Origin of the sequence: Parafrankia colletiae (assembly GCF_001854655.1) — a bacterium.
In the GTDB taxonomy this organism is placed as follows: Bacteria; Actinomycetota; Actinomycetes; order Frankiales; family Frankiaceae; genus Parafrankia; species Parafrankia colletiae.
Genome location: NZ_MBLM01000058.1, coordinates 173015 through 219780, shown reverse-complemented (window position 1 = coordinate 219780; position 46766 = coordinate 173015). Strand labels below are relative to the sequence as shown.

The 46766-nt window shown below is 73.1% G+C and carries 38 protein-coding genes and 1 riboswitch (1 of these 39 cut by a window edge); all 38 genes read right to left on the bottom strand.

The window, feature by feature from the left end:
• Window positions 1-586: 586 nt before the first annotated feature.
• On the bottom strand, window positions 587-1408 hold the full coding sequence (locus CC117_RS08970; protein WP_084131778.1) for a DNA-3-methyladenine glycosylase: 822 nt from the start codon (window positions 1406-1408) through the stop codon (window positions 587-589).
• Window positions 1393-2943, bottom strand: a complete 1551-nt coding sequence (argH, locus tag CC117_RS08965) for an argininosuccinate lyase (RefSeq protein WP_116287742.1) — start codon at window positions 2941-2943, stop codon at window positions 1393-1395. Before argH ends, CC117_RS08970 begins: the two co-directional genes overlap by 16 nt.
• Before the next feature lie 59 nt (window positions 2944-3002).
• Window positions 3003-4205, bottom strand: a complete 1203-nt coding sequence (locus CC117_RS08960) for an argininosuccinate synthase (RefSeq protein ID WP_071083268.1) — start codon at window positions 4203-4205, stop codon at window positions 3003-3005.
• Window positions 4206-4368: 163 nt separating this feature from the next.
• Entirely contained in the window at window positions 4369-5022 is a 654-nt protein-coding gene (gene argR / locus CC117_RS08955; RefSeq protein WP_071083267.1) for an arginine repressor, read from the bottom strand.
• Window positions 5019-5972 carry an ornithine carbamoyltransferase gene (gene argF / locus CC117_RS08950; RefSeq protein WP_071083266.1) on the bottom strand — a complete coding sequence of 318 codons (954 nt, stop codon included), beginning with the start codon at window positions 5970-5972 and terminating at the stop codon, window positions 5019-5021. The genes argR and argF overlap by 4 nt, the downstream gene beginning before the upstream one ends.
• Window positions 5969-7198, bottom strand: a complete 1230-nt coding sequence (locus CC117_RS08945) for an acetylornithine transaminase (RefSeq protein ID WP_071083265.1) — start codon at window positions 7196-7198, stop codon at window positions 5969-5971. The genes argF and CC117_RS08945 overlap by 4 nt, the downstream gene beginning before the upstream one ends.
• On the bottom strand, window positions 7195-8160 hold the full coding sequence (argB, locus tag CC117_RS08940) for an acetylglutamate kinase (RefSeq protein WP_071083299.1): 966 nt from the start codon (window positions 8158-8160) through the stop codon (window positions 7195-7197). The genes CC117_RS08945 and argB overlap by 4 nt, the downstream gene beginning before the upstream one ends.
• Before the next feature lie 62 nt (window positions 8161-8222).
• Entirely contained in the window at window positions 8223-9383 is a 1161-nt protein-coding gene (argJ, locus tag CC117_RS08935) for a bifunctional glutamate N-acetyltransferase/amino-acid acetyltransferase ArgJ (RefSeq protein ID WP_071083264.1), read from the bottom strand.
• A gap of 82 nt (window positions 9384-9465) precedes the next feature.
• On the bottom strand, window positions 9466-10530 hold the full coding sequence (argC, locus tag CC117_RS08930; protein WP_071083263.1) for an N-acetyl-gamma-glutamyl-phosphate reductase: 1065 nt from the start codon (window positions 10528-10530) through the stop codon (window positions 9466-9468).
• Between the two features lie 369 nt (window positions 10531-10899).
• Window positions 10900-13467 carry a phenylalanine--tRNA ligase subunit beta gene (locus tag CC117_RS08925; RefSeq protein WP_071083262.1) on the bottom strand — a complete coding sequence of 856 codons (2568 nt, stop codon included), beginning with the start codon at window positions 13465-13467 and terminating at the stop codon, window positions 10900-10902.
• Window positions 13468-13470: 3 nt separating this feature from the next.
• Complete coding sequence (pheS, locus tag CC117_RS08920; RefSeq protein ID WP_321572593.1) at window positions 13471-14583, bottom strand: phenylalanine--tRNA ligase subunit alpha; 1113 nt, start codon at window positions 14581-14583, stop codon at window positions 13471-13473.
• A 122-nt stretch (window positions 14584-14705) separates the two neighbouring features.
• On the bottom strand, window positions 14706-16034 hold the full coding sequence (locus CC117_RS08915) for a sensor histidine kinase (RefSeq protein ID WP_407673490.1): 1329 nt from the start codon (window positions 16032-16034) through the stop codon (window positions 14706-14708).
• A gap of 5 nt (window positions 16035-16039) precedes the next feature.
• Entirely contained in the window at window positions 16040-16882 is an 843-nt protein-coding gene (locus tag CC117_RS08910) for a TrmH family RNA methyltransferase (RefSeq protein ID WP_071083296.1), read from the bottom strand.
• Window positions 16883-16988: 106 nt separating this feature from the next.
• Complete coding sequence (gene rplT / locus CC117_RS08905) at window positions 16989-17369, bottom strand: 50S ribosomal protein L20 (RefSeq protein WP_071083261.1); 381 nt, start codon at window positions 17367-17369, stop codon at window positions 16989-16991.
• 73 nt (window positions 17370-17442) lie between these two features.
• The gene (gene rpmI / locus CC117_RS08900; protein ID WP_026310729.1) at window positions 17443-17637 is read right to left on the bottom strand and encodes a 50S ribosomal protein L35; all 195 of its coding nucleotides are present in this window, start codon (window positions 17635-17637) and stop codon (window positions 17443-17445) included.
• 115 nt (window positions 17638-17752) lie between these two features.
• Window positions 17753-18271 carry a translation initiation factor IF-3 gene (gene infC, locus CC117_RS08895; RefSeq protein ID WP_321572594.1) on the bottom strand — a complete coding sequence of 173 codons (519 nt, stop codon included), beginning with the start codon at window positions 18269-18271 and terminating at the stop codon, window positions 17753-17755.
• Between the two features lie 541 nt (window positions 18272-18812).
• On the bottom strand, window positions 18813-19862 hold the full coding sequence (locus CC117_RS08890; protein WP_071083260.1) for an SseB family protein: 1050 nt from the start codon (window positions 19860-19862) through the stop codon (window positions 18813-18815).
• Window positions 19863-19908: 46 nt separating this feature from the next.
• Complete coding sequence (locus tag CC117_RS38820) at window positions 19909-20769, bottom strand: MinD/ParA family ATP-binding protein (protein ID WP_116287737.1); 861 nt, start codon at window positions 20767-20769, stop codon at window positions 19909-19911.
• 1196 nt (window positions 20770-21965) lie between these two features.
• Window positions 21966-22463, bottom strand: coding sequence for a 6,7-dimethyl-8-ribityllumazine synthase (gene ribH, locus CC117_RS08880; RefSeq protein WP_071083259.1), 498 nt, complete (start codon window positions 22461-22463; stop codon window positions 21966-21968).
• Complete coding sequence (locus tag CC117_RS08875; RefSeq protein ID WP_071083258.1) at window positions 22460-23947, bottom strand: bifunctional 3,4-dihydroxy-2-butanone-4-phosphate synthase/GTP cyclohydrolase II; 1488 nt, start codon at window positions 23945-23947, stop codon at window positions 22460-22462. Before CC117_RS08875 ends, ribH begins: the two co-directional genes overlap by 4 nt.
• Window positions 23947-24615, bottom strand: coding sequence for a riboflavin synthase (locus tag CC117_RS08870; RefSeq protein WP_071083257.1), 669 nt, complete (start codon window positions 24613-24615; stop codon window positions 23947-23949). Before CC117_RS08870 ends, CC117_RS08875 begins: the two co-directional genes overlap by 1 nt.
• A gap of 128 nt (window positions 24616-24743) precedes the next feature.
• A riboswitch (FMN riboswitch) is annotated at window positions 24744-24874 on the bottom strand.
• A gap of 99 nt (window positions 24875-24973) precedes the next feature.
• Complete coding sequence (gene rpe / locus CC117_RS08865) at window positions 24974-25690, bottom strand: ribulose-phosphate 3-epimerase (protein ID WP_071083256.1); 717 nt, start codon at window positions 25688-25690, stop codon at window positions 24974-24976.
• A 105-nt stretch (window positions 25691-25795) separates the two neighbouring features.
• Entirely contained in the window at window positions 25796-27280 is a 1485-nt protein-coding gene (locus CC117_RS08860; RefSeq protein WP_071083255.1) for an RsmB/NOP family class I SAM-dependent RNA methyltransferase, read from the bottom strand.
• Window positions 27277-28233 (bottom strand): methionyl-tRNA formyltransferase, encoded by a 957-nt coding sequence (fmt, locus tag CC117_RS08855; protein WP_071083254.1) that lies wholly within the window; start codon window positions 28231-28233, stop codon window positions 27277-27279. The genes CC117_RS08860 and fmt overlap by 4 nt, the downstream gene beginning before the upstream one ends.
• 185 nt (window positions 28234-28418) lie before the next feature.
• Window positions 28419-28970 carry a peptide deformylase gene (gene def / locus CC117_RS08850; protein WP_071083293.1) on the bottom strand — a complete coding sequence of 184 codons (552 nt, stop codon included), beginning with the start codon at window positions 28968-28970 and terminating at the stop codon, window positions 28419-28421.
• 109 nt (window positions 28971-29079) lie between these two features.
• Window positions 29080-31557: a primosomal protein N' gene (locus CC117_RS08845; protein ID WP_084131772.1), complete on the bottom strand. Its 2478-nt coding sequence runs from the start codon at window positions 31555-31557 to the stop codon at window positions 29080-29082.
• Between the two features lie 259 nt (window positions 31558-31816).
• Complete coding sequence (metK, locus tag CC117_RS08840) at window positions 31817-33010, bottom strand: methionine adenosyltransferase (RefSeq protein ID WP_018635596.1); 1194 nt, start codon at window positions 33008-33010, stop codon at window positions 31817-31819.
• Window positions 33011-33097: 87 nt separating this feature from the next.
• The gene (coaBC, locus tag CC117_RS08835; protein ID WP_241829947.1) at window positions 33098-34408 is read right to left on the bottom strand and encodes a bifunctional phosphopantothenoylcysteine decarboxylase/phosphopantothenate--cysteine ligase CoaBC; all 1311 of its coding nucleotides are present in this window, start codon (window positions 34406-34408) and stop codon (window positions 33098-33100) included.
• A gap of 71 nt (window positions 34409-34479) precedes the next feature.
• Entirely contained in the window at window positions 34480-34764 is a 285-nt protein-coding gene (gene rpoZ, locus CC117_RS08830) for a DNA-directed RNA polymerase subunit omega (RefSeq protein WP_018503033.1), read from the bottom strand.
• Window positions 34765-34851: 87 nt separating this feature from the next.
• On the bottom strand, window positions 34852-35394 hold the full coding sequence (gene gmk / locus CC117_RS08825) for a guanylate kinase (RefSeq protein WP_018635594.1): 543 nt from the start codon (window positions 35392-35394) through the stop codon (window positions 34852-34854).
• 471 nt (window positions 35395-35865) lie between these two features.
• A complete protein-coding gene (gene mihF / locus CC117_RS08820) occupies window positions 35866-36186 on the bottom strand; it encodes an integration host factor, actinobacterial type (RefSeq protein WP_006540116.1) in 321 nt (106 codons plus the stop codon).
• A 245-nt stretch (window positions 36187-36431) separates the two neighbouring features.
• A complete protein-coding gene (gene pyrF / locus CC117_RS08815; RefSeq protein ID WP_071083291.1) occupies window positions 36432-37250 on the bottom strand; it encodes an orotidine-5'-phosphate decarboxylase in 819 nt (272 codons plus the stop codon).
• A gap of 91 nt (window positions 37251-37341) precedes the next feature.
• On the bottom strand, window positions 37342-40665 hold the full coding sequence (carB, locus tag CC117_RS08810; protein ID WP_071083253.1) for a carbamoyl-phosphate synthase large subunit: 3324 nt from the start codon (window positions 40663-40665) through the stop codon (window positions 37342-37344).
• Window positions 40665-41852 (bottom strand): glutamine-hydrolyzing carbamoyl-phosphate synthase small subunit, encoded by a 1188-nt coding sequence (gene carA, locus CC117_RS08805; protein ID WP_071083252.1) that lies wholly within the window; start codon window positions 41850-41852, stop codon window positions 40665-40667. Before carA ends, carB begins: the two co-directional genes overlap by 1 nt.
• Window positions 41853-42051: 199 nt before the next feature.
• Window positions 42052-43803: a PH-like domain-containing protein gene (locus tag CC117_RS08800; protein ID WP_241829946.1), complete on the bottom strand. Its 1752-nt coding sequence runs from the start codon at window positions 43801-43803 to the stop codon at window positions 42052-42054.
• Window positions 43804-43823: 20 nt separating this feature from the next.
• Complete coding sequence (locus CC117_RS08795; protein ID WP_071083250.1) at window positions 43824-45179, bottom strand: dihydroorotase; 1356 nt, start codon at window positions 45177-45179, stop codon at window positions 43824-43826.
• Window positions 45176-46108 carry an aspartate carbamoyltransferase catalytic subunit gene (locus tag CC117_RS08790; protein ID WP_071083249.1) on the bottom strand — a complete coding sequence of 311 codons (933 nt, stop codon included), beginning with the start codon at window positions 46106-46108 and terminating at the stop codon, window positions 45176-45178. Before CC117_RS08790 ends, CC117_RS08795 begins: the two co-directional genes overlap by 4 nt.
• A gap of 40 nt (window positions 46109-46148) precedes the next feature.
• On the bottom strand, window positions 46149-46766 hold the 3' portion of the coding sequence (gene pyrR / locus CC117_RS08785; protein ID WP_071083248.1) for a bifunctional pyr operon transcriptional regulator/uracil phosphoribosyltransferase PyrR. 87 nt of this gene lie beyond the right edge of the window; 618 of the gene's 705 nt are visible here — the last part of the coding sequence; its start codon lies off the right edge, out of view; the stop codon is at window positions 46149-46151.

Sequence of the window (46766 nt, the reverse complement as noted above, 5' to 3'; positions counted from 1 at the left end):
AAAAAATATGGCACTGACTATTCGGTACGCTGTTGAGTTCTCAAGGAGCAGATGCGTTCTGGAACCGCGCCGCGAGACGCCGTATCCAGGCGATTTGCCTCAATCGGTCCGGTTCATCGCGAACCTCCCCTGCGGGGAGGGCGATCCGGCCCGGTGGGCCTCACCTTCCGGCTAGGCCCRCGTCCCGAGTGGAGCCACCCTGTTCGGTGTCTGCCGTGTCTCGCTGACAGACAGAACATTACGGGTGGATGACGGGGGCCGTCAAATCAATCGGGTCCTAGATAGTGTGACCTATGTCACAGCAACGCAGAGAGAGCTTGACGAGGCTGTCTGATATGGGAGGCTTGAGGTTCTGCGCTCGAACAGATGAGCGGATCTGTAGTTGGCGTCCGCGCAGGCCAGCGGCCCGTCGCCCGAAGTGGCCAGGCAAGGCCGAGCGGTGCTCCGGGCCCTCCCCATCGCCGGTCGGCTCCCACCCCACCGCCAGGCAGCGGAGCCCGCGGGTCCCATCGAGGTCCAGATCGCCGGCCACCGTCCGGGCAGTCGCGCATCGCCCCTCGCCGGGATGCTCAGGGCTGGGTCGGCGCTACCGCGGACGGACGGACCGGGCTCTGCTGACCGAGGCTTCGCCCAGCAGCCACAGGCGGTAGGGAAGGTCGGTCCCGACGCGGATACCCACCCGTGGTCCGTGCCCGACCGCAGTGTCGTCGATCGGCGTGCCCCGGTGGATGGATAGCGGCCCCGGGCCCGTCAGATCCGCGCCGGTGTACCCGCCGTCGACGCCGAGAGCCCGCGCGAAGCGGCCCGGACCACTGGCCCACCCGGGCAGCCCGGGGCCGGACGGCGGCGGGCCGTCCACGTTCGGCTCGATCCTGGGAGCCCCGGGGCCGGCCGCACCCGGCAGGTCCACGCGGCCAGCAGACCCCGACCGGGCCGGCGCATCGAGGCCGGTGATGTCCCGCTCCGGCCGGGGCGGGCAGACACTCCCCGCCCGGATCAGAACCGCCGCGGCCGTGCCCTCCGGGCCGCACACGACGTTGAAACACCAGTGCATGCCGTACACGAAGTAGACGTAGGCATGTCCCGGCGGGCCGAACATCACGCGGCTGCGCGGCGTCGGGCCGCGGCGCGCATGCGAGGCCGGGTCGTCGGTCCCGCCGTAGGCCTCCACCTCGGTGACCCGCAACGCGACCGGCCCGTGCCGAACCGTCACCCCGAGAAGATCACGGGCGACGGCCAGCACGGGCCGGTCGTAGAAGTGTCGGTCCAGCAGCCCGCCCGGAGGCGGGGCGGCGGACAGCGGTCCGCCGTGGGTGCCGGGCCCAGCGGCGGGCCCGGCGGGGCCGCTGCCGTCGGCATGCGGCCCCCGAGGATGGTCCGGAGGGGAGGCGCTCAGCTCCCCGCCCATGCCCGGTCCCGGTCCAGCACCGGCCCCAGCGCCTGGATCTGCTCACGGACCCGTTCCGGGGCCGTCCCGCCCGGCGCGGAACGGGCCTCCAGCGCGCCACGCACCGAGAGCACGGTCCGCACGTCCGGCGTGARCAGCGGGCTGATCACGACGAGGTCGTCGTCGGACACCTCGTCGAGGTCCGCCTCGTGCGCCACGCACCAGGCGACCAGCTGGCCGACCGCCTCGTGCGCCTCTCGGAACGCCACCCCGTTGCGGACCAGGTACTCGGCGACGTCGGTGGCGAGGGCGAAGCCGTCTGGCGCGGCTGCCTCCAACCGATCCCGGCGCACCCGCATCGTCGCGACCATCCCGGTCATCGCGGGCAGCACGACCAGGAGGGTGTCGACGGCGTCGAAGACCGGCTCCTTGTCCTCCTGCAGGTCGCGGTCGTACGCCAGCGGCAGGCCCTTGAGTGTCGTCAGCAACCCGGTGAGCGCCCCGATGAGCCGCCCGGACTTGCCCCTGGCCAGTTCCGCGATGTCCGGGTTCTTCTTCTGCGGCATGATCGAGCTGCCGGTGGCGAAGGCGTCGTCGAGCTCGACCCAGCCGAACTCTCGGGTCGTCCACAGGACGATCTCCTCGCCGAGACGGGACAGGTGCACTCCCGCCAGGGCGGCGACGAAGAGGAACTCTGCCGCGAAGTCGCGGTCCGAGACCGCGTCCAGGGAGTTCGCGAACGCCCGGTCGAAGCCGAGCTCAGCGGCCACCCCGGCCGGGTCGAGCGGCAGCGACGAGCCGGCGAGGGCGCCGGCGCCCAGCGCGCTCACCGACGCCCGCCGGTCCCAGTCCCGCAGCCGCTCGGTATCCCGGGCGAAGGCGTGCACGTGGGCCAGGAGCTGGTGGGCGAACGAGATCGGCTGGGCGTGCTGCAGGTGTGTCATGCCCGGTGCCGGGGTGTCGACGTGCTGCTCCGCCAGGACGACAAGCGCGGTCGACAGCTCGGTGAGCCGCGCCGCGACCTGCCGCGCGTGGTCGCGCAGGTACAGCCGCAGGTCGGTGGCGACCTGGTCGTTACGGCTCCGCCCGGCGCGCAGCTTGCCACCGAGCGCGCCGAGCCGTTCCAGCAGACCCCGTTCGAGGGCGGTGTGGACGTCCTCGTCCTCGATGGTCGGCCGGAAGCGGCCCTGGGTGACCGCCTCCGACAGGTCGTCGAGCGCGCCGAGCATGGCGGTGAGCTCGCCCGCGTCAAGCAGCCCGGCGCGGTGCAGCACCCGGGCGTGGGAACGCGAGGCGAGCAGGTCGTACGGGGCCAGCCGCCAGTCGAACTRCACACTGACGGACAGCCGGGCCAGCGCCTCGGCCGGGCCGCCGGCGAACCGGCCACCCCACAGCCGCAACGGCGGCGCCCCGTCGGCGCCGGCGGACCCGATGCCGGAGTCGAGCTCGTCCCGCTCACGGTCCGGCTCCGCGGCCCCGGTGGCACCCGGCGCCGCGGTTGCGCCGGTGGCGCCCGGCTGCTGACCCGCCTCGTCCTGGGCCTGCCTGGAATCCATCTGTACCTGCTCCTTGTCGGACGACGGACGGTCCTCCGCCGCCACCGACCCGGTCGACGTCATGGCTGCAGCCGCTGCTCTCTGGCCGCCCAGACCTTCGTGGGCAGTCCCCACAGCTCGATGAACCCGCGGGCGTCACTCTGGTCGAACTGGTCGCCCGCGTCGTAGGTGGCCAGCGCGTGGTCGTAGAGGCTGCCGGGGCTGCGGCGCCCGACCACCTGCGCGACTCCGCCGGCGAGGCGGATGCGCACGTCGCCGGTGACACCGACGCTGGACGAGTCCTCGAACGCATCCAGGGCCGCCCGCAGCGGGGAGTACCACAGGCCGTCGTAGACGATCTCGGCCCAGCGCTGGTCGACGCCACGCTTGAAGCGGGCGATGTCCCGCTCCAGCGTGAGGTCCTCCAGGTCCCGGTGCGCGGTCAGCAGCGTGATCGCGGCCGGGCACTCGTAGATCTCACGACTCTTGATCCCGACCAGCCGGTCCTCGATCATGTCGATCCGGCCGACGCCCTGAGCCCCGCCCCGCCTGTTGAGCTCGGCGACGAGCTCGACGAGAGACAGCGGGCGCCCGTCGAGGCCGGTCGGGAGGCCGTCGGTGAACGAGATCGTGACCTCGTCCGCGGGGCGCGCCACCGTCGGGTCCGCGGTGTAGACGAAGACGTCCTCCGGCGGCTGCGCCCACGGGTCCTCGAGGATGCCGCACTCGGCGGTGCGGCCCCACAGGTTCTGGTCGATCGAGTAGGGCGACTTCTTGGAGACGTCGATCGGCAGGCCGCGCTCCTCCGCGAAGGCGATCGCCTTGTCCCGGGTCATCCCGGAGTCCCGCACCGGGGCGAGCACGCGCAGGCCGGGGGCCAGCGCCATCACGCCGACCTCGAAGCGGACCTGGTCGTTGCCCTTGCCGGTGCAGCCGTGGGCGATCGCGTCCGCGCCGTGCTGCCGGGCAGCCTCGACGAGATGCTTCACGATGATCGGCCGGGACAGCGAGGAGATGAGCGGGTAGCGGTCCATGTACAGCGCGTTCGACCGGATGGCCGGCGCGACGAAGTCGGCCGCGTACTCCTCCCGGGCGTCGACGACGATGGATTCGACGGCGCCACAGGTGAATGCCCGTTGGCGGATCGCCTCCAGGTCCTCTCCGCCCTGGCCAACGTCGACGGCCAGGGCGATCACCTCGGCGCCCGTCTCGGCTCCGATCCAGCCGATGGCCACGGACGTGTCGAGGCCGCCCGAGTAGGCAAGCACGACGCGTTCGGTCACAGGGTCTCTCCTTAGTTCACGCAGTTCATACGCTCATGTGGTTCATGCCCGCGTTCGGGCTCGGTGCCTCATGCCTGGCCCTCATGGCCAGCCCTCGTCGCCGGCCCCCCGTGACCGGCCTCGTGCCCTCGTGGCCGGACCCCCCGGATCGACCCCCGGGCGCTCAGTGCTCGTCCGCGGCCCCGTCTCCGGTCTCGCCCCTGTCTGCCGCCGTGGTCTCGTCGTCTCCGGCCGGGGGCGAGGTGCCACCGAGACGCCACCGGCCCACCGACGCGGGCAGCGTGGCCGACACGGCGGCCGCCGTGTCCCGGGCCCGGCCGTCGGCCAGCGACAGCAGCCGTCCGGCGAACTGCGGGCCCGCCGACGGGCCGTGCGGGCCGTGCACCGCCCGACAGACGACCAGGATCGTGTCGTCGCCGGCGATCGTCCCCATCACCTCCGGCAGGGCGGCTCGGTCGAGGGCGGAGGCGAACAGCTGGGCGGCCCCCGGCGGGGTGCGCAGCACGACGAGGTCGCCGTTGGCCTCCGCCGAGACCAGGAGCTCCTCGCAGAGTCTGGCCAGTGGGATGCGCACGGTCTCCGCCGGTGCCAGGTTGACGTCCACCGTGTAGATGAGCACGCCTTCGGGCCCACGAACCTTGGTGGCGCCGATGTCCTCCAGATCCCGGGACAGGGTGGCCTGGGTGACCTGCACGCCCTCCGCGGAGAGCAGACGCGCCAGCTCCGCCTGTGAACGTACCGACCCGGCTGCGATCAGCGCCGCGAGACGCGCCTGCCGGGCGTGTTTCGTCAGCGGGGCGGCCGCGCGGATGGTCATCGGGACCCGACACCTGCCGCGGACTCGCCGAGCAGGAACGACAGCAGCGCCTTCTGGGCGTGGAGCCGGTTCTCCGCCTGGTCGAAGACCACCGAACGGGGGCCGTCGAGCACGCCGGCGGAGATCTCGACGTCGCGATGGGCGGGGAGGCAGTGCATGACGATCGCGTCCGGCCGGGCCGCGTCGACGGCCTTCTCGTCGAGGCGGTACGGCTGGAAGACCAGCGCCCGGGTCTCGGACTCGCCGTCCTGGCCCATCGAGGCCCAGACGTCGGTGTAGAGCACGTCGGCGTCGGCGGCAGCCTCGTGCGCGTCGTGCATCACCAGCGCCTCGCCGCCGGTGACCGCGCCGATCTCGTTCGCCTGCCGAACCACCTGGCCGATCGGCTCGTAGCCGGGCGGCGAGGCGACATGGACACGCATGCCGGCGAGGGCACCCGCGAGCATCAGCGAGTGCGCGACGTTGTTGCCGTCGCCGAGATAGGCAAGGGTCAGGCCGGCGAGCCGGCCGCGCAGTTCACGGATGGTCTGCAGATCGGCCAGTGCCTGGCAGGGGTGGGCGTGGTCGGACAGTGCGTTGACGACCGGCACGGTGGCCGCGGCCGCCATCCGCTCGACTCGACTCTGCTCGAAGGTCCGGATCACGATGGCGTCGACATAGCGGCTCAGCACCGCGGCCGTGTCCTCGATCGTCTCCCCGCGCCCCAGCTGGGTCGAGGCGGAGTCGATCACGATCGGGTGGCCRCCAAGCTCGGCGACCGCCACGTCGAACGAAAGCCTGGTCCGGGTGGACGGCTTCTCGAAGATCAGTGCCACCGACCGGCCGTCGAGGGGGCGCGGGCCCGACCCGCGCTGGCGGCGCGTCGCCTTGAGCTGGTCGGCGAGGTCGAGCAGGGCGGCCTGCTCGGACGAGGTCAGGTCCGTGTCGAGCAGGAAGTGTCGAGCCGTCATGCGCTGACCTTAGAGCTTCTGCCCTGCTTACCACCGTCTTCGTCGCCGGCCCGAGCTGCCAGGACCTGCGCGGTGAGACCCGGCAGTGCTGAGACGAAGGCGTCGACGTCCGCGGTGGTGAGCACCAGGGGCGGTGCGAGCCGTACCGAGTCCGCGGAGACCGCGTTCACCAGGAAACCCGCATCGCGTGCAGYAGCCTCCAGCTCGCCGGCGTACGGGCCGCCCAGCTCGATCGCGAGCCACAGCCCGGAGCCGCGGACCCCGGTGACGCCGGGGGCACCGGCGGTGAGGATCCCGTCCCGCAGCGTCCCACCCAGAGCGACCGCGTGGTCGAGCAGGCCCTCGGCGGCGATCGTGTCCAGAACGGCGAGGGCGGCAGCGCACACGACCGGACCGCCCCCGAAGGTGCTGCCGTGGTCGCCGGGGCGTAGCAGGTGACCGGCCGGCCCGATGCCGATGCAGACACCGATCGGCAGCCCGCCACCCAGCCCCTTGGCAAGGGTGATCACATCCGGCACGACACCGGCGGTCTGGTGCGCGAACCAGGCGCCGGTGCGCCCGATGCCGCTCTGGACCTCGTCGAACACCAGCAACGCTCCATGCGCGTCACAGGCGGCACGGGCCGCGGCGAGATATCCGGCCGGTGGCGGGACCACGCCGGCCTCACCCAACGTGGGCTCCAGGAAGACCGCCGCGGTGCGCTCGCTGACCGCCTCGGCCAAAGCCTGTGCATCCCCGTACGGCACGAATCGCACGCCGGGCAGCAGCGGCTCGAAGGGCGCCCGCTTCCCGGCCTGGCCGGTGATCGACAGGGCACCCATGGTCCGGCCGTGGAAGGCACCCTCGGCCGCGATGATCTCGGACCGGCCGGTCCGACGGCTGATCTTGATGGCGGTCTCGTTCGCCTCGGCGCCCGAGTTGCAGRAGAAGGCTCGCCCGTCGACGCCGAGCAGCTCGATCAGCCGCTCGGCCAACAGGACCTGGGGAGTGTTCACGTACAGGTTCGACGTGTGGCCCAGGGTGTCGAGCTGGGCGACGACCGCGGCCCGCACCGCCGGATGACAGTGGCCGAGAACGCTCACCGCGACGCCCGCGATCAGGTCGACGTACTCCCGACCGTCAGCGTCCCACACATGGGCGCCGGCCCCACGGGTCAGCGCGATCGACGGGCGGCCGTAGGTGGCCATGACGACGGCGTCGCGACGGTCGAGCARGTCGGCGTTCACGATTCTCCTCCGATGATGTCCGCCGCTCCCGGGCCGCCGGCGCCTGACGGCTGCCCGGCCGGCCGGTCGGGTCGGATCAGGGTGCCGATGCCCTCGTCGGTGAAGACCTCCAGCAGCACCGCGTGGGGGACCCGCCCGTCGAGCACATGGGCCTGCGGCACGCCGCCCGCGACGGCGCGCAGGCAGGCCTCCATCTTCGGGATCATGCCCGATGAGAGGGACGGCAGGAGCCGCTCCAGCTCGCCGACGGTCAGCTCGCTGATCACTTCGTCGCTCGCCGGCCAGTCCGCGTAGAGACCCTCGACGTCGGTGAGCACGACGAGCTTCGTCGCGCCCAGCGCCAGGGCCAGCACCGCGGCCGCGGTGTCCGCGTTGACGTTGTAGACGCCGCCGTCCAGACCGCGTGCCACCGAGGCGACGACCGGCACCTTGCCCGAGTCGAGCAGGGCGTTCACGGTCTCCGGCTGGACCCTGACCACGTCGCCGACGAGGCCGACGTCCACCTCCTCGCCGTTCACCAGCGCGGGCCGGCGGCGGGCAGTGAACAGGTTCGCGTCCTCACCCGACAGGCCGACAGCGAACGGGCCGTGGTTGTTGATCAACCCGACAACGTCCCGGTTGACCTGGCCGACGAGCACCATCCGGACCACGTCCATGGTCTCCGGCGTGGTCACGCGGAGACCGCCGACGAAGGTCGAGGCGACGCCCAGCCGCTCGAGATGTGCGGTGATCTGAGGGCCGCCGCCGTGCACGACCACGACCCGGATCCCGGCGTAGCGCAGGAAGACGATGTCCGCCGCGAAGGCCTCCCGCAGCTCCGGGCGGGTCATCGCGTTCCCGCCGTACTTGATCACCATGGTCGCGCCGTGGAAGCGGGACAGCCAGGGAAGCGCCTCGATCAGCACGGTCGTCTTGGTCAGGGCGGCGTGCCCGCGGGCCCGCGCCGCCGCACCACGGGTCATCGGGACGGTCCCGGTCGCCGGGGAACCCGCTCCGACAGGGAGGTCCGCGTTCAGCTCGGCGCTCACGTCGAGTACGCCGAGTTCTCGTAGACGTAACCATCCGTGAGGTCGTTCGTCCGGACCGTCAGCTCGGCGTCACCCGCGTGCAGGTCCGCGACGATGCTGATCTCCCGACCGGAGAGGTCGACCAGGTCCCGGGACTCGCCCGGGGCGCCCGCCCGGCACACCTGGACGCCGTTCATGCTGACGTCCAGCTGATCGGGCTCGAAGGCGGCGGCCGTGGTGCCGATCGCCGCGAGGACCCGGCCCCAGTTCGGGTCCTTGCCGTAGAGCGCGCACTTGAGCAGGTTGTTCCGCGCGATCGCACGCCCTACCTCGAGCGCGTCCGGCTCGGAGGCCGCTCCGGTCACTGTGATCGAGATGGTCTTGGTGGAGCCCTCCGCGTCGCCGAGCATCTGGCCGGCCAGGTCGTCGCAGACGGCGGTGACCAGCTCGGTCAGCTCGGCCTCCGGCAGGCTCTGCCCGGATGCGCCCGAGGCGAGCAGCAGCACCGTGTCGTTCGTCGACAGGCAGCCGTCGGAGTCGACGCGCTCGAACGTCGTCCGGCAGGCCTCGCGGAGGACCCGGTCGAGCGTCGCCGCGTCGGCGACGGCGTCGGTGGTGACGACCACGAGCATCGTCGCCAGGGACGGCGCCAGCATCGCCGCGCCCTTGCCCATACCTCCGACCGTGACGACCCCGCCCCCTGAGCTGGTCCGGACGGCCTGTTTGGACACGGTGTCCGTGGTGCGGATCGCCTCGGCCGCGAGGCCCCCGCCCGTGGCGGACAACTCGGCCGCCGCCCGGGTGACCCCGGGGAGCAGCTGGTCCATCGGCAGACGGACGCCGATCAGACCGGTCGAACAGACCGCGACCTCGCCCGCGCCGACACCCAGGGCCGTGGCGACATGCTCGGCGGTGGCGTGGGTGTCGGCGAAGCCGGCCGGACCGGTGCAGGCGTTCGCGCCGCCGGAGTTGAGCACGACCGCCCGCAGGCGCCCGTCGGTCAGCACCTGGCGGGTCCACAGCACGGGCGCGGCCTGGACCCGGTTGCGGGTGAACACTCCCGCGGCGGCAGCGTCGGGACCGTCGTTGACGACGAGCGCGACATCCGGGCGCCCGGACGGCTTCAGCCCGGCTGCGACACCGGCAGCCCGAAAGCCCTGTGCGGCGGTGACACTCATTCCTGGTCTCCTTCCCCGTGCGCCGCCGGCCCGGCTGCCCGGACGGGCGAGGGCGGTGAGGCGGCGCCCGCGGCCACGGCGGTCACGGCGCCACGCCCTGGGCGCTGAGACCGGTGGTCTCCGGCTGGCCGAGCATGAGGTTGGCGCACTGGACCGCCTGGCCGGCGGCCCCCTTGGTGAGGTTGTCGATGGCAGCCACGACGACGACCCGGCCGGCCTCGGCGTCCACCGTCGCCTGCAGGTGCACACAGTTGCTGCCCAGGGTCGACGAGGTGCGTGGCCAGCGGCCGGCGGGCAGTACCCGCACGAACGGCTCGCCGTCGTAGAAGGCGCGCAGGATGCCGGTGATCGTCTCGGCGTCCGCACCGAGCCCGGTCCCCAGGTCGTCGCCGGACACGATCTCGGCGGACGGTCGGGCGGTGCAGGTGGCCAGGATGCCGCGTGGCATAGGCGCCAGCACCGGGGTGAAGGACATCGAGACCGGGGAGCCCGCGTACCGGCTGAGCGTCTGGACGATCTCGGGCCGGTGCTGGTGGCTACCGACCTTGTACGCGGTCAGGTCGCCCATGACCTCGCTGCCGAGGAGGTTGGTCTTCGCCGACCGGCCCGCTCCGGACGTTCCGCTCGCCGCGACGACCACGAGGTCGGACGGGTCGACGGCACCGGCCGCGACGAGCGGCACGAGCGCGAGGCTGACCGCTGTCGGGTAGCAGCCGGGTGCGGCGACCCGGTTGCTGACCCGGATCTCCTCCCGCGCACCGGGTAGCTCCGGCATGCCGTAGGTCCAGGTGCCGGCGTGCTCGCCGCCGTAGGCCCGCTGCCATGCCTGCGGGTCGTGCAGGCGGTGATCGGCGCCGAGGTCGACGACCCGAACCCCGGCCGGCAGAGTCGCCGCGACTGCGGCCGACTGCCCGTGCGGGAGTGCGAGGAACACGATGTCGGCGCTGGTCTGGGCCAGCGCCTCCGTATCGACGAAGACGCGCCCTTCAAGATCGGGGAGGTGGGGATGGACATCCGTCACCGCCGCCCCGGCGGACGTGTTCGCCGCCAGATCACCGATCTCGATACCGGGATGGCCGAGCAGCAGCCGGAGCAGCTCCCCGCCGCCGTACCCGCTAGCGCCCGCCACCGCCGCAGTCACACCCATGACTGAGAATTTATACACACACCCCTATGAAGATTCAAGCCCCTGGTCACGAACCGAGGAAACACCGGGAGCGGCCATGGGCGATCGCGCCACGACGATCGGAGGGCGGCCAGCCCGCACCGGATGCCGGATGACCGACCGGCCGGATGCCGGCCAGCTGCCGTGCGCACGCCGACGGAAGCGCCGGCCGTTACCGACTCGTTACTCCAAAGTAAATGACAGGACGGGAAGCGCCGGGCAGACTCAGATAAACACCACTCCAGGACAACGTCGTCCCGGAGCGGAAACGGGTCGGGGTGGGCGCCTGCGCAGGCACCCACCCCGATCTTCTCCGCCCTGTGCCACCGGCCGTGCCGGGCGGCGGCTCTCTCAGCCGCGCAGCACCGCTCCCGTGCGGCTGGCGGCCTCGGCCACCGCCGCGTCCCGGACCTCGTTGGCCTCCGCAGCCGTCAGCGTGCGGTCCGCAGCACGCAGGCGGAGCCCGAAGGCGAGCGAACGGCGTTCGGGCCCGACCTGGTCGCCCTCGTAGACGTCGAAGAGCGACAGCGACTCCAGCAGCTCCCCGGCACCGGCCCGCAGTGCCCCGGTCACCGCGGCGACGGGCACATCGGTTCCGGTCACCAGGGCGACGTCTCGATCGGCGGGCGGGAAGGTGGAGATCGCCGGAGCGGCCACCGCCGGCCGTTCCAACGCGGCGGCGACAAGCGCGTCGAGGTCGAGTTCCATGGCGCACGACCGGGGTGGCAGCCCGGTGGCGCCGAGGACGCGCGGGTGCAGTTCCCCCGCGTGCCCGACGACCCGGCCGTCGATCGACAGCTCGGCGCAGCGGCCCGGGTGCCAGGGCATCGCACTCCCGGCCCCGACCGTGAGCTCCACGCCGAGCGCGGCCGCGACGCTGTGCGCGCCGGCCAGGGCGTCACTCCAGTCGGCCGCGCGGCCCGGCCCCCACCAGCCGGCAGGTTCACGCCGGCCGGTCAGGACCGTTGCCACCTGCCGCGGCTGGACGGGCAGCGCACCATCCAGCGCGTGGATCTCCGCCTCGCTGGGGCGGCGGTCGACCGGCGGGGTCACCGCCGCGACCGGGACGGTCGCCAGCTCGCGGAAGACGAGCCCGCATTCGAACAGGGCCAGATCCGCCTGGCCGCGCCCGAGGTTGCGACCGGCCGCCGCGATCAGCCCCGACAGCAGGGTGGTGCGCAGGTACGAGGCGTCCTGGGCGATCGGGTTGGCGACCTGGACGGCGGCCCGACGCTCATCGCCCGCGGGCAGGCTCAGCAGGTCGGCGGCATCCTCGGCGACGAACGGCAGCGTCAGTACCTCGACGTAGCCGTCGGCGGCGAGCGCCCGCCCGACCGCGCGCCGCATCCGCTGCGGCTCCGTCAGACCCCGCCCGGCCGGCAGCAGCGGCAGGGTCACCGGGATCGTGTCGTATCCCTCCAGCCGCACCACCTCCTCGACGAGGTCCGCGGGACGCGCCAGGTCCGGCCGCCAGGACGGCACCGTGACCAGCACCGTCCCCGGCGCACCGGGATGCCTCGACCCGCCGGCGGGGCCGGACGGCTCCGGATCCGACGAGTCGGCGAGGCCGGGCGCGTCGACGACGGAGGCTCCCACGTCGGCGAGCCGACGCCGGATCACCTCAACCGGGTAGGGACGTCCCGCGAGCCGCTCGGGCTCGCCCAGCGGGAACAGGACTGTCACCGGCGGCGGCCGGTGATCGATGTCGGTGGCCCCGGGCTCGGCAGCGGCCCGCGCCAGTTCGACCAGCAGGTCGACGGCCCGCTGGGCGGCGACCGGCGCGAGCGCCGGATCAACTCCCCGCTCGAAGCGCCGGGACGCCTCGGAGCTCAGCCGGTGCCGGCGTGCGGTCCGGGCGACCGTGACCGGGTCGAAGTGGGCCGACTCCAGCACGATGTCGGTGGTCGCCGCGGAGATCTCCGTCGCGGCGCCGCCCATCACCCCGGCCAGCGCGACCGGGCCGGAGTCGTCGGCGATGACCAGGTCCTCGGGGTCGAGAACACGGTCCACCCCGTCGAGGGTGACCAGACGCTCCCCCGCCCGGGCTCGCCGCACGACGATGGTGCCGGACAGCTTCGCCCGGTCGAAGGCGTGCAGCGGCTGCCCCAGGCCCACCATCACGATGTTGGTCACGTCGACCGGCACGGAGATCGGGCGCATCCCGGCCAGCGATAGGCGGCGGCCCCAGCTCAGCGGCGTCCGGGCCGTCAGGTCGACGCCGCTGACGGCCCGCGCGACGTACCGGTCGCAGGCGGCGGTGTCCTCCACCCGCACCGGGTAGCCGGCGCCGGCCGGCGGGGTGTCCCCCAGGCCGGGGTCGTCGAAGGACAGCCCGAAGGCGGTCGCCGCCTCGCGGGCGATGCCCCGCACGGACAGGCCGTAGCCGCGGTCCGGGGTGACGGCGATGTCGAGCACCTCGTCACCGATATCCAGCAGCTCGTTGACGTCCGCCCCGATCGGGATGTCCGGCGGCAGCACGAGGATGCCGCCGTGGTCGTCGCCCAGCCCGAGCTCACGCGCCGAACAGATCATCCCCTCGCTGAGGTGACCGTACGTCCTGCGTGCGGTGATCTCGAACCCGCCCGGTAGCACGGCACCGGGCAGCGCCACCGGCACCCTGTCGCCAACCTCGAAGTTGAACGCGCCGCAGATGACCCCACGGACCCCGGGCACCGCCGCGCCACCGCCGGCGGGGTCGTCGAGCTCGGCGACCCGGACCTGGCACCAGCGGACGTCCTTCTTCTTCGTCTTGACGATCTCGATGGCCACGACCTCACCGACCACCACGCCCGCCAGATCCGAGCCGACGGTCTCCAGGCCCTCGACCTCGAAACCGGCCCGGATCAGCGCCTCGGCGACAGCCTTCGCCGGCGGCAGCGGCCCGACGACCTCACGCAGCCACGACATCACGATGCGCACGGGTCAGCCCTCGCTTCCGAACGGCAGGCCGAACCGGACATCGCCGTCGACGAAGTCCCGGATCTCCCGCACGTCATGCCTGGTCATCGCGGCACGTTCCAGGCCCATCCCGAAGGCGAAGCCGCTGTAGCGGTCGGGGTCGACCCCGCAGGCCCGCAGCACGTTCGGATCGACCATGCCGCAGCCGCCGGCCTCGATCCAGCCCTCGTCGGAGCAGACCCGGCAGGGCTGGCGGCCGGCGTCACCATGGCAGGCGAAGCACTGGACGTCGAGCTCCGCGGACGGCTCGGTGAAGGGGAAGAACGACGGCCGCAGCCGGGTCGACAGGCCCGAGCCGAAGAGCGCCTGGGCGAACACCTCCAGGGTGCCGCGCAGGTCGGCCATGGTGATGCCCTCGTCGACGGCCAGGCACTCGAGCTGCCCGAACACCGGGGAGTGCGTCGCGTCGATCGTGTCGTTGCGGTAGGTACGCCCGGGGCAGACCACGTACACCGGCAGCGGACGTGCCAGCAGCGAGCGGATCTGGACCGGGGAGGTGTGCGTGCGCAGCAGGCGACCCGACCCCTCCGGCGCGACGTACAGCGTGTCGTGCTCGCTGCGGGCGGGATGGTCCGGCGCCATGTTGAGCGCCTCGAAGTTGAACCAGTCGTGCTCGACCTCAGGGCCTTCGGCGACCTCGTAGCCCATGGCCACGAAGACGTCGGTGAGCCGGTCGGAGAGCAGCGTCAGCGGGTGGCGCGCGCCGCGGCGGCGCCGGTCCACGGGCAGTGTGACGTCCACCCGCTCGGCGATCAGGATCTCGGCGTCGCGACGCTCGGTGAGCTCCGCGAGCCGGGCCTCGTAGGCCGCGCGAACCGTGCCGGTCGCGGCGTTGTGCGCCCGGCCGGCCTGCGCGCGGTGCTCGCGCGGGAGCGAACCCAGCTCGCGGCGGGCAAGCGCCAGCGGTGCGGACTGGCCGTCCACGTTCGCGGTGCGCACCACGGCCAGCGCGTCCAGGCTGTCCGCCGCGGCGATCGCGGCGAGCGCCGCGGCCACGTCACGGTCCAGCCGGTCCGGTTCCAGGGCACCGAGATCCACGGGATCAGCGGTCTCGTTGGGGGCGGGCACGATGATCATCCTCATCGGTGGGTGGGCGGGCCGGTGTGGCCCACCCGAACGGTTGGGTCGGTTCTCCCGGGGCGCCCGCCGGTGATGCGTCGCGTGGTCTCAGCCGCACGTGGCCTCAGCCGAACGTGGCCTCAGCCGAACACGGGCCCACCGGCGGGCAGGAAAAATCGGAACTCCGCGCCGCCGTGCGGTGCTCTTCCGACCGAAATCGTCCCGCCGTGCGACTCGATGAGCGCCTTGGCGATGTAGAGGCCGAGACCCGTGCCGTTGCCGCGGCTCGCGCCGCGCCAGAACTTGGCGAACACCCGGATGGCGTTGGCCTCCGGAACTCCCTCGCCCTCGTCGGTGACCGTCACCTCGGCGCCAGTCCGCGTCCCGCTCAGCACGACGGTCACAGTACCCGCGCCGTGGCGCAGCGCGTTGTCGATGAGGTTGTGGAGAACCTGATCGATCTTGTCGGGATCGACCCACATCTCGGGCAGCTCGCCCTCCATGCGGACATCGAACCGCTCCGCCGCGGCCGAGCCGGCAGCGATCTTGCCCTCGACGACACGCCGGACGGCCGCCCGCATGTCGACGATCTGCTTGCGGATCTGCACCCGGCCGGCGTCGATGCGGGAGACGTCCAACAGCTCGGTGAGCAGCCGGGTGACCCGGTCCGCGTCGGTGTTGACGGTGTTGAGCATGAGCTTCTTCTGCTCGTCGGTGAACCGGTCCCACCGGGCGAGCAGCGTGGCGGTGAACCCCTTCACGCTGGTCAGCGGCGAGCGAAGCTCATGGGCGACCGTGGCGATGAGATCCGCCCGGTTGCGTTCGATCCGCTCCCTGCTCACCGTGTCCCGCAGGCAGACCGCGACCCGGACGAGAACGCCCTCGGCCCGGGTGAAACGGGCGGTGACGTTGAAGTCGTGATCGGCGACGGGACCGGCGTAGGTCAGCCGGCGCTCGGGCTGCCCGGTCACCCGCGGCAGCTCGCGACTCGGCCGCGAGCACTCCCACCAGTCGTTGCCCCGCTCGTCGAGCAGAGGCATGACCTCGGTGACGTGCCGCCCCACCGCCTRCCCGGCGGCCAGCCCCGTCACCTTCGACGCGGCGAGATTGAACATCTCCACGGTGCCGGTGGCGTCGGTGACGACGACCGGGTCGGGCAGCAGGTCGAGGGTGGCCGGAGAAAGCACGTCCACCGACTCCTCCGTGGTCTCGGACTCACCGGTTCCGGGTGCGCCCTGCGCCCCGGTCGCGCCGTCGTTCTCAGGTGTGTCGTCGTTCTCAGGTGTGTCGTCGTTCTCAGTCGTGCCGTGGTGCACGGTGACGCCGTCCTGCCCGGCAGGGCGCTCGCTCCCCGGGCCGCCGTGCCCCTGAGTCGCCTCGTGTTCCGGAGTCACCGAGTGCCCCGGGGCCGCCACGGACTCCGGTACCGGATGCCCGGGGACAGCGTGCCCAGGAGTGGACGCGACGATGCGCGTCAATGCGCCCCACCTCCCCTGACACCGGACGTCGCGGACCCCACAACCCGCTGCGCCCGCGCTGACGCATACAGGCACAGTGCCGACGCAACCGCAAGATTCAGTGACTCGGCCTGACCGTACACCGGCACCCGCACCGCCGTGTCCGCGGACGCCGCCGTCCGCGCCGTGAGGCCCCGGGCCTCGTTACCGAAGACCCAGGCCGTCGGCACCGCGAGAATGCCCGCGGACGCGAGGTCGTCGAGATCGCGGGCCGCACGGCCGGACGTGGCGAGGACCCGGCACCCGGCCTCCCGCACCGCCGTCACGGCCGCGAGCGCATCGTCGGCCACCACCACCGGCAGATGGAAGATGCTGCCGGCCGAGGCCCGGACGCACTTGCCGCCGAACGGGTCGACACTGTCTCCGACGAAGACCACGGCGTCGGCACCGGCCGCGTCCGCCGAGCGGATCACCGTGCCGGCGTTCCCCGGGTCGTTCGCACCCTCGCAGATCGCGACCAGCCGGGGCCGGCCCAGATCGGCGAGCCGGTGCCCGGGAAGCTCGGCGACACCAACCAGCCCCTGCGGCGTCACCGTCTCCGACAGCGCCGCCGCCGCCGCGTCGGTCACGAGACGGACCGGGACATCCGTCCCGGCGATCAGGTCCGCGTGCCGCACGGCCGCCGACTCACCGACGAACAGCTCCACCAGGGCGCCGGCGACCAGCGCCGCGGTGACCGCCTGGGCGCCCTCGACGAGGAACAGGCCCTCGTCGCGGCGTGCCACCGCGCGCCGTAGCCGACGGGCGGCGGCGACCCGGGCGGAACGGATCCCGTCCGGCTGCCCGAGTGAGGCTGCCACGGGCCGGACACCCGTGCCGCCGGGGCGCCGGCCGGCAGCGGATGCCGGCCGGCCCGCGGAACGGCCCTGCGGACGGCGCGACGTCACCGGCCGGCGCCAGAGGCTCTCAGGCCGCCGAGGTCTCGGTCGCCGCCGGCAGCGCGGCGCGCGCGACCTCGACGAGAGCCGCGAAGGCGGCCGCGTCGTTGACGGCGAGATCGGCGAGGATCTTGCGGTCGACCTCGACCCCGGCCAGGCGCAGGCCCTGGACGAACCGGTTGTAGGTCATGCCGTTCGCCCGGGCGGCGGCATTGATCCGAGTGATCCACAGCTGCCGGAAGTCGCCCTTGCGCGCGCGACGGTCCCGGTAGGAGTAGGTCATCGAATGGAGCATCTGCTCCTTGGCCTTGCGGTACAGCCGGGACCGCTGACCCCGGTAGCCGCTGGCGGCCTCGAGGACCTCGCGGCGCTTCTTCTGGGCGTTGACCGCCCGCTTCACGCGTGCCATGAGGGCACCTGTCTCCTTCGTTCGTTAGCCTCCGGCCCGCGCACCGCCCAGGACGGCTGCCGGGCCGGAGCTGTCAGCGGGACAGCAGGCGCTTGATGCGCCGATCGTCCGCGGAGCTCACCACGACCTCGTCGTACAGCCGCCGGGTGCGCCGGCTCGACTTGTGCTCGAGCAGGTGGGCACGGTTGGCGCGCCTGCGCATCACCTTGCCGGTCCCGGTTACGCGGAACCGCTTCCCGGTCCCGGTGTGGCTCTTCATCTTGGGCATGATCGTGTCCCTGTGGTGAGTGCGGGTGCGCGCCTGGGCGCGCCTGTTCCAGGTACCCGTACCGCTGGGTACCTGTGCCGCCGGACACGTGGTTCGACGTGTCCGGCGCCATGGCCTAGACCTGGGCAGGCTCCGGCAGCCGTTGCGGCTTGGCCCCCTTGTGTGGGGCCATGACCATTGTCATGTTCCGCCCGTCCTGCTTGGGCTGGGCCTCGACGTAGCCGAGATCGGCGACGTCGGTCGACAGCCGCTGCAGCAACCGGATGCCGAGCTCGGGCCGTGACTGCTCACGACCACGGAACATAATGGTGATCTTGACCTTGTCGCCGGCCTTGAGGAAGCGCACGACGTGACCCTTCTTGGTCTCGTAGTCGTGCGGATCGATCTTCGGTCGGAGTTTCATCTCCTTGATGACCGTCTGGACCTGGTTCTTGCGAGCCTCGCGACGCTTCTGGTCGGACTCGTACTTGAACTTGCCAAAGTCCATCAACTTGCAGACCGGCGGACGGGCGGTCGGCGCCACCTCGACGAGGTCGAGGTCAGCCTCCTGCGCCAGGCGCATGGCCTCGCCGATGGAGACGATGCCGATCTGCTCACCCTCCGCACCGACGAGGCGAACCTCCGGGACGCGGATCCGGTCATTGATACGTGACTCTGTGCTGATGTGCTTTCCTCCGTGGCTCGACGCGCGGGCACGACCTCACCGCAGCGGAGCACCAAGCCCGGGACATCCCAGACTCCCGGCCGACATGCCGTGGGAACGGCTCGGCCGACCGGCGACCCGGCTACCGCACGCCAACCGCCTGGGCTGGCGACCGGCCGGATCTACTCCGACGGCGGCAACGGGTGGAGGGCGAACCCCCGCTTTGACCTGGTGACCGGCCCGAACGCCGCGCGGGCCCGGTGCCCCGAAAGGGACATACCGTACCCGAGAACGCCGTTACGACCTGCCACCAGGTGGTCTGCAGCCCAGCGTAGCAGAGCTCCGCGGAAGGGACGATCAACAGCACCGGTCGGGCCTGCGCCAGGCGACGTCTCGGACCCGGCCCGGCCCGGTGCCACGGCCGGCGTTCGCCCGCCGCCCAGCGGGCGAACGCACCAGGACTGCACCCGCGACAAGCCCATGAACAGTCGCAACGCCGGGCTCACTCCCACAACCAGACCACACGCGACTACTACCGCGCCCCCGGCCGCCACAGTGCGAACCGCCGCGGCGGACGGACACCCCGCCCCAGATGCGCCCGTACCGCCGGCACTTCGGTGGGGTCGACCACGAGCACCGCGGCCGCCACCTCGTCGGATCCCTGACCGTCATCGGCCCCGGTCGCCGCCCCACGAACGACGGGCGCCTCGATCACCAGACGCAGCCGCCGCACGATCTCCGCGGTCGCCTCGTCGACGCCGTCTGCCGGGTCAACGCCGTCCGCCGCGCCCGCCGCGGCGCTGCCCCCGGCGCCTGCGGCCACGCCGCTCACCGCCACGGCGAGCACCGGGCGTGCCGCCTGCTCCCGCCCGGCCGGCGGGGCGAGCTCCGCCGGCCAGACCTCCGTGGCCGCCGGCAGGCCGGCCAGCGCCGCCCGGATCCGCCGCCGTCCACGGGCGCCCAGCGGCACGGGGCGGGGACGGAGCAGACCACCACCCGTGTCGTCCGCGACGACCACCTCGTCCAGGCCGTCCGCTCCGGCCATCGCCACCGCCCGGGTGACACCTCGGCCGCGGGCGGCCCCGACACTGTCGGTCGCGGAGGAGGAGATCCACATCCCCTCGCCACGTCCGAACGGCCGCGGGATCCGGCAGCCGGTGCCCCCGGAGCCCTCCCCGGCGGTCGGGCGGACATCCAGTGTGACCGGAGCTGGCCCACCCAGGTCGATCACCACCGCCGCCAGGCCCATCCGGACGGCCTCCGCGCACGCGTCCGGCAACGTCACCGCGACCGGGCGCACGGACGGGCGCCAGGCGGCCATCACATCCACCGCGCTGAAGACAGGCAGCGCCCCGGAGCCGGACGGCGTACGCAGGGTTACCAGGACCATGTCGCTCTGCTTGTCGGCGCCGGTCACCACATCGGTCGCCAACGACCGCGCCTCGACGCCGACGAACACCCGCGCACCCGGCAGCGCCGCGGTGAGCGCCGATCGGTCGCCCGAGCGCAGCGCCGTCAGCAGAGCGGAGTCGGCGCGGCCGTCATCACCCTGCCCGGGTGGCGTCAGCAGGTCAGGAGACATCGCATCGACTGTAGTGCCTTCCGGTCAGAGCCTCGCACGACGGCCGTCACCCGTCGGGGGGATCCACCGCGACCGCCAGTTCCTCGAAGGCCGCGCGGGTTCGACGGCGAAGACGCTGCCAGACAAGGGCCCGGCCGTCCGTGAGCCCGGGGTCGAACGGGACGGTCACCGCATGGCGGACCCGCGCGGCAACATCGTCCAGCCGCTGCCGGGCCGTCCGGGTGAGCCGGGTCGGGTAGGTCTCCACCACCGCCAGCACCGCGGAGGCCTGCAGGTCGGCGCGCCCGGCCGCGGCCAGCGCGGTGAGGGCGTGGTCCGCCGCCGCCAGGTCGGCCTCTCCGGCGCGGCTCGCCAGGACGACCAGGTCACTGCGGGCGAGCAGGGTTGCGGGTACCGGCTGGCTCCACCCGGGCGGGCCGTCCGCGATCACGACCCGGAACCAGCGGGCGAGCAGGCCAAGCGCCGCGGCGAGCTCTTCTCCGGTCAGGCCCGGAGCGGCGAGGTCGTGCACCCCGGCGAGCACCTCCAGCCCGCCAGGACCGTCAGCACTCAGATAGCGCCGCACATCGGTCAGAGACTCCACCGGCGGCCGGGCGGTCACCAGTTCGCGGACCCCGCTCCCCCGTGCCCGCAGTCCGACCCGCTGGGTCAGCGTCCCGTACTGGTCCGGGCAGGCGTCGACGGCGGCGACCCGCGCCTGGCCACGCGCCACCAGCGCCAGGCCGAGGCCCGCGGCCACCGTCGTGCGGCCACCACCCCCGCCGAAGCCACCCACCAGCACGCGGCGGGCGCGCGCCGCGTCCCGGCGGGCGACGGGGAGCGCCGCCGGAGCGGGCACCGGTAGCCGACCGGACGCCGGCCCGGGCACCGTGACCGGCCCGACCAGCTCGGCCGCCCCCGCCGGCACAGTCGGGGTCGGGGTCGTCGATCCTGTCGGGACRGCCGCATAGCCCGTGTTCGGGGCGCCCGCGGGCAACGCGGGCGGTCGAGCCGCCGGCGGCGGGTGGGTCGGCAGCGACCCGAACGAGACACTGGCCTCCCAGGCAGAAGCCGATGCCGGGGCCGGCCCTGGACCTGGGCCCAGGGCCGGTGCCGGGTTCGGGGCCGGTGCCGGGTTCGGGGCCGGTGCCGGGTTCGGGGCCGGTGCCGGGTTCGGGGCCGGTGCCGGGTTCGGGGCCGCAACGTCCGGTACCCACCCACCGCCCCGGCGCGGGTCCGGTCCAGCGCCGGGCGGGATGTCCGCCACCTGCGGCCGCGCAGGCGCGACGGGTGCCGGAGCGATGGGTGCGGGCGAGACCGGCGCAGCGGGTCGCTGGGAAGCAGGGGGCGGTGAGACAGGCGGCGGAGGAGTGGGCGGGACGCCGGGCGCTGGGGCACGGGCGGGGCCGGGGGCGGTGTTGCGGCGCACGGCCGGCGGGCCCGGAGGCGAATCCCCGCGGGTCGCGGGCTCGGGCCGTGGTGCGCGGGGACGGCTGCGGGCCTGGCGGCGGCTGACCGTGGCGCGGCCGGGCTGGGTCTCCTGACTCATTCGCATCCCCAGCAGCGAGACCGGGCGGGCATCGCCCTCGGCGTCGACTTCCGGACCGGGGCCGTCGCCCGTGTCCGGCTCCCCCGGCCTCGATCCGGCCTCCGCGTCGGAGCGCTCCCAGGCCGCGGCCCCGGGATCGGACCGTTCGGAGCCGGAGCCGCGGGAGGACGCCCCGGCGGCCCCGTCACGTTCAGATCCGTGGCCCGTCACCTGCATGTGCCCACCCCATGTGTCGACCGTCGAAAGATCGGCACGCCGGTGGATCCCCCCGTCCACCGCCGGCCGGTCTGTCGCACCGGAACCTCGCATGAGGTGACGCGGGCTCGGTGGGCCCCCCTCGACCCACCACCGCGACCACCGTGCGGCCACCGTACGCCCCGACCGGCGCCCACCTGCGCGGACCCCGCACTGCGCGAGGTCACCGATACGGTTCGAAACCACACTCTCGCGGAAGGTACGGCGTCACAAGTACGCCAGGCCGACAGAGCTGTGACCACGGTGTTACAGCCACACACGGCCCACCGGTGGGCCACATCAGGACTGCCGGCCTGGCGTCGCGGTCGGACAGAACCTGGTCAGGCGAAGCCGGTCACGGTGCGCGCGGCGAGACCGCGCAGGACGACGGCCGTGTCCAGCGCGGCCAGGGTGGCCTCGCGCCCCTTGTCCTCCGCCGAACCGGGCAGACCGGCCCGGTCCCTGGCCTGTTCCACGGTGTCGCAGGTCAGCAACCCGAAACCGATCGGCACACCGGAGTCGAGAGTGACCCTCGCCAGGCCGTCGGTCACGAACCTGCAGACGTAGTCGAAGTGCGGTGTGCCACCGCGGATCACCGCGCCGAGCGCGACCACCGCGTCGTGGCGGGACGCCAGCGCGGCGGCCACCACCGGCAGCTCGACGGCACCCGACACCCGGACCACGGTGGGCGCGTGCGGCACCCCGGCGTCCTTGGCCGCACGCAGCGCGCCTCCGAGCAGCGAGTCGGTGATCTCCGCGTGCCACCGGGTGGCGACGATCGCCAGGGTCAGGCCGCCGGCGTCGGGAAGCTCCTCGGCCGGCGCGCCTGCCCCGCTCATCGGGCCTCCTCGCAGGCCCGGTCGTCGGCGCGGTCCGCGCGGTCCGCACGGTCCGCCCAGTCGGCGCCGGCGCCGGCGCCCGCCACCGACCAGGGCCGGGCCTCGCGGGCGCCGTTCCCATGCGTGTCTCCCCCGACGGCCAGCGGGAGACCCGGCAGGTCGTGGCCCATCCGGTCGCGCTTGGTGGTCAGGTAGCGCAGGTTCTCCGGCGTGTGCGCCACCGGCAGACCGACCAGCCCCACCACGCGCAGGCCGTACAACTCCAGCCCGGCCCGCTTGGTCGGGTTGTTGGAGAGCAGCCGCAGCCCGTGGACACCGAGGTCCAGCAGGATCTGCGCGCCGGTGACGTAGTCCCGGGCGTCAGCCGGCAGCCCCAGGGCGAGATTCGCGTCGACGGTGTCGTGGCCGGCATCCTGCAGCTGGTAGGCGCGCAGCTTGTCCAGCAGGCCGATGCCGCGTCCCTCGTGGCCACGCACATACAGCACGACACCGCGGTCCTCGGCCGCGACCGCGCGCAGCGCCGCGTCGAGCTGGTTGCCGCAGTCGCAGCGCCGGGAACCGAAGACATCCCCGGTGAGGCACTCGCTGTGCACCCGCACCAGGACGTCCTCGCCGTCGCCGACCTCACCCCGGACCAGGGCGATGTGCTCGACACCGTCGAAGGTGTCCCGGTACCCCACCGCGCGGAACACGCCGTGCCGGGTCGGGATCTGGGCCTCCGCCATCCGCTCGATGCGCGGCTCCGTCCGGCGGCGGTAGGCGACAAGGTCGGCGATCGAGATGAGTGCCAGGTCGTGCTCCCGGGCGAAGACCGTCAGCTCCGGCAGACGGGCCATCGTGCCGTCCTCGTTGACGATCTCGCAGATCGCCCCCACCGGGCGCAGACCGGCCAGCCGGGCGATGTCCACCGCGGCCTCGGTGTGGCCGGGCCGGCGCAGGACGCCGCCCTCCCGCGCGCGCAGCGGGAAGACGTGGCCTGGACGGGTGAGGTCACCGGGCTCGGTGCCCGGGTCGGCCAGCAGCCGGATCGTGCGCGCCCGGTCGGCCGCGGAGATGCCGGTGGAGACGCCGGTCCGGGCATCCACCGAGACGGTGAACGCGGTGCGCATCCGGTCGGTGTTCTGCGGCACCATCTGGTCGAGCTCGAGCCGGTCGACCTCGGCGGGGTCGAGCGGGACGCAGACGACGCCGGCCGTGTGCCGGATCATGAACGTGAGCAGCTCCGGCGTCGCGGCCTCGGCCGCGAAGATCAGGTCACCCTCGTTCTCGCGGTCCTCGTCGTCGACGACGACGATCGGGCGGCCGGCCGCGATCTGTGCGATGGCCTCCTCGATCGTGGCGAACGGTGTCCGCCCGCTGTCAGCTGTCCGCAGGGTCGACTCCTCCTCCGGCCGGCGGGTCTGCGGAGCGTGAGCGGTCGCCGTCACGGAGGTGGCGGTCGGCTGCGAGGTGGCCGCGGAGTCGCCGGCCAGGTATGTGGTCATCAATGTGATCCGTTCAGATCCGCGTGGAGCTTCTCGACGTACTTGGCCAGGACGTCCACCTCGATGTTGACCTTGTCGCCGACCGCGCGGCTCCCCAGCGTGGTGTCGGCCAGGGTGGTCGGAATGAGGCTGACGGTGAAGCTTGCGGGCTCGGAGCCGGCCGCCGGCCGGACGTCCACGACAGTCAGGCTGACGCCGTCGACCGTCACCGAGCCCTTCTCGACGAGATAGCGGTCCAGCCGCGGTGGCAGTGCGATCCGAACCACCTCCCAGTGCTCGGCGGGCGCCCTTTCCAGGACGACGCCGACCCCGTCGACGTGGCCCTGGACCAGGTGCCCGCCGAGGCGGTCGGAGAGGCGGACGGGGCGCTCGAGGTTCACCCGGTCACCCACGGCAAGGTCGCCGAGGGAGGACCTGTTCAGCGTTTCGAGCATCACGTCGGCGGTGAACATTCCCGCCGGAGCTGCCGGAGCTGCCGGCCCGTCTCCGGGGCTGTCAGGGGGACGAGCGAAGGAGGTCACGGTGAGACACACCCCGTTGACCGCGACGGAGGCTCCGTGCGCCACGTCATCGAGGACACCTCGACACTCGACGGTCAGCGACGCCGCGTCCTGCCGCGGTTCGATCGCGGTCACCACGCCGAGTTCTTCGACGATGCCGGTGAACATCCGATCCCGCACCTTCCGGTCCCGGCAGCACGTCCAGGACACAGAAGAATCACGCGGGTCCGAGTTGGCACGCTAGCGCCAACCCACGCCGGGACGGCCCAGTCGCACGGTCGACACGGCGGTGCCCCGCGCGCGTCCTCCCATCCGGACTTTCACCGTCGGTCCCGGAATTCCACCAGGTCCACCGGCCACCACGAGGGTGGACGGGTCGCGGACTGTCACCGCCGGCTCGGAGTTTCACCGACCCCGGAGCGCGCGTGCATTTGTCAGTACGCGTTCAAGTGTGGCATACGGACGCTGCGGACGCTCGGGCCAGCGACCGTAATCCTCGTCATTCTCCGGCCGCGACCCGCCTGGGTCAGATCCTCGGGGACGCCGGCTGGGTCCGCGCGGCTCCGCCGGTCAGCCGCGGTGCCGCGGCCACCGCCAGCGCACGCAGCGACTCGACCGCCGCCGCCGGGTCGTCCAGACCGAACACCGCGGTTCCCGCCACGAAGACGTCCACCCCGGCCTCGGCGGACCGCTCGATGGTCTCCCTGTTGACCCCGCCGTCGATCTGGAGCCACAGGTCCAGCCCGCGTTCGTCGATCAGCCGGCGGGCCGCGACGATCTTCGGCAGGACCTCGTCCATGAAGCTCTGGCCGCCGAAGCCCGGCTCGATGGTCATGAGCAGCAGCAGGTCGAAGCGATGCAGATCGTCGAGGTAGTGCTCGACCGGCGTCGCCGGCTTCACCGCCAGGCCGGTGCGCGCGCCGGCGGCCCGGATCGCGTCGGTGGTGCGGGCGATGTCATCGACTGCCTCGGCGTGGATCGTCACGTTCGCCGCGCCGCGCTCGGCGAAGCCCGGTGCCCACCGGTCCGGATCGTCGATCATCAGGTGGCAGTCGAGCGGGGTCCCGGTGACCTTGCGCAGCGCGTCCACCGTGTCCGGTGAGAACGCCAGGTTCGGCACGAAGTGGTAGTCCATGACATCGACATGCAGCCAGTCCGCGTGCCCGTCGACGGCACGGGCCGCGTCCGCGATCCGCCCGAAATCGGCAGCGAGCATGCTGGGATAGATCTGCGCGAGTGCCACATCGCGAGCGTATCCAGGAGCGCGGCTCGCCGTGGCGACGCGGTGAGCTGGAACCGGCCCGGCGGCCCGGCGACCGCTGCTGCTGCCGCCGGGCCCGCGGCCGGTTCAGTCGCTCCGGCGCCGCAGCAGTGCGAGGAACATCGCGTCCGTACCGTGCAGGTGCGGCCACAGCTGGACGAACGGGCCTTCGGCGGACGTCCCGGCGAGGACACCGGCAAGGGCGTCCGAACGTCGGGCGTCGAGGATCGCGATGTCCGCCCGCTGGCGGACCACGGCCATCACCACCTCGGACGTCTCCTCAGGATGCGGCGAACAGGTCACATAGGCGACCACGCCGCCCGGCCGCACGAGGTCCAGGGCGGCGACGAGCAGCTGGCGCTGCAGCGGCACCAGGGCCGCGACGTCGGCCGGCGTGCGTCGCCACCGGGCCTCGGGCCGGCGGCGCAGCGCACCGAGACCGGAACAGGGCACATCCACCAGCACCCGGTCGGCCGTGCCGGGCCGGACCGGAGGGAGCCGGCCGTCCGCCCGCACCGTCCACGCGTCGGGGAACCCGGCCAGCGACGCCTCGACCAGGCCGGCCCGGGCCGCCCGCGGCTCGAGCGCGAGCAGCCGCGGGCGCCGCTCCGCTCGCGGCGGCTGCCCAGGTCGCGACGGCGACGGCTGGTCGGCGGCAGGCGGCTGGTCGGCGGCGAGGGCCCCCGCGAGCAGGGCGGCCTTGCCACCGGGGCCGGCGCACAGGTCCACCGTCAGCCCGGTGGGCCGGCCGACGATCGGGACCGCCGCGAGCGCCAGGGCGACCAGCTGGCTGCCCTCGTCCTGCACGGCCGCCTCACCCGCCCGGACCGCCGGCAGCGTGCCGGGGTCGCCACCGTCCAGATAGACGGCATACGGGGAGAACACACTGCGGCGCGCCCGCAGACCGACCGCCGCCGCCTGCTCGACGAGCTCGTCGGCGCTGATCCGGCCAGGCCGGGCGACCAGGTGGACGGTCGGCCTGGTGTCGTTCGCCACCAGCGCCGCCCGCGCGGCCGCCGCGTCACCGTCGAGCGCGTCGAGCACCACGTCGACGATCCAGCGTGGATGCGCGGTGACCACCGTGAGATGGCCGGCCGGGTCGACATCCACGTCGGGGGCGGACAGGAGCACGGCAATGTCCCCCTCCGTCTCCTCGACGCGCGCCGCCACCCGCCGGAGCACCGCGTTCGCGAACCGCACGGGACGCTCGCCGCAGGTGGCCCGGACCAGGTCGACGGTGGACGCGACGGCCGCGCGGGCGGGTACCCGCGTCGACAGCAGCTGGTAGGTGCCGAGGCGCAGCGCGTCCCGGACCGGGGGATCCACCGTGTCGACCGGTCGGCTGGTCACCGTGCCGAGCACACCGTCCAGGGTGCCCATCGCCCGGAGCGAGCCGTAGGTCAGCTCGGTCGCCAGCCCGCGGTCGCGGGACGAGAGCCGCCGGCCCGCCATCAGCGCGGGCAGCATCAGGTTCGCGTAGGCACCGCGCTCGTCGACCGCGCGCAGCACCTCCCAGGCGAGCAACCGGGCCGGGTCCGCGGCCCCGCCGCGGCGGGGGGTCGCCACGCTCACGCGAACGCCTCGTCCGCGGCCGGGCGCAGGCCGCGGATCCAGTCCGCGGCGGCCATCGGGCCCCGGCCCTCCGGCCGGACCTCGCCGAGGACCACCGGCCCGGTGCCCGTCCCCACGGCGACGACGCCACGCTCGGGCACCGTTATCCGCCCAGGCGGCAGCGGCACCCCGGCGGAGTCCGCCGGGCCGGCCGGGCTGGCCCCGACCCTCACGGGGCCGAGCTTCACCCGCCTGCCGCGCAACGTCGTCCAGGCCCCCGGTGCGGGGGTGGCCGCCCGGATCAGCCGGTCGACCGCCGGCGCCGGTGCGGACCAGTCGACGCGGACCTCGTCCACGCTGAGCTTCGGCGCCAGCGTGACGCCGTCGGACGGCTGCGGGCGGGCCTCGACGGCGCCGTCCTCGATGCCGTCCAGCACCGCCACCAGCAGCCGCGCGCCGGCGACCGCCAGCCGGTCGAGCAGGTCCCCCGACGTGTCCGTGGGGCGGACCTGCTCCGTGAGGACCCCGTAGACCGGGCCGGAGTCGAGAGACGGCTCGATCTGGAACACGCTCGCGCCGGTGATGTCATCCCCGGCGAGCACCGCCCGCTGCACCGGCGCCGCGCCCCGGTACGCGGGCAGCAGCGAGAAGTGCAGGTTCACCCAGCCGTGTTTCGGGATGTCGAGGGCCGACGGGGGCAGCAGCGCGCCGAACGCGACGACCGGGCAGCAGTCCGGCGCGATCTCGCCGAGCCGGYCCAGGAAGTCGGGATCACCGGCGCGTGCGGGCGCCAGCACCTCGATGCCCTGCTCGGCGGCCAGCTCACGGACCGGCGACGCACGGACGTGCCGGCCCCGGCCCGCGGGCCGGTCGGGCCGGGTCACCACCGCGGCCACCTGGTGGCGTGGGTTGTCCAGCAGAGCGCGCAGGCTCGGGAGGGCGACCTCCGGAGTACCCGCGAAGACAAGACGCATGAATGCAGCAGCTCCTCAGCGCCGGTCCCGGCCCGGATCCGCCGCTGCCGATCCGATCGTTCCGACCATCATCACGATCATCGAACTGGCGGCCGACCCGAGCGTGGAACCGACAGCCGTGCCCACCACCGAACCACCCGCCATCGCCGCCAGGAGAGCCAGAGCGACGATCTTGCTGTTCCGGCTCAGCGCCCTCGGCCGAACAGAGGGTGCGGCGAGACCTTCACCGTCGGCTTCGGCTCGTTCGCCCATTCCGCCTCGCGGATCGCCTTCATCGCCGCCCGCTTCGTCTCCTTGTCGAGGCGATCGATGAAGAGGATCCCGTCGAGGTGATCGGTCTCGTGTTGCAGGCACCGGGACAGGATGCCACTGCCCTCCACTGTGACCGGGTCACCGTGGGCGTTCTGGCCGACAGCCAGCACCCGCTCCGGGCGGCGCAGCTCGAACGCCAGACCGGGGAGGGACAGACATCCCTCCTCTCCGTCCATCATGTCCTCGCTGAACGGCCCCAGCACCGGATTGATCAGGTGGCCCACCTCGTCGGAGTCATCCAGGTAGGTGAAGACACGCAGGGAAACCCCGAGCTGGGGTGCGGCCAGCCCGACACCACCCGCTTCGCGCATGGTGTCAGCGAGGTCGTCGACGAGGCGGCGCAGTTCCCGGTCGAAGGTCGCCACCGGGTCGGCGACCGTGCGCAGCACCGGATCCCCCAAGAGGCGGATGTCACGGACAGACACGGCCACTCCCAGAATGTCGTCACCTGACCGACACGGGCCCGGCGAGATCGGATACGCCCATGCTACGGCGCGGCGAGCGGTGCGGAACCCGGCCAGCCGGGCGGCCGGGTCAGCCGATCGCCAGCGGGTCGAGCTGAACCCGTACCCGGCCGGCGCGGCGGGCATCCAGCGCGCCCCGCGCCGCACGCAGTGCGCGGGCCAGCTCAGCGCCCTGCTGACGCCGGACCCGGATGATCAGACGCTCCGGTTCCTGCTCCTCCGCACCGATCCCGGCCCCGGGACTGCTCCGCGCCGCCCGCTGCCGGCCGACCGCCGCCCCCTCGCCACCCGCCCCCTCGCCGGCGGGCGCCCCCTCGCCGGCGGGCGCCCGCTCGCGGGCGGACGGGCGGACGGGCACCGGTACCGGGCCGAGCACCTCGGCCCCCTCGGGCAGGGTCGCGGCCGCGAGCAGGTCGTCGAGCGCCGCAGGAGTTCCCTCCACGGCCGCAACCCGGCTGGCTGGCGGGAAGCCGAGCTCGGCCCGCTCGTCCGCCTCCCGTCCGACGAACAGCGCGGGATCCCAACGGACCAGGGCCTGGACCGGACCGAGCCCGATGTCGGCCGCCACCACCACCCGCCCGCCGCCCGGCCCGGGCCGGGCGAGCGCGGCCGCGGCCAGCCATCGGCGCAGGGTCTCCTCGCCAGCCCGCAGGTCGGGTCGGCCCAGCAGCGCCCAGCCGTCGAGAAGCAGCACTGCCCCGTACCCTCCGTCGGCGACCGGCTCGGCACCAGGCGTCGAGATGACGAGCGCCGGCTCGGCGGGGACCGTGGCCAGCACGGAGTCCCGCCCGGAGGTACGCACGGGCACTCCGGGGAAGGCCCGGCCCAGCTCCTCGGCCGTCCGGCGGTCGCCGGTCACGGACGCCCGCAGCTGATTGCCGCCGCAGGTGGCGCAGTGCCAGCCGGTGGGCTCGCCACCGCCCCGGCCGGGGCCGTCCACCGGGCGGGGCACCGGCCGGCCGCACCAGCGGCAGGCCAGCGCCGCCGCGGCGGAGGTGCGACCGAGCGGCCCGGAACAGGCACGGCAACGCGCCGGACGACGGCACCGGGCGCAGGCGATCGACGGGTGGTAACCCCGCCGGGGCACCTGGACCAGCACCGGCTCACCGGCCGCCAGGGCAGCCCGCGCGGCGCGGACCGCGAGTGAGGGCAGCCGTGCCGCCCTGGCGGCTGGATCGATCGATGCCTCGAAGTCGGAACCGACTGGCTCCACCCGCGGCGCGAGCCCGCGCACAGCCTCCCGGGTGGGCGCGAGACGGCCGGCCCACCCGACCCGGACGAGCGCCTCCGCCTCCACCGACGGCGAGAACCCGCCGATCAGGACCGCGCAGCGCTCCGCCTGCGCCCGCAGGACCGCGACATCGCGGGTGTGCGGGTAGGGCGCCCTCGGCTCCGCGTGCAGATCGTCACCGTCGTCCCACACCACCACGAGCCCGAGCCTGTCGACGGGGGCGAAGACGGCCGCCCGCGTGCCCACCACCACCGGGGCCTGGCCGCGGCGGACGGCGAGGAACCGCCGGTACCGCTCCTCGGGGCCGAGGTCGGCCCGCAGGAGCAGGGGCGGCATCGCCCGGCCGGCCTGGAGGGACGCCAGGGCCGCGCCGACCCGGTCCACATCCCGGTGGTCGGGTACCACCACGAGCGCACCTCGGCCCGACGCCGTCGCCGCCGCGACGGCGCGAGCGATCATCTCGGGCCAGGACGGGCCGGGGGGCGCCCACCAGACCGCACGAGGCGCCCCGCCCCCGGCGAGCGCGGCCAGGAAGGCGGGCCCGTCAGCGCAGGTCGACCAGACCCCGGCACCCTGATCGGCCGGGTCACCCCCATCAGCCCGGTCGGGCTTGCCGGGCTGGCCGGGCTCATCCCCCTCGGCGGGGGGCCCGCCCGCGGGGCGGGACTGCGCAGTGGGCTCAGTGTCTCCACCCTTTCCCGGCGCCGCCGCCTCGGCGCGGGCGTGGCGTGGCGGGACCGCCAGGCGCAGCACGTCGGCCATGGTTCCGGCATAACGGTCGGCCACGGCGCGGGCCAGCCGCGCGACCGGCTCGGAGAGGACGGACTCCCTGGACACCGCTCGGGCCAGCGGAGCGAGGCGCCCGTCATGATCCGAACTCACGGCCCGCTCCAGCACGATGCCGTCCACCAGGCGACCGGCGAACCGGACCCGGACCCGCGAGCCGGCGACGACGTCGGCGGCCATGCCGGCCGGCACCAGGTAGTCGAACGGCCGGTCGAGATGGACGAGAGGGGTGTCGATCACGACCCGGGCGACCGGAAGCTCGTCCGCCATGACCACGGCGCCTGGTTTGCGGGTGCCGGCCGGCCGCGCGCGCCCACCGCGCCCGGGCTTCACGGCCTCGCCGGAACGGGGACCGGGACCGCCGGTGGTTCCAGATTTCGCCGGCCGGCGCCGCGCGGCCCCGGCCGTGCCCGCCGTAGCACCGCCGCCGAGGCCGTCACTGCTTCCGCTGCTTCCGGTTCCGCTGCTTCCGGCGCCGATGCCGACGCTGTCGTCGTCGAGGCCCGGGATCACCGTGCTCCCGTCGTCCATGCCGCATTCGTACCAGCCGCCGCCGTCCGTTCCGCCGCACGGTGGCGCCCCGCCTCGCGGCGGATCACCGAACGGCCACGGAGCATCACCGGCCGTCTCCACCCGACGTCACAACGACAGCGGTCGCACTGCCATCCCGGACAGGATGCGAGGCGTCTCGTGTGCTGTCCGGGACGGCAGAGCGACCGCTGGTGTGTCACTCCCCCCCGGGGCTGGCTCAGCGGCCGGCCCCGGGGACGTGCGGCAGGTGCCGCCGGGCTCAGCCCCGGACAGCCGCCGCGAGGGAATCCGCGCGGGAGGTGGACTCCCAGGTGAAGTCGAGCTCGGGACGGCCGAAGTGACCGTACGCCGCCGTCTGCGCGTAGATCGGGCGCAGCAGGTCGAGGTCACGCACGATCGCGGCCGGACGGAGGTCGAAGACCTGGGTCACGGCGTCCTGGATCTGGGCGTCGGGCACCGTGCCCGTCCCGAAGGTCTCCACGAACAGGCCCACCGGGTGCGCCTTCCCGATCGCGTAGGCGACCTGCACCTCACACCGGCTGGCCAGGCCAGCGGCCACGACGTTCTTCGCGACCCAGCGCATCGCGTAGGCGGCCGAGCGGTCGACCTTGGACGGGTCCTTGCCGGAGAAGGCGCCGCCGCCGTGCCGGGCGTAGCCGCCGTACGTGTCGACGATGATCTTGCGTCCGGTGAGGCCGGCGTCACCCATCGGGCCACCGATCTCGAACCGGCCGGTCGGGTTCACCAGCAGGCGGCGGCCCTCGGTGGAGATCTCGAGCAGGGCCAGCTCGGGCTCGACGACGTACTCGGCCACGTCGGGCGCGAGCAGCGTGTCGAGGTCGATGTCGGCCGCGTGCTGTGAGGAGACCACGACCGTGTCGAGCCGGACCGGCTTGCCGTCGTCGTACTCGATGGTGACCTGGGTCTTGCCGTCCGGCCGCAGGTAGCCGACCTGCCCGTCCTTGCGGACGGCGGACAGCCGGCGGGCGAGGCGGTGCGCCAGCGCGATCGGCAGCGGCATCAGCTCGGGGGTCTCGTCACAGGCGAAACCGAACATCAGGCCCTGGTCACCGGCGCCCTGGCGGTCGAGGTCGTCCTCGGTGCCCTCGACGCGGGCCTCGTGCGCCGTGTCGACGCCCTGGGCGATGTCGGGTGACTGGGCGCCGATGGAGACGCTCACACCGCAGGAAGCGCCGTCGAAGCCCTTCTTCGAGGAGTCGTAGCCGATCTCCAGGATCCGCTCACGGACCACCGAGGCGATGTCGACGTAGGTCTTGGTGGTCACCTCACCGGCGACGTGCACCTGACCGGTCGTGATCAGTGTCTCCACGGCGACCCGGCTCTTCGGGTCGTCCTTGAGCATCGCATCGAGAATGGAATCGCTGATCTGGTCAGCGATCTTGTCCGGGTGCCCCTCCGTGACGGACTCGGACGTGAAAAGGCGCGTCGCCACTGGACTACCCCCTGGGAGATCAGGACTGATACCGACGCAGTTTACCGAGCCTCACTCAGTGGCCGGTGCACCGCCCGGACCACGCATTCAGCCGGACGCCCCGAGGAGGCCCGCCACCCGGTCGAGCACCCGGTGCGCGAGGAGATCCTTGCTCGTCAGCGGAATCTCGGTGGTGCCTCCCGCCCGGTCGAGGAGCACCGCGCTGTTCTGCTCCACCTCGAACCCGAGCCCGGCGCCCACCTGGTTGACCACCAGCAGGTCCACCGGCTTGCGGGCCAGCTTCGCCCGGGCCAGGTCCAGCACCCCGGCGTCGGGGCCGCCGGTCTCGGCGGCGAAGCCCACCAGCACCTGGCCGGGCCGACGGCTCCCGACGAGCTCGGCGAGGACATCGGGATTCCTGGTCAGCGGGATGCTCTCCGGGGCACCGGACTCCTTCTTGATCTTGTACTGGTGTTCCGTCTCCGGCCGGAAGTCCGCCACCGCCGCCGCCATGATCACCACGTCGGCGGCGGGAGCCTGCTCGTGGACGGCGGCCCGGAGCTGGGCGGCGGAACCCACCCGCAGGATGGCCGCGCCGGCGACGTCCGGGAGCGCGACGTTGGCCGCGACGAGGGTGACCGCGGCCCCACGGGCCACGGCGGCTCGGGCCAGCGCGTAGCCCTGCCGCCCACTGGACGCGTTGCCCAGAAAGCGGACCGGGTCGAGGTACTCGCGGGTGCCGCCCGCGGTGACCAGCACGTGCCGGCCGGCGAGATCCGGCCGTACTCCTTCGCTCCCCCGGGCCAGCACCGCCCGTGCGACCGCCGCGATCTCGACGGGTTCGGGTAGTCGGCCCGGCCCGGAGTCAGCGCCGGTGAGCCGGCCGACGGCCGGCTCCACGACGATCGCGCCCCGCTCCCGCAGCAGCGCGACGTTCGCGCGGGTCGCCGGGTGCAGCCACATCTCGGTGTGCATGGCCGGCGCGAAGACCACCGGGCAGGTGGCGGTGAGCAGGGTGCCGGTGAGCAGATCGTCTGCGCGGCCGGCAGCGGCCCGGGCCATCAGGTCCGCGGTGGCCGGCACGACCAGGACGAGGTCGGCCTCCCGGCCGATCCGGACGTGGGCCACATCCTCCGCGTCGGTGAACAGGTCGGTGGCCACCGGCTGACCCGACAGCGCCGCCCAGGTCACCTCTCCGACGAACCGCAGCGCGGCCGCGGTCGGCACGACCCGGACCTGGTGGCCGGTCTCGGTGAGCTGCCGCAGGACCTCGACGGCCTTGTACGAGGCGATGCCCCCCGACACCCCGAGGACGACCCGGGGCCGACGGACGGGCCCGGCCGACGGTGGCACCTGCGCCACCCGTGGTGCTGCCGGCCGTGGTGCTGCCGGGCCCGGACCGCTCGCGTCGTCACCCATCGAGGGCGACCGCCCGCGCCCCGGCAGCCCCGGCACCGCGCGTCACGCGAAACACCCGCGGGCCGGCCGGCTCAGGAGACCGGGGGCAGCGGATCGGTGATGGTCTCGTGGGTGAGGAGACCGGAGTTGATCTCGCGGAGCGCGATCGACAGCGGCTTCTCCTGTGCGCTCGTCGTCTCGACCAGCGGGCCGACGTACTCCAGGAGGCCCTCGCCCAGCTGGGAGTAGTAGGCGTTGATCTGGCGCGCCCGCTTCGCTGCGTAGATCACGAGGCTGTACTTGGAGTCGGTGGCCTCGAGCAGCTCGTCGATCGGCGGGTTGGTGATGCCCTCAGGCTGGGCGACGGTACCGGACACGGTGTCCTTCCGGGGTGGGGCGCGGTGGCGCGGCGCCGGCCGCGCCATGAACAGCCCGTACCGATGGCACGGGCCGGGCCCTGCTGGTCACGCAGTCATCAAGCGTACCAACCTCGCCGCGGCAGCCGTCACATCGTCGTTGACGATGACCTCGTCGAACTCCGTCTCGGCAGCCAGCTCGATCCGGGCACGGTCGAGGCGGCGCCGGATCACCTCGTCGCTCTCGGTGCCCCGCCCGGTGAGACGGCGGACAAGCTCGTCCCACGTGGGTGGGGCCAGGAAGACGAATCTGGCCTGCGGCATGGACGAACGGACCTGGCGTGCGCCCTGCAGCTCGATCTCCAGCAGGCAGGGCGCGCCTGCCGCGACCCGTTCCTCCAGCGGCCCCCGGGGCGTGCCGTAGGCGTGCCCGGCGAACATCGCGTGCTCGACGAAGTCGCCCACCTTGACCATGTGGGCGAACTCCTCGGCATCGACGAAGTGGTACTCGACGCCGTCGGTCTCGCCCGGGCGCGGCGCCCGTGTGGTCACGCTGACAGACACCCAGACCTCGGGGTGGAGCCGACGGACAGCCGCGACGATCGTTCCCTTTCCGACGCCGGACGGCCCCGACAACACGGTCAGTCCCATTGCGACACCTTAGAGCCCGCCAGCGGAGCCACGCAGGTCCGGCCGTGGGCGCGCCTGCCCCCCGACCGCGGCCGGTCCCGCGCGCCGCGGCATCCGTGCCGGTCCCGCCGTCAGTCAACGGAGGATCGTCATCAAGATGCCATCTAACTACGGGTTCCCGCACTCACCTGGGTGGTATGCGGGACCCCAATGAGATCCCGGTCGGCCGTCCGACGGAGGACGCCCGACCGCGCACCAAACGGATGCGGTTCGCCATCGGGATGTCCGGGACTTTGGTCCCAGCATTCGATGTGAACTTGTCGCATCCGGCCGGCGATTGAGTGACTGAAGCGATTCGGCGACGCAATGAACGGTCACGGCACCGGAACGTGTCGACACCTCGCGGCATCAACACCTTCAGGCGACTCCCGTCACGGGCCGTTACCGGTGATCCCGGCAACGGCTATGCGTCACGTAACGCTCCCGCCTCACTCAGGCGCCGGCACCGAACTCCTCCAGGAGTGCGGCACGCTGCTTGGCCCCGAGCCCGCGCAGACGGCGGGTCGGGCTGATACCAAGTCGCTCCCGGATCTTCTGGGCCCGAACACGGCCCACTCCGGGAAGCGACTCCAGAACCGCGGAAACCTTCATCTTGCCGACGACCTCATCGCCATCCGCCAGCTCGAGAACGGCGGCAAGACTGATCTCCCCCTTCTTCAACCGCTCCTTGAGTTCGGCGCGCTGCTTACGAGCCAGCGCAGCTTTCTCGAGGGCGGCGGCCCTCTGCTCGGGCGTCAGGGGCGGCAGGGTCACGGGTACGCCTCCTCAATGTGGTGATCGCGCCGCGCAAACTAGCGAGGAAGAGGCTCCTCGGTCCAGCCGAGCCGCATCACGGGGTCACGAAGCATTGTCCCCACAAGACACAGCCTTTGACTGGATGAATGACCTGCGTCGCATGCGCCGGACGCATTCGGTCCTTGGCGGCCCCACCGTACCGGCCCGCGGACACCAAGAGTGCCCCGGACCTGCACCTACTGGCGTTTTCGCAGGTCAACGGCCTACCGGAGTGGAGTAACCCTGGTGGCGAGTGTGGCGGCGGCCACGGCCGGATCGACCGCGGAGGTGATCGGGCGACCGATGACGAGAAGATCCGAACCGTCCGAGAGTGCCCGTTCCGGGGTGGCGACTCGGGCCTGATCGGCCCGCTCCGCACCCTCTGGACGCACTCCAGGTGTGATGAGAGTCACAGTTTCGCCGAGCTCCGCGCGGACCATGGAGACCTCTTTCGGGCTGCAGACGATCGCCCTCGCGCCAGCCTCCACAGCGAGCACGGCAAGCCTGCGGACGGCGTCCGACGGCGGTCCGGACAGCCCGGTCGCGGCGAGCGCGCGGTCGTCGAGAGAGGTCAGAACCGTGACCGCGGTGACGTGAACCTCGGGCGCCGCGTCGACGGCGGCGCGCACCATCGCCGCGCCGCCGGCGGCGTGCACCGTCACGAAACGGGGCCCCAGGACGGCCAGCGACCGCATCCCTCCGGCCACCGTCGCCGGGATGTCATGGAGCTTGAGATCCAGGAAGAGCTCGGGCGCCGCCCCGACCTCCTGGTCACCGTCAGTGAGCGGAAATGCCGGGTTCGAGGGCACTCCGACGGCCGGGCGACCACCCGGCGCAAGCAGTCCTTCGTCACGCAGCGCAGTCACCACCGCGGCACCCGCACGGAGGAACAGCTCCAGCCCGACCTTCAGGACGGCGGCGTGCGGTGCGACCGCGCGTGCCCACTGCAGCGCGGTCGCACCGTCCGGGGCGTCCAGCGCGACAGCGATCGGCGGCCGGCCTGCCGGCGGCACCCACGGGCGCTCCGCCGGGCCGGACAGCAGCCCGGAAGTGGTGGCAGTGGCGGGCCGGGCTGCCGCGGCAGCCGGCCCAGCCGGCCCGCCGGGTGTCGACGCAGTCATCGGGCCGCCACCCTCACCGCTCCGACGCGGTCGCCGCTGTCGCTCCGGACGGGTCGTCGGGCACGGAGCCCCAGGCCGACCGAAGTGCTGTGTGGTACTCCTGCAGCGGCCGCACCCCGAGTTCACCCCGGACGAGGGACTCGATACCCTGCACGCACGCCCCGGCCGCCTGGATCGTCGTGATGCAGGGCACCCCGGCGCTGACGCAGGCGGTACGGATCTCGTAGCCGTCCAGCCGCGGCCCGACACCCCACGGGGTGTTGATGACCAGATCGATCTGACCAGACATGATCATTTCAACGCAGTCGACGAGGTTATCGCTGGGAGCCCGATGCTTGCCCAGGACCACAGCCTTGACCCCGTTGCGCCGGAGGACGTCGGCCGTCCCGGCTGTCGCGTAGACAACGAACCCGAGATCCGCCAGGCGCTTGATCGGGAAGATCATCGCGCGCTTGTCGCGGTTTGCGACCGAGACGAAGACCCGTCCGAACGTCGGCAGCGAGGCATAGGCAGCCGACTGCGACTTGGCGTAGGCCGTACCGAAGGCGTCGTCGATCCCCATCACCTCACCGGTGGACCGCATCTCCGGGCCGAGCACGGTGTCCACACCGCGGCCGCCGGCGTCGCGGAACCGACCGAAGGGCAGCACCGCCTCCTTGACGGAGATGTGCGAGTCCAGCGGCAGCGTCCCGCCGTCGCCGTAGGCCGGCAGCAGGCCCTCGGCTCGCAGCTCGGGCACGGTGGCACCGAGCATCACCCGGGCCGCGGCCTTCGCCAGCGGCACCGCCGTCGCCTTCGAGACGAACGGCACGGTGCGCGAGGCCCGCGGGTTGGCCTCCAGGACGTACAGGACGTCCGACTGCAGTGCGTACTGGACGTTGAGCAGACCGCGCACGCCCACGCCCTCGGCGATCAGGCGGGTCGACTCGCGGATCCGGTCCAGCTCGGACCGCCCGAGGGTGATCGGTGGCAGCGCGCAGGCGGAGTCACCGGAGTGCACGCCGGCCTCCTCGATGTGCTCCATCACGCCGGCGAGGTAGAGCTCCGAGCCGTCGTACAGGGCGTCGACATCGATCTCGATCGCGTCGTCGAGGAAGCGGTCGACCAGGACCGGGTGCTCCGGCGAGATCTTGGTCGCCCGTTCGATGTAGTCGCGCAGCATCGCGTCGTCGTAGACGATCTCCATGCCGCGCCCGCCCAGCACGTAGGACGGCCGCACCAGCACCGGATAGCCGATCCGGTCGGCGACCGTCCGGGCCTCTGCGTACGAGGTGGCCACGCCGTGCGGTGGCGAGGGCAGGTTCGCCGCCTCCAGGACCTGGCCGAACTGCCCACGGTCCTCGGCGAGGTGGATCGCCTTCGGCGGGGTGCCGACGACCGGGACACCCGCGGCGGCGAGCGCGGCGGCGATGCCCAGCGGGGTCTGCCCGCCCAGCGAGACGATCACCCCGGCGAGCGGCCCGGCCTGCGACTCGGCGTGCACGACCTCCAGGACGTCCTCGACGGTCAGCGGCTCGACGTACAGCCGGTCCGCGGTGTCGTAGTCGGTCGAGACGGTCTCCGGGTTGCAGTTGACCATCACCGCCTCGTAGCCGGCGGCGGAGAGCGCCATCACCGCGTGGCAGCAGGCGTAGTCGAACTCGATGCCCTGACCGATCCGGTTCGGGCCGCTGCCCAGCACGATCACCCGCGGGCGGTCGCTGGGCGCGACCTCGGTCTCGGTGTCATAGGACGAGTAGTGGTACGGGGTCTCCGAGGCGAACTCGGCGCCGCAGGTGTCAACCGTCTTGTAGACGGGACGGATGCCCGCCCGGTGGCGGAACGACCGGACGACGTCCTCCTTCGTGCCGAGGATGTCCGCGAGCTGGGCGTCGGAGAACCCGGCCCGCTTGGCGCGGCGGATCCCCTCCGGATTGCGCGTCAGCGAGGCGGCGATCTCGTTGAGGAAGACGATCTGGTCCACGAACCACGGGTCGATGCCGGTCTCCGCGGTGACCGCGGCGGGCTCGGCACCGGCCAGCAGCGCCTGCTGGACCGTGCGCAGCCGCCCGTCGTGCGGCACGCGGGCCGCGGCGAGCAGCTCGTCGGCGCCGACCGCCGGCGGGGTGAAGGTGAACGCGAGGTCGGCCTGTTCCATCGACCGCAGCGCCTTCTGCAGTGCCTCGGCGAAGCTGCGGCCGACCCCCATCGCCTCGCCGACGGACTTCATGGTCGTGGTCAGCGTCGTGTCCGCCCCGGGGAACTTCTCGAAGGCGAAGCGCGGCACCTTCACGACCACGTAGTCCAGGGTCGGCTCGAAGGCTGCCGGGGTGGTGCGGGTGATGTCGTTGGGAATCTCGTCGAGGGTGTAGCCCAGCGCCAGCTTCGCCGAGATCTTGGCGATGGGGAATCCCGTCGCCTTGGATGCCAGCGCGGAGGACCGGGAGACCCGCGGGTTCATCTCGATCACGACGAGGCGCCCGGTGGCCGGGTCGACAGCGAACTGGATGTTGCAGCCGCCGGCATCCACGCCGACGGCGCGCATGACCGCGATCGACATGTCGCGCATGCGCTGGTACTCGCGGTCGGTGAGGGTCATCGCCGGGGCGACGGTCACCGAGTCGCCGGTGTGCACACCCATCGGGTCGATGTTCTCGATCGAGCAGACGACGACCACGTTGTCGGCACGGTCGCGCATGAGCTCGAGCTCGAACTCCTTCCAGCCGAGCAYGGACTCCTCGACCAGCACCTCGGTGGTGGGGCTGGCTGTCAGGCCGTCCGCCGCCATCCGCCGCAGCTCGTCGACATCATGCGCGAAGCCGCTGCCGGCGCCGCCGAGGGTGTAGCTCGGCCGGACGACGACCGGGTACGAGAACTCCTCGGCCGCGGCCAGGCAGGCCTCGACCGTGGTGCAGATCGCGCTGCGTGCGGTCTCGCCGTCCACCGAGGCGACGATGTCCTTGAACGCCTGCCGGTCCTCGCCGGAGCGGATCGCGTCGATGTTCGCGCCGATCAGGCGCACCCCGAAACGCTCCAGCACCCCGGCGTCATGCAGCGCGACCGCGGTGTTCAGTGCGGTCTGGCCGCCCATGGTCGCCAGAATGGCGTCCGGCCGCTCCCGTTCGATGATCTTCGTCACGATCTCCGGCGTGATCGGCTCGACATAGGTGGCGTCGGCGATCTCCGGATCAGTCATGATCGTCGCGGGGTTGCTGTTGACCAGGATCACCCGCAGACCCTCGGCCCGCAGCACCCGGCAGGCCTGGGTACCGGAGTAGTCGAACTCGCACGCCTGGCCGATGACGATCGGCCCCGACCCGATCACCAGCACGGACCGCAGGTCCTCGCGCCTGGGCATCAGCCGTCCCCCCGCATCTGCCGGTTGGCCGCCATCAGGCCACAGAACCGGTCGAACAGTCCCTGGGCGTCGTGCGGGCCAGGCGCCGCCTCGGGATGGAACTGGACACTGAACGCCGGCACGTCCAGGCAGGTCAGCCCCTCGACCACGTCATCGTTGAGAGCGACATGGCTCACCGCGACCCGCCCGTAGGGCGTCTCGCTGAGACCGGTCAGCGGCGCGCGGACCGCGAAGCCGTGGTTGTGGCTGGTCACCGCGATCCGACCGGACCGGGTGTCGGCGACCGGCTGGTTGATGCCCCGGTGCCCGTAGGTCAGCTTGTAGGTCTCGAAGCCCAGCGTGCGGGCGAGCACCTGGTTGCCGAAGCAGATCCCGAAGACCGGAACGCCCGCGTCGAGCACACCGGTCAGCGTCTCCACCGCGTAGTCGGCGCTCGCCGGGTCGCCCGGCCCGTTGGAGAGGAAGACACCGTCCGGCGCGAGGGCCAGCAGGTCCGCGGCGGTGCTGCGGGCCGGCAGGACGTGCACCTCGCAGCCGAGCTCCGCCATGGACAGCGGCGTGTTCCGCTTGATGCCCAGGTCGAGCGCCGCGACCCGGTAGATCGGCAGCCCGGACCGCGCCTCGACGACATACGGCTCAGCCGTGCTGACCTCGGGCGCCAGGTCAGCGCCGACCATGCCGGGCGACGCCTGCACCCGCTCGAGCAACGAGTCCAGATCCGTGTCGGCGCTGCTGATCCCGCACCGCATCGCGCCGCGCTCACGCAGGTGCCGGGTGAGTGCACGGGTGTCGAGCCCGCTGATGCCGACGACGCCGGCGTTCTCCAGCTCCTCGTCGAGGGTGCGCTGGGCCCGCCAGCTCGACGCGATCCGGCTCGGGTCACGGACCACGAAGCCGGACACCTGGATGCGCTCCGACTCGTAGTCGGTGTCGTTCACACCGGTGTTGCCGATGTGCGGCGCCGTCATGATCACGATCTGCCGGTGGAACGACGGATCGGTGATCGTCTCCTGGTAGCCGGTCATCCCGGTTGAGAAGACAGCCTCACCGAAAGCCTCGCCGACCGACCCGAACGCCTCACCCGCGAAGCTCCTGCCGTCCTCCAGCATGAGCACCGCCCGCCGGGTCGCGCCCGGCCCCGGCCGCTCGCGCTCCAGCGGCGCAGGCTGCCTGTCCAAGCCGCTCACCGGCCCACTCCCGCCCTGATGATCCCTGCCGCCTGGCCGTCCGCCAGGTGCCTGCCGGGCCTGGCCATCGGCCCGGCCCCACTGTCCTGCCCGCCGTGTCGCCCGCCGGGTCGGCGGCTGCCGACGGGGCGCAGCGCGCTGCCCCGGAGCCGCCCTCGACCTTCATCGTGTCGCTGATCTCCCGGGCCGGGCCGTGCCGTCATCGGCGCCCCTCCCAACCCGGCCCGCGCTCGCCGGGTGGCAGGGCGAACCTGTGTACATCCTCGTCGCGGGACCGGCCTGCGACCGGAACCACCGGCCACGGATGGTGCGCGCCGGACGCCGCCTGGTCACCCTGGTACCCGGCTTCCGCCGTCCCGGGATAGGCCTCCCGCTCCGGAAACGCGGCCACATCGTAGGCACCCGTGCCCGACGGCCCGCCGCCGTGGACCGTGGCGCCCCGCCCGACCGTGTCGTGGGCACCCGTGCTGTACGCACCCGTGTCGTAGGCACCGGTGGGATACCCGCCGGTGGGATGTGCACCGGTCTCGTAGGCGCCTGCGAGGTGCGCACCGGTACCGACGCCGATGTCGTATCCGCCCGTGGCCCCGGTCCCTGCCCCGGTCGCACGAGTGCCCGCGCTGTAGGCGCCGGTGGTGTGGGAACCCGTGTCGTAACCACCCGTGTCGTAACCACCCGTGCGGCGGGAACCGGTCTCGTAACCATTGGTGCTGGAGGAACCGGTGCTGTACGCGCCGGTGGTGTACGCGCCGGTGGTGTACGCGCCGGTGCCGTGCGAGCCGGTGCCGTGCGAGCCGGCCTCGAGGGCGCCGGTCTCATAGCCGCCGGTCGGATGCCCCGCTGCCGGATGGCCGCCTGTGGAGTGGCCACCCGTCGAGTGGCCGCCGGTCGGGTAGGCACCGGTGACGAAAGGCGCCGGGGCGTGCGCTCCGGTGCTGCGGTGGTCCACCTCGTGAGCCCCGGTGTCCCGGGCTTCCCCGCCGCGCGGGCTCACCACGAACGAGCCCGTCCGGCGAATGCCGGTGGTCTGCTCCAGTTCGTGGGTGGAGGCGGCCGCCGGCACCGGGAGGCCCGACTCGTCCGAACGGGCCGTGGGGCCGGCGGGCGCCCCGCCGTGCGGACCGCCGACCGGGATGCCCGCCGGTCGCGGGTCGCCACGGCGCCACCGGGGCTGCCGCCCGTTCACCGGGATCGGCATGGTCGCGGGCCCCCCGGAGGGGACGGCGCCGCCGTCAGCCGGTCGCCCTGCCGGGGCGGCCGGCCTCGGCGGGGCCGGGACGCGGGGTCGCAGGCGGGCGCGCGGGCGGGGGACGGCGTGCGGCGAGGTGATGTCACCGGACATCGGCGCGGTCGGCATCGGACCGATGAGGTCGTGGACGGAGCGAACCACCTTCGGCTGGCGGGCGCGGTCCTCGCCGCGGAAGCCTGCCTCCAGCTCCCTGCCCTCAAAGGACCAGGCCACCACGATCAGCCGGCTGGGTGCTGCGACCTTGCCGGCGTGGCCGCGTTCCAGCCGGGCTCCCCGCACGGCCTCCCGGGGAATCCAGAACGGCTGCCCGTCCCGGTCGACCCGCACACCCATCTCGTAGACGGCGATGTAGTCGCCGTCCTTGCCCGCGAGCCCGCGGGCGGTGATCCACTCCCGCCAGCGGCCGGCGTCCACCGTGCCGAGGTACCGCCCGCGCAGCGGCGCGGCCAGGACGTTCCCCGTCTCCTCCGGCGGCTCGGGCAGGTCGGGCAGGTCGTCCTCCTGCTGCTGGTCACGGTCGCGCCAGGCGCGCCGCATCGCGCCGATGACGGCGACCGCCATCAGCAGCAGGCCGACGGCGAGCAGCAGGTTCAGCACCGGCCCGCTCGGCCGGCCGGCGGCGAGGACGACCGGCCCGGCGAGGGCGAGCGGCGCGGCCGGGGCGCCTGAGCTGACCGCAGGCAGACGGACGGATCGGGGCAAGACGGATCGGGGCAAGGAGGTCATACGATCTTCCCGTCGAGCACGGTGGGGCGGCCCCGCAGGAACGTCGCCCGGATCAGGCCGGGCAGGTTGCGGCCGCGGTACGGCGTGTTGCCGCTCCGGCTGGCCAGGGCGTGTGGGTCGATGACGCGACTCGCCTGCGGGTCGAGCAGCGTCAGTGTGGCGGGGGCTCCGACCTGGGCGAACCCCGCGGGGTCGGGAGCGGTGTCGGTGACACCACCGATCCGCGCCGGCGCGAAGGCCATCCGCTCGGCGACGTCGGCCCAGTCGAGGTGCCCGGTGGCGACCATCGTCTGGATCACGACGGACAGCGCGGTCTCCAGACCGAGCATCCCCGGCCGGGCCGCGGCCCATTCGGTCTCTTTGTCCTCGGAGGCGTGCGGGGCGTGATCAGTGGCCACACAGTCGATCGTGCCGTCCGCCAGGCCGGCACGCAGTGCCTCTGTGTCGGCTTTCGTCCGCAGCGGCGGATTGACCTTGAACACCGGGTCGTAGGACGTGACCAGTTCCTCGGTGAGCAGGAGGTGGTGYGGGGTCACCTCGGCTGTGACCTGCCACCCCTTCGCCTTGGCCCAGCGGATGATGTCGACCGAACCGGCCGTCGACACGTGGCAGATGTGCAGGCGCGACCCGACATGGCCGGCCAGCAGCGCGTCCCGCGCGATGATCGCCTCCTCGGCGACCGCGGGCCAGCCGGGCAGACCGAGCCGTGCGGCCGTCGCACCCTCGTTCATCTGCGCACCCGCGGTGAGCCGCGGCTCCTCCGCATGCTGGGCGACGACGCCGCCGAAGGCCTTGACGTACTCCAGCGCCCGGCGCATGAGCAGGGCGTCCGACACACAGTGGCCGTCGTCGGAGAAGACCCGCACAGCCGCGGCGGACGAGGCCATCGCGCCCAGTTCGGCGAGCTGGGTGCCGGCGAGCCCCCTGGTCACGGCGCCGACCGGGCGGACGTCGCAGTGGCCGGCGTCCTGCCCGAGCCGCCACACCTGCTCCACCACGCCGGCGGTGTCCGCCACCGGATCGGTGTTGGCCATCGCGAACACGGTGGTGTAGCCGCCCAGGGCCGCGGCGCGGGTGCCCGACTCGACGGTCTCGGCGTCCTCACGGCCGGGTTCCCGCAGATGGGTGTGCAGGTCGACCAGCCCCGGGAGGGCGATCAGGTCCCTGCCATCGACGACGAGCGGGCCGCGGCGGGTGCCGCTGGCCGCGCCCTCGGCGGCGTCCGCCACCACGCCGGTGAGCTCGCCACCGCCGGGCGGTGCGACCGCGGCGACCACGCCCTGCGCGAGCACCAGGTCGCGGGGGTCACCGCCCAGCGGGCGGACGTCGCGCAGCACGATCACCGATGTCATGAGGACTCCCGTTCGGTGCCGCTGCCGCCCAGCAGCAGGTAGAGGACCGCCATCCGCACGCTGATCCCGTTGGCCACCTGTTCGACCACCGTCGAGCGCGCCGAGTCGGCCACGGAGGACGCGATCTCCATCCCGCGGACCATCGGACCCGGGTGCATGACCAGGGCGTGGTCGGGCATCAGCGCCGCACGGTCGGCGTCGAGGCCGTACCGGCGGCTGTACTCCCGCTCGGAGGGGAAGAAGGCCGCGGACATCCGCTCCCGCTGCACCCGCAGCATCATGACGACGTCGCTCTTGGGCAGGACGGCGTCGAGATCGTAGGAGACCTCGACCGGCCACCCGGAGATGCCCAGCGGGATGAGGGTCGGCGGGGCCACCACGGTGACGTGCGCGCCCAGGGTCGTCAGCAGCCAGATGTTGGACCGCGCCACCCGCGAATGCAGGACGTCCCCGACGATCGTGACGGCCAGGCCCTCGAGGCGGCCGAGCCGGCGGCGGATCGTGAAGGCGTCCAGCAGGGCCTGGGTGGGGTGCTCGTGCGTGCCGTCCCCGGCGTTCACGACGCTGCCCTGTACCCAGGAGGCGAGGCGGTGCGGCGCRCCGCTGGCCGGGTGCCGGCAGACCACCGCGTCAGCGCCCATCGCCTCGAGGGTCTGCGCCGTGTCCTTCAGGCTCTCGCCCTTCGACACGCTTGACCCCCGGGCCGAAAAATTGATCACATCGGCCGACAGTCTCTTGGCGGCTACCTCGAAGGACGTGCGGGTACGGGTGGAATCCTCGAAGAACAGATTGACGACGGTCCGGCCACRCAGCGTCGGCAGCTTGCGGACCGGGGCATCGGCAATCCGCGCCATCCGGTCCGCGGTGTCGAGCACCAGCACCGCGTCCGCCAGCTCCAGGTCGGCGGTCGAGAGCAGATGGCGTTTCACAGCCACCTCCCGGCACCCGGGTACGCCCCGCCCTGCGCCGTCACGGCGCGTCCGGAGAGACGATGCACACGGCGTCCAGGCCGTCGACCTCACGGAGGCGGACAGCGACCGACTCACGGCGCGAGGTGGGCATGTTCTTCCCCACGTAGTCGGCGCGGATGGGCAGCTCGCGGTGGCCCCGGTCGACGAGGACGGCAAGCTGTACCGCGCGGGGCCTTCCGTAGGCGGAGAGTGCATCGAGCGCAGCCCGCACGGTGCGGCCGGAATAGAGGACGTCGTCAACAAGAATGACGACCATCCCGTCCACCCCGCAGTCGGGGATCTCGGTCACCTCCAGAGGGCGCACGCCCCGCAGCCGGAGGTCGTCCCGGTACATCGTCGGATCCAGCGAACCGGCGGGRAGGCTCACGCCCTCGACGTCGGCGACCCGGCGGGCAAGCCGGTGAGCGAGGGGCACGCCCCGCGTCGGGATGCCGAGCAGCACCACTCCGTCACCGCCGGAGGTCTTCTCCAGCACCTGATGGGCCATCCGGCTGACCACACGGTTCATGTCGGCGGCGGAAAGCACGGTGCGGATGGCGCCCGGCTGCTCACTGTCACCGGGCCGGTCGGTTGCGACGGGTGCGCCGGTTGCGACAGGTGCGCCGCTCAGGTCGGT

Coding starts and splice junctions, on each gene's coding strand:
- argC (WP_071083263.1), bottom strand. CDS start 10,530: ATGGGTGTGACTGCGGCGGTGGCGGGCGCTAGCGGGTACGGCGGCGGG.
- CC117_RS08845 (WP_084131772.1), bottom strand. CDS start 31,557: ATGGACGACGGGAGCACGGTGATCCCGGGCCTCGACGACGACAGCGTC.
- coaBC (WP_241829947.1), bottom strand. CDS start 34,408: ATGGGTGACGACGCGAGCGGTCCGGGCCCGGCAGCACCACGGCCGGCA.
- rpmI (WP_026310729.1), bottom strand. CDS start 17,637: ATGCCCAAGATGAAGAGCCACACCGGGACCGGGAAGCGGTTCCGCGTA.
- argB (WP_071083299.1), bottom strand. CDS start 8,160: ATGACCCGTGGTGCGGCGGCGCGGGCCCGCGGGCACGCCGCCCTGACC.
- argR (WP_071083267.1), bottom strand. CDS start 5,022: ATGACCATCCGCGCGGCCGCCCCGCTGACGAAACACGCCCGGCAGGCG.
- rplT (WP_071083261.1), bottom strand. CDS start 17,369: ATGGCACGCGTGAAGCGGGCGGTCAACGCCCAGAAGAAGCGCCGCGAG.
- argJ (WP_071083264.1), bottom strand. CDS start 9,383: ATGAGTGTCACCGCCGCACAGGGCTTTCGGGCTGCCGGTGTCGCAGCC.
- CC117_RS08970 (WP_084131778.1), bottom strand. CDS start 1,408: ATGGGCGGGGAGCTGAGCGCCTCCCCTCCGGACCATCCTCGGGGGCCG.
- gmk (WP_018635594.1), bottom strand. CDS start 35,394: ATGGGACTGACCGTGTTGTCGGGGCCGTCCGGCGTCGGAAAGGGAACG.
- CC117_RS08890 (WP_071083260.1), bottom strand. CDS start 19,862: ATGTCTCCTGACCTGCTGACGCCACCCGGGCAGGGTGATGACGGCCGC.
- CC117_RS08875 (WP_071083258.1), bottom strand. CDS start 23,947: ATGACCACATACCTGGCCGGCGACTCCGCGGCCACCTCGCAGCCGACC.
- ribH (WP_071083259.1), bottom strand. CDS start 22,463: ATGAGCGGGGCAGGCGCGCCGGCCGAGGAGCTTCCCGACGCCGGCGGC.
- CC117_RS08870 (WP_071083257.1), bottom strand. CDS start 24,615: ATGTTCACCGGCATCGTCGAAGAACTCGGCGTGGTGACCGCGATCGAA.
- pheS (WP_321572593.1), bottom strand. CDS start 14,583: ATGATCATCGTGCCCGCCCCCAACGAGACCGCTGATCCCGTGGATCTC.